Here is a 56,902-nt window from a genome sequence, read left to right on the forward strand (position 1 = left end):
CATCGGCTACTACGACAAGAAGGACATCACCCTGGACGAACTCACCGCCCAGATGGCCGGCGGCGCGGAACTGGCCGAACTCGCCCACGAACTCGAACAACTCGGCGGACACACCGAAGCCCTCAAGGAAGTCCAAGCCGAAGTCGCCGAAGTCACCGACGCCGCATACGAAAGCAACGCCAAGCGCCACTGAGCGCAAAAGTTCACAACCTGATGGAGCAACCATGGAAATGCTAATAGCCGGAAACTGGCGCGGTGCCGCCGACGGCAGGACCGAGGAAGTCCGCTCGCCATTCGACGGCCGGACCATCGACACGGTTCCTGTGGCGACGGTCCAGGACGCCCAGGCCGCACTTGACCGGGCCGAAGTCGGCGCCCACCTGCAAAGGACAACGCCGGCCCACGTGCGCGTCGATATCCTCCTGCGCGCAGCCGCCCTGGCGGATGAACGTGCCGAGGATATTGCCCAGACTATTAGCGCCGAATCCGGCAAGCCCATCACGGAAGCCCGGGGCGAGGCCAGCCGCTCCGGCAACATCATCCGCCTCGCCGCCTACGAAGGGAGCCAGCTGTACGGCTCCACCCTTCCGCTCGACGCAAATGCCGGGACAGGCTTGGACAAGATCGGCTTCACCTTGCGGCAGCCGGTGGGCATCGTCGTCGCCATCACTCCGTTCAACTACCCGGCCCTGCTGGTGTTGCACAAGATAGCACCCGCGCTGGCAGCCGGTAACGCCGTCGTCCTTAAACCCGCCCGCGCAACGCCGCTGACGGCGCTGAAGCTGGCGCAGTGCTTCGTCGACGCCGGCCTGCCGCCTGAGGCGCTGTCCGTGATCACCGGACCCGGCAGCTCCCTTGGCGACGTGCTGGTGACTGACCCGCGGGTCCGCAAGGTGTCCTTCACCGGCTCCACCAGCACCGGGACGCACATCAGTTCGATCGCGGGAGTGAAGAAGCTATCCCTCGAGTTGGGGGCCTCATGCCCGGTGATCATCCTGCCGGACGCGGACCTCGAACTCGCCGCGACCGCAGTGGCTGCCGGAGGCTACGTCAACGCCGGCCAGGTGTGCATTTCGGTGCAGCGGGTCATCGTTGACCGTCGCGTCGAGAAAGACTTCCTGGACGCGCTGGTCCCGAAGGTCGAAGCGATCGCCGTGGGCAACCCGAAAGAAGAGGACACCCGGCTCGGTTCGCTGATCTCCGAAGAGGAAGCCTCACGCGTCCACGCATCGATCCAAGAGGCCCGCCATTCGGGCGCCCGGGTCCTCACCGGCGGTGACCGTGACGGCGCCGTGGTGAGTCCCGCCGTCGTCGCCGGCGTCGACCCCCGGTCTGCGCTGAGCCGGAACGAACTGTTCGGACCCGCCGTCGCCGTCTCGTCCGCGCAGGACATGGAAAGCGCCATCGCCATGGCGAACGACAACGAATACGGCCTGGGTGCCGGCATTTTCACGGGCGACGTCGCCGGAGCGGTCCAGGCCATGCGGCAGATCGACGCCGGCAACATCCACATCAACTGGTCGCCGCTGTGGCGGGCCGACCTCATGCCCTACGGCGGCTTGAAAGGCAGCGGGATCGGCAAGGAAGGCGTCCGCTCTGCTGTCCAGGAAATGACCGAAGAGAAGACGGTCGTCCTGCACGGGCGCCCCTGGTAACCACGACAACGGGAATAAGGCAATGACCACACCATCGCAGACCATCAGGCTCACCACGGCCCAAGCGGTCATCAAGTACCTGTCCGCACAGTATTCGCTGGCCGACGGCGTCCGCCGCCGCCTCGTCCCCGCAGCCCTCGGCATCTTCGGCCACGGCAACGTGGCTGGCCTGGGACAGGCATTGGACGAACTGGCCGAAGACATGCCGTTCATCCAAGGCCGGCATGAGCAGTACCTGGCCCATATCTCCACCGCGTATGCCAAGGCGAGCCGTCGGCAGGCAGTCCTCGCCGTTACGGCCTCCATCGGCCCGGGCGCGCTCAACCTGGTCACCGCCGCCGGCCTGGCAACAGTGAACAGGATTCCGCTCCTGCTGCTGCCGGGTGACACCTACGCCACGCGTCACCAGGGCCCGGTGCTGCAGCAGCTGGAACACCCCACCGAGGCTGATGCCACGGTCAACGACGCGTTCCGCCCTGTATCGCGATTCTTCGACCGGATCAACCGCCCGGAGCAGCTCCTGACCGCGCTTCCGCAGGCCATGCGCGTTCTCACGAGCCCCACGGACACCGGTGCCGTGGTCCTTTCGCTGCCCCAGGACGTACAGTCCCACGCCTACGACTTCCCGGCCGAATTCTTCGAGCCGCGCGACTGGAAGATCCGCCGGCCGCTGCCGGACCTGGAAGAGGTCGACGACGTCGCCCGGCTCATCCGTTCGGCCGAGCGTCCCATGATTATCGCCGGCGGCGGCATCCACTACTCCGACGCCCACGCGGCCCTCGAGGCGCTGGCAGGACAAACGGGAATTCCGGTCGTCGAGACCTTCGGCGGCAAGGGCGCCGTGACCAAAGACGAATGGTGGCAAGTGGGCGGCGTCGGGTTGGAGGGCAACTTCGCCTCCAACACCCTGGTCAAGCAAGCGGACCTGGTCCTGAGCATCGGCACCCGCCTCACCGACTTCGCCACCGGCTCGCAGTCGATCTTCGAAAACCCGGATGTCCGATTCGCGTCTTTGAACATCGTGGACGCCGATACCCGCAAGCAAGGTGCCACCGGCATCCTGGCGGACGCACGCCTCGGCCTGGAAGCACTTGCCCGGGCCTTGGAGGGCCACAGCACCAGCGAAAACTGGCAGGAGACGGTCCATTCCGAGAAGGCAAAGTGGGCCCCGATCCGGTCCCAGTGGCTCGACGCCGACACTGCCTACCGCCCGGAAGACCACCCGGACGCGCCGGTCACCGGAGCCGTCCTGACCCAGCCGCAGCTGATCGGACTGATGCAAGAGCACGCCCGCTCCGGCGACACCATCATCGCCGCGGCAGGAGGACCTCCCGGTGACCTGCAAAAAGTCTGGGACGCCACGGGCAACCGCAATTGCCACTTGGAATTCGGCTTCTCCTGCATGGGCTACGAAATAGCGGCCGGCATGGGCGTCCGCTTGGCCGAGGGCAACAACGACAACCGCGTGGTTACCTTCATCGGTGACGGCACGTTCCTCATGGCACCCACGGAAATCCTCACCGCGGCCCAGGAGGGCCTCAACGTCACGGTTGTCGTCTCCGAGAACCATGGCTACCAAGTCATCCACCGCTTGCAGATGAACCGCAGCGGCAAGGAATTCGGCAACGAGTTCCGCTACCGCACTACCGGTGGCAGCGTCGCCGTCGACGACGCCCCCAAGGCACGGCTCGATGGCGATTACCTCAAGGTGGACCTGCGGCAGATCGCCGAAGGCCTGGGCGCCCTCGCCATCCGGGCAACCACTGCGGCAGAGGTCCGGGAAGCGCTGGCCTCCACCCGCGACACCCAAGGACCCGTTGTGATCGTGGTACCCACGGTCCCGCACGTGGATCTGCCCGGCGGAGACGTCTGGTGGGACGTAGCCCCGGCAGAAGTGTCCGGACAGGAATGGGTCCGCACCCTCCGCGCCGATTACGAGCAGGCAAAGAGCCGCCAGCGGTGGTTCGGATGAGCCCGTCATCAGCGAGCGGCGGCAACCGCGACGGCGGACCGCTCGACGGCGGTCAGCTGCGGCGCCGCTTGGCCGCCGGAGAGGTGACCCTGGGGACCTTCGTTGGCATGGCTTCGGCCACCGCGGTGGAAGTGTGTGCCGCCGCCGGCGCGGACTGGGTGCTGGTGGATCTTGAGCACGGTTCCGGCGGTGAGGATGCCGTGCGCGACGGTGTCCTTGCGGCCGGAAGCTACGGCGTCCCCACCATTGTCCGCGTGGAGAGCGGGGAACGGATCCGCATCGGTCGCGTCCTGGACCAAGGCGCGGCCGGCATCATGGTGCCCCGCTTGAACACCGTTGAGGAAGCCGGCCAGACCGTGAAGCACATGCTCTATCCGCCCTACGGCGACCGCGGCGTGGCAACGTACAACCGCGCGTGCCGCTGGGGCATGGACCGGGTTCCGTTGAGCGCAGACCAGCAGTCGGCCGTGGGAATCATCCAGATTGAGACCCTCGACGCGCTGGAGCACGTTGAGGAGATCGCGGCGCAGGACGGCGTGGATGTCCTCTTCGTCGGACCGATGGACATGTCCTTCGCTTTGGGTGTGCCGATGCAGCTGGACAGCAATGCCTTCCAAGAGGCATTGCAACGGGTGATTGATGCCGCGCAACTGCACAACAAAGCGGCCGGCATCCTCGCGGTGGACGGCATCGCGGCAGCCAAGTACGTCCGTCAAGGCTTCCGGTTCGTGGCCATCGGCTCAGACTCCACCATCATGGCGGCGGCGTTCCGCGACGCTTTTGACACCGCCCGCAACTGACAAGAATTTTCAACGAGAAAGGCATTAACGTGAGCCAAGAATCCCCCACAGTCGGTGTAGGCCTTATCAGCGTCGGGTGGATGGGAAAGCTCCACTCGCGCGCCTACCAGACGGTCCCGTACGCCTACCCGGAGCTTGGCTTGACCACCAAGCTGGTCATCGCGGCGGACACGGCACCGGACCGCGTGGACTACGCCCGCGATGTCCTCGGCTTCGCGGAAGGAACCACCGACTACCACGATGTCCTGAACCATCCGGACGTGGATGTCGTTTCGATCTGCGCCCCCAACTTCCTGCATGCCGAAATCGGTATCGCAGCGGCCAAAGCCGGCAAGCACTTCTGGATCGAAAAGCCCGTTGGGCGTGGCTACGAAGAAACCGCAGCCGTGCAGGAAGCCGCTGTGGAGGCCGGCGTCGTGACCTCCATCGGCTACAACTACCGGCATGCCCCCGCAGTAGAGCACGCCAGGAAGCTCATTGCGGACGGGCGCCTCGGCCGTATCACCAACGTCCGCGCGGTGTTTTTCTCCGGGTACGCGTCGGAGCCCAACGGCGCCCTGTCTTGGCGCTTCGACCGGAAACTAGCCGGGACCGGCGTGCTGGCGGATCTGTTCAGCCACGCAACGGACCTGTGCCAATATGTAGTTGGGCCCATCGCCGAGGTAACCGCGCTCACAAGCACGGTCTACACGCAGCGACCCAAGCTGGCGATGGGGTCGGGGACGCACTTCGCGGTGATCGAAAACGGTGAAATGGGAGAGGTCGAGAATGAGGACTACGCTGCAGCGCTGGTCCGCTTCGGCCCGTCCGCCCGTGGGGCAGGCGCCGTCGGCACCATCGAATCCTCGCGCGTTGCCGTTGGACCCGAATGCGGTTACCAGATCGAGGTCTACGGGACCGAGGGCTCGCTCAAATGGGACTTCGAGCGCATGAACGAACTCAAGGTCTGCTTGGGCCGGAACAACGACGAGCAGGGCTACACCACGGTCAACGCCAGCCCCCGCCACGGCGACTACGCACACTTCCAGCCAGGTCCCGGCAACAGCATGGGCTTTGACGACCTCAAGGTCATCGAAGCCAAGAAATTCCTTGTCGCCGTCACTGGAGGAGCACAGGAAAACTCCAACATCCACGATGCCGCCTCAGCTGCCGCAATTGTCAGCGCCGCTGAAGCTTCGTCGCTGTCCGGTCAATGGCAGAAGATCGAGGAAATCCACGGCACCACGGCAGCGCGGGCCTAACGATGGCACCTCCATCCGCCCGGCGGCCAACGATCATGGACGTGGCCGAACGCGCCGGCGTTTCCAAGTCGTTGGTCTCACTCGTGCTGCGCGACTCACCGCGCGTCAGTGACGAACGCCGCCAGCGGGTGCTCAAGGCTGTTGAGGAGATGGGCTTCGAGTTGAACCTCGCAGCCCGGTCCCTGGCAACACGGGACAGCGGGACCATCGGTGTGCTGGTCAGCGATATGCACAACCCGTGGGCCTTTGACGTCGCCGACGCCGCACGGACCGTACTCGAAGAGGCCGGGCACACTGTCCTCTTCAGTGCGGTCACGGCGGCGGGCAGGGGAGTGGACCAGTCCATCCTCCAGGCCTTCCGGGACTTGCGGGTCGCTGGCCTGCTCGTCGTCGGAACGGTGCCTGACAAAGCACCGTTCAACCGTGCCGTTTCCGGCGGGGCTGTGGTCTTTGCCGGTGGGGGACCGGACTACATCGATACTGCCGATATCGTCCGAAGCGACGATGCCCTTGGCATGTCCATGGTTGTTGAGCACCTGATCGCCCAGGGACACGAAAACATCGTGCACCTCGGCGGCCTTGGTGGCTCGGTTGGCCGGGAACGCGTGGACGGGTATTCGGCAGCAATGGAAGAGCACGGGCTGGCCCGCTACATCCGCGTGGTCGATGCCGACTTCTTCCAGGAATCCGGCTATGTTGCAGCCCAAAGGGCACTCGGCTCCCGCTCCAAGCACCAGCGCCCCACCGCGCTGGCCTGCATCAACGACCTGGCTGCTTTTGGTGCCATGACAGCTGCCGATGAACGTGGCGTCGAAATAGCCGTCACCGGTTATGACAACATCGCGCTGGGTGCCATGCCGCGCCTGGGACTGACCACTGTTGACCCGGACAGCTCCACCATTGGCGTCACAGGGGCCAAAACCCTCCTGGAACGCATCCATGGTGAGGGCAGCGGATTCGTCCACCATTCCGTCACGCCCCACTTGGTCGTGCGGAAATCCAGCCTCCTGGGCCTTTAGAACACACAGGCCTCGAGAAACGCTTCTAGCAACACCGATAACAGCGCCATTTTCGGCGCAGCCCCATACCTCCACATCTTCAAGGATGACGATGGCTTCCATAACCACACCCCAAATCTTCGTCGCTCTCGGCAGCGTTGAGCCCGACCTGGTGGAACCGCTCCTGTCCGAGCACCAGCGACTCATCCAGGACCCCACCGCCGCGGATCTGGCGAACGCCGACGCGGCAATTGTCAGGGCCGCCTACCGCGTGGACCGGGAACTGTTGGACCGCATGCCGGCGCTCAAAGTCATCGCCCGGACCGGCGTGGGAACCGAACTCGTGGACGTCGCCGAGGCCAATCGACGCGGAATCCCGGTGGTCATCACGCCCGGAACCAACACCGCCTCGGTGGCCGAAGGCGTGTTTGCCCACCTGTTGGCGCTCGTCAAGAAGCTCTCTCCACTGACCGCGCTGGTCCGCGAGGGACGCTGGGAGCAGCGTGCCGCCGTCGGCGTCGGAGACCTCGAGGGATTCACGCTCGGCATCATCGGCTACGGCCGCATTGGCCGCCGGGTGGCGCGTATCGCCGAGGCCTTCGAGCTGAAGGTCCTGGCCTACGATCCTTTCGCCGATATCCCCGCGGAGATCCGCTGTGACACCGTGGAGGAGCTCCTTTCACGCAGCGACTTCATCACCCTCCACGCGCCCCTGACACCGGAAAACCATAACCTCATCAACGCGGACCGCCTCAAGGTGATGAAGCCCGGAGCGGTCCTCATCAACTGCAGCCGGGGCGGCCTCATCGACCTCGACGCCGCCTACGAGGCACTGCGGTCGGGACAGCTTTCCGGGCTCGGCCTGGATGTGTACGAGCCCGAGCCGCCTGCGCACCACCCGCTGTTCGACCATGAAAACGTTGTCCTGACTCCTCACCTGATGGGATTCACCCGTCAAGGCATGGCCAACACCGTCAGGGACGCCGCCCAAGGCGCGGTTGACGTCCTCGCTGGCCGGACGCCCGCCGCGGTGGCTGCGCCATGACCGGCCCGAAGTTGGGCACGACCCCGTCAAACCGCCAAAACCAAGCCAAGGCCAGCCTTCTCCGGGCAGCCCTTTAGAAAGGACCCCTCCACATGTCCACTGATCGACCCCTCAAAGTTGCGTTGTTTGGTTCCGGCCGCATCGGGCAGGTCCATGCCCGGAATATCGCTGCCCACCCGGACCTGGAATTGGCGTGGATCGCCGACCCCTTCATTGAAGGAGCCCGCACGTTGGCGGCCGGGACCGGCGCTGTCGCCGTCGAGTCAGCCGACGAGGTTTTCGCGAACGGTGACCTTGACGCCGTCGTGATCGGCTCGCCGACCAGCACTCACGTGGACCTCATCTCGCGCGCCCTGGCGCAAGGCGTGGCTGCCCTCTGCGAGAAGCCAATCGACCTCGACATCGAACGTGCGCTCGCTTGCCGCAACACCATCGAAGGTATCAACGCAGGCATCAACACGCCCCTCATGCTCGGGTTCAACCGGCGCTTCGATCCCCACTTCGCGGTCATCCAGTCGCGTGTCGCAGCCGGCGAAATCGGGCGCCTCGAACAGCTGACCATCATCAGCCGCGATCCTGCGCCTGCGCCGGCCGCCTACATCGCCACTTCCGGCGGGATCTTCCGGGACATGAGCATCCACGACCTGGACATGGCTAGATTCTTCGTGCCGGACATCATCGAGGTGTCTGCCACCGGCGCCAACATGTTCTGCGACTACATCGAGGAAGCCGGGGACTTCGACTCGGTGGTCATCACCCTTCGGGGCCGCGACGGCGAGCTGGTCACCATCACCAACTCCCGTCACAGCGCATACGGTTACGATCAGCGATTGGAGGCGTTCGGCAGCGAGGGGATGCTCAGCGCAGGCAACGTCACCCCGACGACGGTCCGCAAGTACGGCGCCGCGGGCACCGAAGAGGCGGACGCCTACCTGCCGTTCTTCCTGGAGCGTTACGCCGAGGCCTACCGGAACGAGCTGGACAGCTTCGCGAAGGCCATCCGCTCAGGCACTGCCTGCAGCCCGGGATTCGACGACGGCCTGCAAGCACTCGCCCTGGCGAACGCGGCCGAAGAATCCGCCCGTTCAGGCCGCGCCGTCAGGATCGAAAACCCAGTCAAGATCGGGCAGCTGTAGCCATGCCACTTCTCCAGGACAAAGTCATCCTCATCAGTGGAGGCACCCAAGGTTTGGGGGCCGGCGTCGCACGACGCGCAGCTGCCGAAGGTGCGGCCGGCATCGCGGTCACCGGGAGGAACGCGGACTCAGGTGTTCGGCTCGCAGCTGAGATCACAGCCTCCGGCGTCGAAACCCGGTTTATCAAGACCGATCTTGCCGACGTCGAACAGGCCCGCAACTCGGTGCTTGAGACGATCAACGTCTTCGGGCGTCTCGACTGTGCGGTAAATGCGGCCGGGCTGACGACCCGCGGCACCATGCTGGACACCACGCCCGAGCTCTTCGACGCGCACGTCGCGGTGAACCTGAAATCGCCGTTCTTCATCATGGCCGAAACCATCAAGCATCTTTGTAGCAAGGGTGTGCCAGGAAGCATTGTGAACGTCATCTCCATCGCCGAACTCGGCGGGCAGCCGTACTTGGCGCCGTATGTGGCAGCCAAGGCCGGCCTGGCCGGAGCAACCCGCAATGCCGCACATGCGCACCGCTGGGACAAGATCCGGATCAACGGGCTCGACATCGGCTGGACCGCCACGGACGGCGAAGCCGAAACCCAGAAGAAATTCCACGGCGCGGGGGACGACTGGCTCGACAAGGCCAACGCGTCCGTCCCCATGGGAAAGCTCGGACAAGTGGACGAGATCGCTGAATTCATTGTCTTTCTCCTCTCCGACCGGAGCGGTGTTGTCACAGGCTCGGTCATCGACTGGGACCAGAACGTATACGGAGGATCAGATTGAGCACCATCACCAACCGCCTTGCCGCAGCACCCATCTCCTGGGGCGTCTGTGAAGTCCCCGGATGGGGCCACCAGCTCGAGGCCGACCGGGTCTTGTCCGAAATGACGGCCCTGGGGATCAGCGCCACCGAGTTCGGCCCCGCCGGATTCCTGCCCGAGCAGGCCGCCCAACGCGCGGAGGTGCTGAAGCGGCACAACCTCCAGGCCATCGGCGGATTCTTCCCCGTCATCCTGCACGATCCGTCCAAGAACCCCTTGGATGTTGTGTCGGCGGAGCTGGACGCGTATGAAGCTGCCGGGGCCAGCGTCATGGTCCTCGCCGCGGAGACCGGCGTCGCAGGTTACGACCAGCGCCACGAGCTCGACGCCGAAGGCTGGGAGCTGTTCGGCAGGAACCTCGACGCCGTCGTCAAGGCAGCCGCGGACAAAGGTATCCAGGCAGTGGTCCATCCGCACGTGGGAACCATGATCGAAAGCACATCGGATGTTGACCGGGTCCTGAACGACACTGCGGCAAACCTGTGCCTCGACACTGGCCACCTGCTCATCGGCGGCACCGATCCTGCCTTGCTCGTTCGCGGTTACGCTGCCCGCATCGGCCACACCCACCTGAAGGACGTGCGAACCGCCGTCGCGCAACGGGTCCAGGCCGGGGAGATTTCCTATACGGACGGCGTCAAGGCAGGGATGTACGTGCCGTTGGGGCAAGGCGACGTCGGCATCGCCGGAATCGTCCGGGATCTGCTGGACGCCGGTTACGAGGGCTGGTTCACCATGGAGCAGGACACCATCCTCGACGCCGAACCTACCGACGACGGCCCGGTCCGGGATGTCCGGCAGTCCGTGGCCTTCCTGCGTCAACTCGAAACGGAAATCAAGCGATGAGCGCGGTCCGCTGGGGAGTGCTGACCACGGCACGGATCGCCCAGGGCAGGTTCCTGCCAGCCATGAGCCGGGCCCGGAACGCAGTTGCATCGGCAATCAGCAGCCCGAACGGAAAGGCAGCCGAAGTTGCAGAGCGCTTCGGCATCCCGGCCGCCTATTCTTCCCACGAGGAATTGCTGGCCGATCCAAGCATCGAAGCCGTCTACCTGCCCTTCCCCAACTCGCTGCACGCCGACTGGATTGTGGCAGCCGCAGAGGCTGGAAAGGACATCCTGTGCGAGAAGCCACTTGTCGCCAACACCCACGACTATCGCCGGGTGCTGGAAGCCTGCGAACGCAACGGCGTGAACCTTATGGAAGCGTTCATGTACCGCTTCCACCCCCAGCACCAGAAGGTCCGTGAGTTCATCGACTCTGGCAAGATCGGCGAGTTGGTGTCCATGCACGCCCGCTTCCACTTCGTCATGGACCGGAGCGAAGGCGAGGTCCGTCTCCAGCCGGGAATGGACGGAGGTGCGCTCAACGACGTCGGATGCTACGCCGTCGACATCATGAACATGGTCATGGGCCGCGCGCCGCAAACCGTCTACGGCAAGGGCACGAGCCGCACGGACCCGGTGGAAACGACCATGGCCGCGATCCTGGACTATGGGGACGTCCTGGGAACGCTGGACTGCGGTTTCGAGGGCCCGCGCACCAACACGTTCCAGATCATCGGTACGAAAGGCCAGATCACCCTGGACAAGGCCTTCGACCCGGATCCGGGTGAAATTGCCCGCGTTACCGTGTCATTCCGCGACGGCCGGACTGAGTCTGTCGACATCGGGGAAGACCCGTTCAAGACCGAAATCGAACGGTTCAGCGCGTGGGTGCGCAACTCTGGACCCGAACTCGTCCAGAGGGAATTGACCGAACAGAACCTGGCCGTCCGCCTGGCGCTCCAGGAATCACTCGCCACCGGTTTGCCGCGCGATGTCAACGACGTGCATGCCGTGGAGCACCACCTACTACAGGAGCAGTAATGACCATCATCAACCATTTCATCAGCGGAGCCGAGGCTGCAGGCAGCGGAACGGGCACCAAACCCGTCTACAACCCGGCCACGGGTGCCGTGACGGCCGAGCTTCGCCTGGCCAACCGCTCGGATTTGGACACGACCGTTGCCATCGCCAAAGAGGCGGCGGCGTCCTGGGGCGACATTTCGCTGGCCAAGCGCACTACAGTGCTGTTCAAGTTCCGTGAGCTTGTCGCCGCGCATGTGGACGAACTCGCGGCCCTGATCACCGCCGAACACGGCAAGGTCCTCAACAACGCCAAGGGCGAGATCGGCCGTGGCCTGGAGGTCATCGAGTTCGCTTGTGGCATCCCGCAGCTGCTCAAAGGTGAGTATTCGGACCAGGTCTCCACCGGTATCGATGTTTTTTCGTTCCGGGAGCCCGTAGGCGTCGTGGCGGGGATTACCCCGTTCAACTTCCCCGTCATGGTGCCGCTGTGGATGGCTCCGATGGCGATCGCCACCGGCAACGCCTTCATCCTCAAGCCTTCCCACCGCGTGCCCTCGGCCGCGATGCTGCTGGCGAAACTGTTCCAGGACGCCGGCCTGCCCGACGGGGTGTTCCAGGTCCTGCACGGTGACCGCGATGTCATTTCCGGTCTTTTGACGCACCCGGACGTGGACGCCATTTCCTTCGTGGGTTCCACCCCTGTTGCGAAGCACATCCTTGAAGTGGCAACGGCCCACGGCAAGCGGGTCCAGGCCCTGGGCGGGGCGAAGAACCACGCGATCATCATGCCCGACGCCGACCTGGACAACGCTGCCGACCACCTGACCGCAGCGGCGTTCGGTTCGGCTGGCCAGCGGTGCATGGCCATCTCGGTAGCGGTCGCCGTCGGCGATGCCGCCGATCTGCTGGTCAAGAAGGTCGAAGAACGCGCCCTCGACGTCAAGGTCAAGAACGGCACCGAAGCCGACGCCGACATGGGTCCCGTGATCAGCCCCGAGTCGCGCGAATTCATCGTCAAGACGGTGACCGAGGCGGAGCAGGCCGGAGCGGCGATGGTCGTGGACGGCCGCGACCTGGTGGTTCCCGGGCACGAGGACGGTTTCTGGGTCGGCCCCACCGTGATCGACCACGTCAAGACCGAAATGAGTGCCTACCAGGAGGAGATCTTCGGACCCGTCCTCGTGGTGGTGCGGGTAGAGGATCTGGATGAAGGCATCAGGCTGATCAACGCCAATCCGTACGGCAACGGCACCGCGATCTTCACCTCCTCGGGAGCCAGCGCCCGGAAGTTCCAGCGCTCCGTGGACGTCGGCATGATCGGCATCAATGTGCCCTTGCCGGTTCCCGTGGCTTACTACTCCTTCGGGGGTTGGAAGGCCTCGCTGTTCGGAGACAAGCACATCTACGGTCCCGAGGGCGTGTCCTTCTATACCCGAGGCAAGGTCATCACGTCCCGCTGGCCCGAACCCACCCACGCTTCGGGAGCGTCGTACAACTTCCCGTCCAACTAGCCGCCTCTCTCCCTCCCAACTGGCTCGCAGTACTTGTCGTTTTGCGCCCGTATAACGACACCAACTGCGAGTTAGTTGGGTCGGCGGGAGTTTCGAAACAGTGGCAGGATCGAAGCATGACTGTGTCGTTCACATGCCATACGCATATCGGAATGGAACCCGGGGAACTCTTCGACCTCGCCCGCAACGTCGACGCGCACGTCGGCTCCATGGCCAAGTCCCGGGAACGTGCGGTTGCCGGCGTCGTGTCCGGACTGCTCTCTGAAGGCGACGAGGTCACCTGGCAGGCCTGGCATTTCGCTGTACCCCTGCGGATGAGCAGCCGCATCACCCGGTTTCGCTTCCCTGATTCGTTCACGGACGAGCAAGTGCGTGGTCCCTTCCGCTTCTTCCGGCACGTGCACGAGTTCCTTCCCGACGACGGCGGCACGCTCATGATGGATCGCGTCGAGTTCGCGGCGCCCTTCGGCGTCGTGGGCCGGTTTGTCGAGAAAGCTTTCCTGGGGCGATACCTGCGGAACCTCATCGAACAGCGCAACGAATACCTTGCCCGCAACGGGGCAGCCGCATGATCAGAGCGGCCCGCGCGGACGAACTGGAACGGCTTCGCGGGATCGAATTCGCAGCAGGGGAGATCTTCCGCTCTTGCGGAATGGACGCCATCGCAGACGACGAGCCGCTGACCGTCACGGAGCTGGCGCTGTACCAGGCGCGCGGAGGTGCTTTGGTCTTTGCCGACGCGTCAGACGTTCCCGTGGCCTACCTCCTGATTGAACACCTCGACGGAAATGCGCACGTGGAGCAGTTGAGTGTCCACCCATCGCATGCGCGGCAAGGTCTCGGGAGCGAGCTGCTGAACGTCGCGGAAAAGCGGGCACACGCCGAGGGCTTGGAGTGGCTGACCCTGACCACTTTCCGCGACGTTCCGTGGAATGCGCCCTACTATCGCAGGCTCGGTTTCGAGGAGCTGGACCCGGAGATGTTGGACGACGGACTCCGGGGCATCCTGGAGTGCGAGGGTTTGGTGGGCCTGGGCCGTTGGCCGAGGATCGCCATGCGACGGCGGGTCAGGTCAATCCTCACCCAGGAAATTTCTGTCAGTCTGTATTGACAGGCTCGTTTTGTCAGTTCAAACTGACAGCATGAATGGTGATGAGCTGACTTCCCACATCCGGGCGACGGACCCGGCAATTGGCCTCCGCGCCGTCGGTGCCCTGCATCGCCTGGCCGAAAAAGTCGAGGCCACCAACGTGGCCCTTGCGCGGGAGCAGGGTTGGTCCTGGGAGCAAATCGGTGATGCCTTGGGCGTCTCCAAGCAGTCGGTCCACGCCAAATACGGAAAGTGAGCCTGCCATGTTTGAACGATTTGCCGGCGAAGCCAGAACCGCTGTCCATGCCGGCGCCGAGGAAGCCAAGCGCCGTGGAGACCGGAGAATCGGCACGGACCATTTGCTCCTGGGATTGCTCCACGATCCGGAGAGCTGCCAAACTTTGGAGACCGACCTTGAGTCGGCCCGCGCCCAGCTCGATACCCTCGACCAGCAGGCGCTTGCAGCCGTTGACGTCACGCTGGGGGACTTCGGCCCCCTGAGTGCGCCCAAGGGAAGCAGCCGGACCACCTTCACCTCGGCCGCCCGCTCAGTCATTCAGGACTCCCTGATTCTGACCACCCGGGAGAAGGCCCGCAGGATCACCACGCGGCACCTCTTGCTCGCACTGCTGGAGCGGCAGCAACCGGATCCGGCCGCCGTCCTGCTCCATAACCTGGGCGTGGATACGGCGGCACTGAAGGCCCGGCTGCAGAATCCGGGACCCGGCACTGAGTGAGACGGCCGAACCACGGCGGATCGGTAAACCTTCACCCGAATGAACGACAGCCGGGTGAATCTCGTACTATCCCACAGGATCACGTAGCCGTTCGAGTGTGAACGGGGCGGTCTGCGCTTACGTTGTTTTTGTTCTCAGACATAAGAGAGTCACTTGTGAAGAAAGATGTGCCAGATCTAATCGGGGTGCCTTCGCGGAAGTCTGCTGTCCTAGTGGCGTTTGCCGTGGTTCATGTACTTTTCCTATTCTCCCGCGCATCGCTGGCGGAGAAACATGTGGAGATGTGGGCCTTTACCACTGCATGCTTGGGTGGTTTGTCCTCTGCAGCATGCTTAACCTTTGCGCGTTGATCGCGCTACTCAGGACCAGGGCAGCTCGGTACGGCTGGCAGTCAGCCAATTTCTGGATCTCATTAACCGCGATTCTTGGTCCCTGGGTTTTCTCACGTGTGGACGGTGTCTCAGCCCCAATTGTTGTGATGGGTCTGGTGCTCGCCTCGACTCGTCGCTCTGGCTTCCGCCCTACTCTCCGTAGCGACATGGATCAAGGTTTGGCCGGCCGGTGTGGTTCTCACTTTGGTGGTGTCGAGCAAAGCGTGGGTCCGAATTATCGTCGCTGGCGTCGCCGCATCTGCAGTCATTGTCCCTGGCGTCGTGGGGGGTGGTGGAACAGCCAACCTGCTTGGATTCATCCAGGCCCAAAGGGGACCGGGGAATGCAGCTCGGAGCACCACTCACTACGCCCGGTTTGTGGCAGGCAGTTCTCCACCTTGGAACGCATATTCACCCAAACTTTGCCATCTCTACGATGGAAATCCAAGGATCCGCGTTGACTCATCAAAGATGCCCGCGTAGCGGCATTCGAAGAATCATCTGAGAATGCCCGCGTAGCGGTGTGTCCGCCGGGCCGGTGTCTGCCGGTTCGGCATGGTGAGCCATGGAGCTTTCGATGGGTGAACGCAGGGCCGTCACGAAGGCAATCGCGACCCGGTACGCGAGATCGGGCCGGGGAGCGAAGAAGACGATTCTGGATGAGCTGTGCGCGACGACGGGCTGGCATCGGGATCACGCGCGCAAGGCCCTGCGGCGGGCCCTGGTGCTGCGGCCGGTCCGGCCCAGGACTCCGCGGCCGCCGCTGTACGGGGAAGCGGTGATCGAGGCGCTGAGGTTCTGCTGGGCGGTGCAGGGCACCCCGTGCGGGCGCCTGCTTGCCGCGGCCCTGCCGGATCTGGTGCCGCGGCTGCGCCGGTTCGAGGAACTCCGGGTCGATGACGGCACCGCGGCTCTGCTGCTGAAGATCGCCCCTGCCACGATCGACCGCCGGCTCAAGGCCGACCGGGCAAAACTGGATCCGCGGGGCCGGTCTCATACCAAGCCGGGAACCCTGCTGAAGGACTCGATTCCGATGCGGACCTGGGCCGAATGGGACGATGCCCGGCCCGGGTTCGTGGAGATCGACCTCGTCGGCCACGAAGGCGGGAATTCGAAGGGGGAATTCTGTTTCACCCTCGACATCACCGACATCGCGACCGGCTGGACCGAGACCGTTTCGGTGAAGAACAAGGCCCAGAAATGGGTGTTCGCCGCCATCAAGGAGGCCACCGCGAAGTTCCCGTTCCCGATCCTGGGCATCGATTCGGATTATGCCGAGGAAAACGCTAAGCCGAGGAACTGCTCCGGGGGCCATGCCAGGCGGGGAACGCGGATTCTTTCCTCGGCTTAGTGATTGGGGGTTCACCGGAGGGTGTAGAGGATTTGCAGTTTCTCTTCGCTGAGCCATCCTGTGTTGTCGGAGCTGATTCCTGGGGTTGCGGCGTTCATGGCTTCTTTGATCATTTCCAGGGTGGCGAAGGCGTAGAAGGCCGAGGTGGTGCTCGCGCTTTCGTGGCCGAGCAGTTGCATGATGATCGGCAGCGGTATCCCTTGCTTGTAGAGGTCCATGGCCTTGGTCTTGCGGATCAGGTGGCAATGCAGCTTGGCGGGGATTGATGGGCAGGATTTCCGGGCGATGTCTCCGGCTCTCTTGAGGATCGCCGAGACGCTGTCTTCCGAGAGTCTGGTGGGCTCTCCCAAGTGGTGGCTGTTGAAAAGCGGTCGCGTTGCCGGCGGGTTCGCCCGTCGGGGGTGGAACTCATTGAGATAGACCTGAAGGTGCCCGACCGTCTTATCTCCCAGGGGGACGACGCGGCTCCTGCTTCCTTTCCCGGTCAGCGTCAGGTGTGCGGGGCGCTGCAGCTGGAGGTCGCCGAGGGTCAGTGCGGTGAGCTCTCCGACGCGTGCTGCGCTTTCGTAGAGGAGGATTAGGAGCATGCGGTTGCGCCGGGATTTCATGCTGGAGCCGTCGTGCGCCGCGAGGATCGCGGTCGTTTCGTGCTCTTGCAGGTATTCGATGGGTTTTCTCGGCAGGGCGGGGGCCTTGAGTGCCTTGGCCGTCTCGTGCAGCGCCATCAGTCGGAGGTCTTCGCGGGATGCGTATTGCAGGAAGGCTTTGATGGCGGTCAGGCGCAGGTTCACGGTCTTTGGTTGGTAGTGCTTGGTCTGCTGCATCCAGATCAGCCATTCCTTGATGAACCTCCGTTCGAAGTGATCGAAGCCGATGTCCTTGCGTTCGATGTGCTGCTCGCCGACCAGGTAGTACACGAAGCATTCCAAGGAGATGCGGTAGGCTTCGATGGTTTTCGGGGACAACGCCCTGGCCTTGGGCATGTATTCGTGCAGGTAGTTGCGCGCATACCCCCAGAAATTCGGGGTATCGCTGCGGGCGTCGCGTTTCATTCGAATCCCACCTTTGGCAGTATTCCCTGGCCTTCACGGGTCAGCTCGGCGTAGCCGTTCATGAAATCCGGGGACGTGTGGATGTAGTAGTAGGTGCTGTTCAGCGAGGCGTGGCCCATGTATCGGGCCAGGTAGGGCAGCATGGCGTTGACGTCGGTGCCTTCGGCCATCCAGCGTTCGATGTTGGCGTAGGCGAAGTGATGTCCGAAGGCGTAGGGCGTCGGTTGCTTGCCTTCAAGGGGTCGCGGCAGCCCGGCTTGGTCCCAGGTCCTGTGGAACATGGTCCCGACCATTGATGCCGTCACCGGGTTCCCGGTGGGGGAGGCGAAGAATGTGGTGCGTTTGTCGCCCAGGGCCGGTTCCAGCGCTTGATCGCAAGCGGAAAGGATCTCCAGGATCTGATCGGTGAGGGGAAGCTGTCGGCTGCGGTTGCCCTTGGACCAGTGCACGTTGATGTATCCGTCGGTGAGATTGATGTCGTTGACCGTCAACCGGCGCGCCTCGCAGGTGCGCAGTCCGCAGGAATGCATGAGCGCGAAAAACGCGAGCCCCTGCCATTTCCATGGGGAGGCGGTGCCCACCTCGGCCGCGGCGTGGAAGAACCGGGTGACTTCTTCTTGCGTCAGCAGGTACGGCTGTGGTCGGACGGAACGGGCTTTCCACTGATCCGAGAGAACGTACGCATTGTCGTCACCGTTGATGCGGAGCCAGCGGCCGAAGTCCCTGATGTATGACATCCAGTTCCGATTGGAATCAGGGTGGGCCGACGCTCTGGAGGCGACCCACCCTTCAACGGTGGATCGGTCAAAATTCACTGAACCGTGTTCGGTGCAGTAGCGGTCAAAGCTCTTCAAGTACCAGAGCCGGGACGTGCCTTGAATACCGGTGCTGGTCTTGAAGGCAAGGTAGCGTTCCAGATCGGACGCGAACACCCCGGTGAACGTGGACTTCTTCATCGTCCCGCTCCCTGCGGCACCGGGACCGGGAGGACGCATGCGCGCATCCGTTCGGTGTCCGCGCCCAGATACACGTTGGTGGAATCCGGGTTCGAATGGCCAAGGACCGCCGATATGGTGGGAAGCGGTGTTCCGGCGCGCAGGAGCCTGGTCGCTGCGTTGTGGCGCAGCAACCGGGTCCCGACCCGTGCACGATCGGCCCCGGCCGCCTTGAAGACCCGTCTGATCACGTCATAGATGGAGCAGTGATCAGAGAACTGGGCATGGGGCGCAACCGACCTCAGAAACACGTGCTCGTCCCCGGAATCGGGACGCTCTTCGAGCAGATACTCCGCCAATCGGCTTGCGATCATAGGGGGCACCGGCAACGTCAACGGATTGCCGGTCTTCTGCTGGACGATCCCGAACGTCAGGTTTCTCCAGTCGAGGTCTTTCAATCGCAGGGCTATCAAGTCGCACGCCCGCAGACCGGTCACCAGCGCCAGCAAGGTGATCGCCGCATCCCGCGCGGGAATCTTCCCGCTGGCGCAGGCCTGGACAACCATTTCCTCGTCCCGGTTGCCGAGCACGGGAATAATGCCGTAATGGCGTTTCGGCCCGACCATGTTCACCGCCTCGACCAGGTCAGGGCGCCGGGCGAAGTTCAGGAACGGGCGAAGGTTTGTGGTCCCCGCCCACATCGAATTTTCCGACCAGCGTCCCCGCATTGATTCCAGGAAGCCGAGCACACCGGCGCCCTCGGCCGCCTGAAGCGAGGTGATGCCGTTGGCCTCCAGATACAGCAGGTAAGCCCAAGCCGTACGGCGATAGGCGGCGCGGGTCTCCGAGGCGAGCCCACGTTCTTTGATCTCATCGGACCACGCGGCCAGCAGCGCTGCGAACTCCTGCGACCGGGGAGTCGCCCGATCCTCCCCGCGCTTCTTCACCGATAGGTCCACTCTCCCGGTGAGCACGCAGGAGTCGAACAAGTCCACCAATCGGCTGTGGGCTTTACGACGCTGATCGCTGAACTTCCCGGTGCGCGGGCTCGTCGTCAGCGACGCGAATTCAGCACCCAAACCAGGCGTATAGACGCCGCCCTGCTTCCGGGCGAGCATGTCCAGGCGGCGAATCCACTTGCCGTATTCGAGGACCGTCAACCGCGTAAATCCAGCCATCTCCAACGCAGCAACGACCCGCTCACCGATCTCCCTGACCGTCGTGTCCATGGCGTTCCCCTTCCAGTGGGCCTATGGATACGACGAACGTAAACCCGTCGAAGATCGCAATCACTAAGCCGAGGAAAGAATCCGCGTTCCCCGCCTGGCATGGCCCCCGGAGCAGTTCCTCGGCTTAGCGTTTTCCTCGGCATAATCCGAACTAAGCCGGATCCGGCTTAGTTCGGACAACGGGAGTGAGTTCATCAATTGGGAGCTGTTCCGCTGGTGCGAGCAGGAGAACCTGACGTTCACCAGGTCCCGGTCCGGGAACAAGAACGACGGGGCCCACGTGGAGCAGAAGAACTGGCACATCATCCGCCAGACCGTCGGCTACCACCGCTACGACACCGCCGCCGAGCTGGAACTGCTGAACCGTATCTGGGCTCTCCAGCGGCTGCTGACAAACCACTTCGGACCCCAGCAGAAACTCCTCGCCAAAGTCCGGACCGGCGCGAAGGTCAGCAAAACATACGACCGGCCCGCGACCCCGTTCCAGCGCGTCCTGGCCGACACCGGCACCGTCGCCCGGGAAGTGAAGACCCGGCTAAGGCGGGAGAACAAACCCTTGAATCCGGCCGCGATCCAGCAGCGTCAGACCCAGACCCTCTGCGCCGAACTGCAAACCCTGACCACCGCCAAACAAGGCCCGAAACCCCAACCCGCTATCCGGGCAAAACCGAATGATTCCACGAAACAATCCAGGCGGGCATCTTGACATGATTCTTCAGGGGATCATTGGCCGACAAGGTGGGTGCCCCTGATGAACCCGCTCCTCGGTTTTTAGTCGTGGTTTTCATAGGTCTTCTGATCCACATTCTGCCCGCCGCGGCGCAGACAGGCAGAACCTGATGGCGATTGGCGCACTTGCCTTGGTTTCGTCAATGATCGTCTTTAACAAGATGGGCTCACCTCTATTCATGATCTCGCTGTCGGCCGTGATCTGCGTAGGGGCGCCTTTCAATGGGCGACGTCGGGGAGTGCGGGCGGTGTCCATCGTTGCTATTGGAGTTATTACAACTCTCGTTTATCCCATCCTCTATGTGCAGTTGCTAACGGCGCTAAATCCGGGCGTTGCCGCCCTTCTCACTCTGCGTAATTTGCTGGTGATCATGGTTCTGGGATGGTCGTTGTTGAAGCTATTGAGTCTGGTGAGGTCTGCGAAGCTTGCCGTTCCTGAATCCGCGGCGGATGTCCCCATCTTGGCTGTTGGTGGGGTGTCTCCAAATTAGCTTCTGAGGGAGGGAGCGCCTGAGTTCTGTACCAATGAATGCTTCGCGTCGTTTGTCCTCAGCGATGAAGCCCCGCAAGTTCGCTACAATCGTTGGGGGTTGTGGAGTCTTTCGCGAGTTGGGATCGCCGATCGCGGACACTACCCTGCGATCTGACGTTGACCCAAATCTGACATCCGTGCGATGTTCGCGCTTAACTGGGGGACCACACATGCCTGTCCGCACCGATGCCTTGATGCCGTCCGTCCAAGTCCCAACAGACGGGCGTCCCGGACGAAAGACGTCCGGGATTCGCCGAGACATTCAAGGACTCCGGGCAGTTGCTGTCGGGGTAGTGGTTCTTGACCATATGGTCAAATGGCCCACAGGGGGATATGTCGGCGTCGACATCTTCTTCGTGATTTCCGGGTTCCTGATTACCGGATTGCTCCTGAGGGAACATGAGCGAAGCGGTACCGTCTCGTTCGCGGACTTCTATCGACGGCGGCTGCGCCGGATCACGCCCGTGGCCGTTCTGGTTCTCTGTGCGACACTAATTGCAATTTTCTCCACCTACGGCATCGGGCGAGCCAAGACCGTTCTTGAAGACGGCGCGTATTCGTTGTTTTTTGCCGCGAATTGGCACTTTGCGGCGACGGGGACGGACTACATGCAGGCCCGTGTCCCGGCTTCGCCGCTGCAGCATTATTGGTCCTTGGCAGTTGAGGAGCAGTTCTATCTTATTTGGCCTGTGGTGATCGTAGTGGTCCTGGGCCTGGCCGCAATTCGTCTTCAGTCGAGCAAGACCCGAGCTCTCCAGCTGCTGCGGGTGGCTTTGATCGTCATCACGGCCACTTCCTTCGCCTATGCGTGTTGGCAGTCCCGGGCAGAGCCAACCTGGGCATACTTCTCTACCCTTTCCCGGGGCTGGGAGCTTGGTGTCGGCGCATTGATTGCTACCCTCACGTCCCGGCTGTCGCGCATCCCCGCGGCCGCTCGGCCGGTCCTCGCCAGCGTCGGCCTCGTCGGCATCGCGGCTTCGGTAGTCTTGCTCGATTCACATTCCGTTTTTCCTGCCCCGTGGGGTGCCGTTCCGGTTTTGGCGACGGCCCTCGTCATAGCCGCGGGGACTGGAGAAGTCACGCCACAGCGCTTTGACATCCTCTCGATGAAGCCAATGCAGTATCTCGGAAAGATCTCCTATTCTCTGTACCTATGGCACTTTCCTGTAATCACGATTGCGGCGACTCTCCACCCACAACCGCAAGGGCCCCTGACAATTCTGGCGCAGGTAGCCCTCATGGTGCTGCTTTCAATCACTTCTTTCCACTTGGTTGAAGATCCCGTCCGAAAGTCAAACTGGCTCAATGACCGTGAACGCCGTGCTGATCGACGCGCTAGCCGTTGGCGGTGGAATTCCGTATGGCCAAAGATCGTTTTGGTGGGGGTCGGTCCGGCTTGTCTCGCGACCCTAGCTTCAATCGCGCTTTCCGTTGTTCCCGTTGCCGCTCCGGCGGAGGGAACAGCGGCAGCGATCATCAAGGAACTCGACACTGCGCCGGCGTTGCGAGCAAAACAAATCAGAGGCGGCCTCGATGCTCAGGCGTGGCCCGTGCTCACGCCGTCGATTGACAATCTGATGGCCAAGGCATGGGTTCCCGAATGGCGAGAAGATTCGTGCCAGGACGTTTGGGAAGCAGATCTCTCCCGATGCATGTACGGCGACAAGGGTGCACCGAAGACCGCCGTTCTCGTCGGCGACTCAATAGCAATCAGTTATATGCCCGGATTGCGAGCGGCTCTCGCCGGTTCGGGCTGGAAGATTCAATCGCTGACGCTTCAGCAATGTCCTGCCATTAACATCTCTGTGCTGAAGGACAAAGCTGCCGACGGAAATTCTCCTGGTTATCCGGAGTGCGACAAGCACCACGAATGGGTGAAATCCTATCTGACCCGCTTGCGTCCGGACATGATCATCATGAGCAGCGTACAGGAGACAGTTCTGCGTCTAGCCAGTGGTGCTAAGGGCCAGGACGCGATCAACGCTTGGGGGCAGGCCACGCGGGAGACTCTTAAAGAGTTCGCACCGCTCGCAGATAAGACTGTTCTGATTGGGCCGCCTCCCAAGGGCAAAGTTCTGCCATGGTGTGCCACTACGATGAACACGCCCAAAGAGTGCATCGCCGAGCGGACGCCAGAGCAAATAGAAATGCAGTCGGCGGAGTTCGCAGCAGCCTCAGCGGCACCGTCCAATGTTTCAAGCCTTGACACGACGTCATGGTTCTGCGATTCGGATAACAGGTGCCCCAGTTTCGTGGGCAATACACCCATGTTTGCGGATGGGGGCCACCTGACGGAGAACTATTCGAAGATGCTTGGGCCTGTTTTGCGTGAGGGTCTCGTAGGACAAAAGAAGTAGATGCTGCACCGAAGTTCGTTGAAGGTCAATTTTTGCCCCTTACGAGGGCTATCTACATAGGACTGACACAAAGAGGTAAACGGGTACGCCAACCGCTCCAGCAAGGAGCCACCGAGATATGGAACGACTCCAGGGGCCATTTGGTGTTGGGCGCATGCGCATTGCCACACCACACGCCAACAGAAGCAGAATGAACAGGGCCGACAGGTCCCTTCCCCGCCAGATATAGCCAATTTGTTGAATTACCTGGGCCTGAAGAACTGGGGCAAGATCAATACCGCGACCAGCAGGATCCAGATGACGGGCCTTGCACTATGAGGCAGCGCGGTCAGGCCGCCCACGAAGAGCCGTCAATGCAGGTCGCCGGCATCGTTTGAGGGTTCGATGCGCGGCGTTTCGCCCCAGCCGGACCAGCTATGACTGGTCGAGCCACGCCAGCAGCTTTCCTCGCTTAATTATTTCGTCCAGCGCTCATATACCTTCCAGTCCAATAACCGGCAGCACGTTAGCATGTTTCGCTATGGTCTGCTGGTCATTTTCAACGTTCTTGCGACGGACGTTATTGTCAATCTCTTCGATAGCCTCGCGCCTCACCTATGCCGGCGGGAAAGTCGTCTCCACGGTTTCGACAATGACGTGGAATTTCTTCCTCTACAAATATTGGATCTTCCGAAGCGATTCCCGCACGTCCGGCAAAGATCAACAGGACGATCCAGAATTCAGCCCCACTACCGCCGACGGCTGATCAGCCTGCCACCAGCTCAACCTCGTAGCCGTCGGTATTCACCAGATAGGCAGCGTAGTGATCGGCCCCGCCGGCGTGGGGAAATTTGCTCTCGAACATCTCGTACCAGCCGGAATCGGCGCCGAGCTCCCGGAGCCGGTCTACGTTTTCCCGAGTCCCCGCATGGAAGGCGAGATGGTTGAGCCCGGGCTCCGTCCTGCGGTGCGTGCTTCCCGTGAGCGCCGTGGACTGTTCGATCACGATGTACGTGGCTCCGAGTTTCCAACTGCAGCCATCGGGCCACTCCTGGAATTGTTCGTAGCCAAGTTCGGCCAGCAGCCAGCCCCACTCTTCCTGCGCCCGGCCGATGTGGGGTACCCAAATCTCTACGTGGTGCAGCGAACCCACTGGAACATCAGCCATGCGCAGAGTCTACGTTTGCGGGGAGCCCGCGGGAATGCCGGGCAACTCCACCACGAATGCCGCGCCGCCCTCAGCCCTGATTTGGCTCTCTTGCTTAACTGCGTGAGTTTTAGGCTGTGGATGACGTTAGGGATGGCTCGCTGCTCAGTCGGAGTATTAACCAAGTCTGCCCTTTAGATCATTCAACTCTTGAGCATTTTCGGTTATGTATCGATTGTCATAGAACGACCCAACGACTGAACGACTGCACCCAATCCAACGAGGTTAGTTTCTACTTTGCACCTTACATCCTGGGTTGCCACAGCGATTTCTGGCTCTATTCCTGATCCAAAGCGAAACGCTGGCGCTCGTCCTAGGCGTGATTCTGTCTGTGGTCAACCGCGCATCGGTTCGAAAGAGTCGGGTGCCTGCGGCAGCCGGCCTAAGTAATCATGCTATGTAAACCAATCGGCTATCGGAGCGTGTAACCTGACACGTCGGCGATGATTTGAACGGTTGATCCCAGGCCGGACTCGATGTTGGCGATGGTGACTTTGCCATCGCGGCCTATGGGTAGATAGCTCAGGTTGGGCACTGTTTGCCCGGTGCCGTAGTTCACGTTGGAGGCGTTCGGTCTCGCGGATCGGGAGGCGTATCCGCTGAGGTATCCGAACGACGTCGGTTCCGTCACGGTCAGGTTCACCCACACACCCGCAGCGTTTTCGGGGACGCCGTTTATTCCGGCGGCCTGGAAGGAGATCGTCCCGCCGGCCTTCACCGGCCCGGACGAAGTCCTCGTGTCAAGGAACCGGGTGGGAGTGATATTTCCGGAGGCGCCCGCGTCTAGAGGCATTCCGGGCAGGAAATACCCTGCGACGTCGGCGATCACCTGAGCGGTACCGGGTGAAGTGTTCGCGATCGTGACCTTCCCATCGGGGCCGAGCGGCACGACGGCCAGGTTCGGCACCGTCTGACCCGGACCGAAATTTACGTTCGAGGCGTTCGGTTTCGCCCTGCCGGAGGCATAGGCAGTCAGGAACCCGGCGGACTTTGCCTCCGTGACGGTGAGGTTAATGACGGCAGCGGCGGCGTTGGACGGGATCCCGTTTACCCCGCCGATCTGCAACGAGACGGTTCCGCCAGCCGGGACCGGACCCGAGGATGCCCGGGTGTCCAGGAATCGGGACGGTGGTTTGGCCGCGAATGCTCCTACCGCAGCCGGAAGTCCGCCTTTGAAGTACGCAGCGACGTCGGCGATCACCTGGGTGGTACCGGATGAAGTGTTCGCGATCGTGATCTTCCCATCGGGACCGAGCGGCACGACGGCCAGGTTCGGCACCGTCTGACCCGGACCGAAGTTCACGTTCGAGGCGTTCGGTTTCTCCCCGCCGGAGGCATAGGCGGTGAGGAACCCCGCGGACTTTGTCTCGGTGGCGGTGAGGTTGACCACCACAGCGGAGGCATCAATCGGCACGCCGTTCACGCCCCCGGCCTGGAATGAAACCGTCCCCCCTGCTGCGACAGGCCCCGAGGCGGAACGCGTGTCCAGGAACCGGGATGGGATGATCGGCACTGAGCCTCCCGGCCCCCCGGACGCCGGGACCGGGGCGTACATGAGAACGCCTATGTCCTTCGACTGCCCCACCGTCGACTGCAAGAGCGCCGCATTCGCCGTTTCAGTCGTGTTCCCCGAATACAACGTACCGATACCGGGCACCTGCGCATCGCCGTTGACCCTCAGCTTGTATGAACCCGAAGATAAGCCGCCGAGACTGAACCGACCTGACTCGTCCGTGGACGCGGTCCGCGTCACCAGGGAGCCGTCATCGGTGAATGCCTGTACCAATGCGTCCGTCAGCGGGAAGCCGTCAGGGCCGACTACCTTGCCGGTGAGGACCCCGCCGGAGACCAGCCGTGCGTCCTCCAGCTGTGTGACCTGATCCGCTGCCACGGACACAGTCGCGGACGCCGCTAGTCCCGCGGACTCATGCACGCCCCGATAGAACTGGGCTTCGTCCGTTGACGATCCATTTACGCGGTTGAAGGCGACCTTGTAGGTGCCGGGCGCCAGCCCGGAAACCTGAAACTGCCCACCGGAATCCGCGCGGGGAAACGCTTGCCCCACTTGGTAACCCTGCGCGTCCAGCACTTGAATACTTGTGCTGGCACTTCCGCTGCCCGAGGACGTAAGTACCTTCCCCGTAATCGAACCTCCTGCTGTCAAGGATGCATCGATTCCAGACACCACCCGATCGCTTGCCACGGTTACTTTAGTGGCTGCTCCAGGTCCGGGTACGCCGTTGAACCATTGGTTCGCAAAAGTAACGAGGGCACCATTCGTCACATACCCGGAGCCTGAGAACCCCACCCGGTAGTCGCCTGGCCACAAAGGACCGATGACGCCGTTACTGAGCGGACCCGGGATGATGCATTGCGCTGAGCCGGGACTATTGAAGTCAACGGCAGTGCCCCAGGGCGTTGCACATAAGGTGAACTGCGTCGACGTTGTTGCCACTTGTATCGACGTCAGTCCAGTGATTAACCCGCCCCAAACCAACGTCACGTCATCGAGCTTCTTTTCCTGGCCTGCCCTCAGCGGTATGCGCTGTGCGGATAAGGCCCCTTGCACTCCTGGATAGAACGTCGTGGGAAGCATCCAGGCCGAGAACTGGCCGGAAAATTCGACAGTAACCTCCCCAGGTGCGAGTCCTGCCAACCTGTATCCACCATCATTGCCCAACTGCGTCTGCCTGTCCCCCGCACGTACAGTGACGTCAGAGGCTACTTTTCCCGCCGGGACGATTGCTTTTCCGGTCACAATGGCACCGGGGGCCAAGGCCACGTCGATTGTGGCTATCTGACCTTCGCTCAGTGAACCCTCATGATGCTGGGGCCTAAAGTTTGAATCGATCGTAGCACCAAAGCCGAAGTCCAGGCTGTAATGGCCGGCAGGTAGTGCCGTTAGGGAATATGCCCCACTAGGAAAGACCACGGCGTTCCTGTAAACGCACGTGGTTGAACTACACACGTTCACGTTTACGCTAATTCTGGTGACATCCTCGCCGGCCGGGACAGTGATTACGCCTGAAATGGATCCGGTGTTTGCAGCCATCGCGGGGCCGGCAGTCACTGGAACCAGAACTGCAGCGAGCAGAACGGCCAGCAAAGAAAAGATGCCCAGCGCCCGCAGTCGTAGAACTCCCATGACGATCTATTGCCCTCCGGTTGTAACGCCACAACGGCAGAAGGCTAGACGTCCCCCTGCATCCTTCGAAGAGCATATAACCGGCGTCAATACTTGAGCATTTACGCCCCGCTGAAGGCCGCCGGTGAATCCGAATCCGGACCTGCCACTCAGATTTGTCTCCTTTGAGCGCCCTTTCGGAGATGAGCAGATGTCTGAGGCAGGAGCGGCGTTCTCGCGCCTATCCCGGTTTCAGCGAGTGACGGCGATCCACCAGAGGTCTCAAACCGATCGTGCAAAGCGGGCGGCAACTCCATCGGGCCGCTTTGCAGTCGCATGCGACGGCGGCGAGCTGCGGTGCCGCCCGTACGGGGTTGGCGCTCGAAACCGCCGCGCGGATCAGCATTCCGGGTGCTTGGGGTCTTTGCCTCGCTCCCGCCAATACTCATCGCATGGTCCCAGGCCCTTTACGACATCCACATACTCTGCCCATTCTGCATGATCGTCTGGGCCGCGATGATTCCACTCTTCGTATGGTTGACCATCCGGAACATCACCGCCGGGCTAATACCTGTACCGGACAAGGCCGCACAGATCCTGGGCGACTATGGATGGATCATCACTGCGCTGCCGTACGTGACCGTGATCGCGACAATCTTCTTCGCGTTCACCCAAGTTTTCGTGGGAACCGGGCTTCTGAGCCCTTGGTTCTGGTGCAAAAGCATCAGGGAATGCAAGCATGCTGGGCTGGAGGGATCAGGTCAAGCCCTGGCTTGCCACCAGCTGAAGACGCGGGCCAAGTCGCGTACCGGCCGATGTGAGGCACCCAAATCTCTACGTGGTGCAGGGAACCCACTGGAACATCAGCCATGCGCAGAGTCTACGTTTGCCCGGAGCTCGCGGGAATGCCGGGCAACTCCACCACGAATGCCGCGCCGCCCTCAGGCGCACCGCGCACACCGATGCGGCCACCCAGCCGCTGCACGATCCTTGCGGCGATTGACAAACCCAACCCGCTTCCAACAGGCCGTTCTCCGCTGTATCTGGCAAAGAGCGCACCGCGTTCAAACGCGACGGCGGCATCCGCCTCCGTGAGGCCAGGCCCGCCGTCGCGCACTTCCACCGTGAGCCCGCTGCTGGAATGGTAAGCGGCGAGCACAACGGGAGCGCCTTCCGGCGTCACGCGCAGGGCGTTTTCCAGCAGCCCGTCCACCACTTGGCGCAGCCGCTGGCCATCGCTGTGGACCGGTAATGGCCCAAGAGGCAGTTCGAGCCGTCCCGCGATCCTGTTCTGGATGCAGACCGCTTGCCAGACCTGCCAACTCTCGCGCAGGATCAAGGATGCGTCCACGGGCTGCAGTTCCAAGCGGAAATCATCGGACTCAAGCCGAGCCAATTCCAGGAGATCGCGGACGAAACGGTCCAGGCGATTGGTTTCGGCCACGAGGGTCCGCCCGACGCCGCTCACGTCGTCTCCGCTGACCACGCCGTCGGCAAGCGCCTCGGCGTAGCCCCGCAGTGCGGTGAGGGGTGTCCGGATTTCATGCGAAATGGAGAGGAGGAACTCGCGTTGGCGCCCCTCGCTGGTCCGGAGTGCAGCGTCGAGGGCTCCCAGCGCCTGCGAAACCTCCACCACTTCGGCCGGCCCGCCTGGCGCCACTGCCACGGATCGTTCTCCGGCTGCGAGCCGATGGGCTGAATGTGCCGTGCGCACCAAGGGCCGGCTCAACCATTGCGCCAGCAGGCCGCCGGCCACGATGGCGAACACGAGGCAGACTGCGAGGGCAATCAGCATGCGGCTCAGCAGGGGAGCGGCGGCCGCGCGGATTTCGGACACGGGCTGGGCCAGTACCACGCCACCGCCGGCCGCCAAGGGCCGCGCCTCGAGGACCACGGTGTTTTGCGGACCGTTCACCGACGTCGAGACCGACTTTCCGGCCAATACTTCCGCCACGGTCTTCGCATCCACCAGCCTGGCCCCGCCGCCTGTCACGCGGCCGTCGGTGCTGATCTGCGCTAGCCTCGCCCCGTGCGTGAGCAGATCTGCGCGAAGGTCCTGCAGGCTTCCAATGTTTGACTGCTTCCCCAGGGAATCGGCCTCAACCGCGAGATACTTCTTGGCTTCGTCCACCGCCGTGGCGTTGACCAGCTGCGCCGCCAGAAGGCCCGCGAGCACGACGGCGACTGTCGCGACGGCGGCGATCACCGCCGTCGTGCGTCCGGCCAGCGTGCCGAACCAGCGCCTCACGTGGCTCTCCCGGCGGCGGGGCGGGGTCCGGACGTTTGGGGAGCTGCGGCCGAATAGCCGACGCCGCGGCTCGTCGCGATGGGGGAGTGTTCGCCGAGCTTGGCGCGGAGCTGCGCGATGTGCACATCAACCGTCCGCCCGGCGGCATAACTGGCCTGCCCCCACACGGCGGACAGGAGCTGCTCACGGGAAAAGACACGGCCAGGCTGGGCCATGAGGTATGCGAGGAGATCGAATTCGGTGGCGGTCAGCGTGAGTTCCTCGGTGCCGGCTCGTGCGGTCCTGTTCAGCGGATCCAGTTCGACGCTGCCCAGCACAAGTGGTTTGGACCGTGGAGGGCCTTCGGTCCGGCGCAGGACGGCCTTCACCCGGGCCACCAGTTCGGAGGGCGAAAACGGCTTGGTGAGATAGTCGTCGGCGCCCAATTCCAAGCCAAGGACGCGGTCCACTTCCTCGTCGCGGGCCGTGACGAACAGTACCGGCGTCCAGTCCTCTGCCTGCCGCAACTGCCGGCAGAGCTCGATTCCGTCCATGCCGGGCAGCCCGACGTCGAGGATCACCGCGACCGGTTTGAGCCGCCTGATCTGTGCCAGCGCGGAAATCCCGTCCCGCTCAACGTGCACGCCGAAACCCGCGCGGCCCAGATAGAGGCGCTGGATATCGGCAATTGCCTGTTCATCCTCGGCAATCAGGACTAATCCGCGGCTGTCTTCCATGCGTCCATTCAACAGCAAGGTCGGAGCGCTGGGAGAGTCCTTGTCGGCCGGCGGAAACGGTTTTACATTCCTCGAACATTGGCCGAACAGTCAGTTCATGCGGCCGGAGCAGAGTGTGGTGAAGAGCGCCGGCGGATCGACCACCGGCCGGAACAAAGGACACGGACCATGAACAACAGCACTCCGAGCTCCAGTACCCCCGTCCAAGGCCGCAAGCGCCCCAAGGCCCGCACCGCCGTCGTCGGCGTCCTGGCAGCAGGCCTTCTGCTGGGCGGCGGCGTGATCGCCGCCAACGCAGCTACCTCGAGCAGCACAAGCACGACGGCGTCGGCCGCCTCCCAGCCCACCGCGACGGCCGCGACGGCTGCCGTTGCGGCCAAAACGGCCCTGGCGCGGCACCCGCTGGCGGCCGGCCTGCGTTTCTTCGTGAACGGTGACAGCAGCAAGCCGAACTACGGCCAGCGCGCCGCGAAGATCGCCACCTTCATCCTGGACAAGCGCCCGAAGCTGGCCGCAAAGCTTCCAGCCGCGCTGCAGGCGGACCTGAAAGCGCTGAAGGATGCGGCGGACGGTGATCGGGTCGCGAAGGCCACCCACATCAGGGACACCGCCCTGAACGGCGGCTACGGTCCGAAGATCCAGGCACAGGCAAAGCGGCTGCAGACGCAGAAATCCGACCGTAAGGCCTGAACGACAAGCAAGGCTGGTTATTTGTAGCGATCCCGCTACAAATAACCAGCCTCGTTCTGCCGGCGCGGGCCGCCCGCAGCCCGCGCCCGTCTGTGCCTAGGCCGGGACGGGATCCCGGTCCGGCTCCGCCGCTACGGGCGTGCCGTCGTCGAACGGCATTTCGTCGAGGTCGATCAACGGGTTGGTGTCCTGGGTTGCCACGAGCTCGTGGGCCTCGGCCTGGGTGTCCACGCTCGGCATGGAGCCCGGGAGCGGACGCTGTGCGGATTCGCGCAGGAAGTAGATGGCGATTGCGCCAACCACGGACGTGCCCATGAGGTAATACGCGGGCATCATGTCGTTGCCGGTGCCCTGGATCAAGGCGGCGACAATGAACGGCGTGGTGCCGCCGAAGATCGCTACGGAGAAGTTGTAGGCGATGCCCATTCCCCCGTATCGGCTCGACGTCGGGAACAGCGCCGGGAGCGCAGAGGCGAGGTTGGCTATATAGAACGTGACCGGAAAGGCGATCAGGGCCAAACCGGCAAGCGTGGACCAAATGTCGCCGATGCCGATCAGCAGGAAGGCCGGGACGGCGAACACGACGGTGCTGACGGCGCCGATCCACAGGACGGGCCGGCGGCCGATCCGGTCGGAGAGCTTGCCCGTCAGCGGGATGCAGACTGACATGACGACCAACACGGGGATGGTCAGCAGCGTGCCGTGAACGGGGTCGTAGCCCTTGGAATCGGTCAGGTACGTGGGCATGTAGGACGTCAGCATGTAGCCCACCGTGTTGGCGGCTGCGGCAAGGATCATGGCAAGGATGATCTGGCGCCAGTACGCCTTGACGATGCCGATGGGGCCCTTGGCTACTGCGGCGTCGCCCGCTGCGGCGTCCGCGGCGAGGGCTTCCTGGGCATCCAAAGTGGCCTGGAACTGGGGTGATTCCTCGATCTTGCTACGGAAGTACACAGCGATAACGCCGAGCGGACCCGCGATGAGGAACGGCAGTCGCCATCCCCAGTCCTCCATGGCTGATTGGCCGATGGTGAGCTGCAGGATGGACACGAGCGCGGCGCCGAGGGCGAAGCCGATGTAGGACCCCATATCGAGGAAGCTCGCGAAGAAGCCGCGGCGCTTGTCCGGGGCGTATTCGCTCACGAACGTGGTGGCGCCGGCGTACTCGCCGCCGGTCGAGAAACCCTGGACAAGCTTCAGGATGACGAGCAGTGCCGCTGCCCAGATACCGATTTGTGCGTATCCGGGCAGGAGTCCGACGGCGAAGGTGCTCGCCGCCATCAGCAAGAGTGTTGTGGCGAGCACCTTTTGGCGGCCCACCTTGTCGCCCAACCACCCGAAGACTACGCCGCCGAGCGGGCGTGCCACGAAGGTTGCGGCGAATGTTCCCAGGAGGAACAGGGTCTGCACGGACTTGTCGGCCTCCGGCAGGAAGACCGGCCCCATCGTGGTGATGAGGTAGCCGAACACGCCGACGTCGTACCATTCCATGGTGTTGCCGACGATCGTGCCGCCGAGTGCTTTTTTCAGCATGGGCTGGTCAACGACGTTGACGTCGGATACCTTGAGTCGACGGCGTGTTGGAAGTTTCAATTTTGAGGCACCGCGGGCTGCGGTTTTGTTCGTTCCAGCGGCGTTCCTAGCGCCTGCTGGAGAGTTGGTGATGCTTTGGTCTATGGGCATTTGGGCCGCTCCTAGGGGGGTCATTTGCTTGCGACGTTTAGCTGCCGCGCTCTGGGCAGGGTTTCAATTTTACGCGATATTCGCCGAAGCTGAGAGCCGGAGTCCGAATTCCGGGGCTATTCCGGCCCACTTTGGGCACAAATGTCTGACATCCATGTGCCGCCTACAGCCCCGGAATCACGCGGATTTTGGCGAGTTCCGGGCATGCAACACCAAATTGTTTGGTTTAGGACCTTGAGACGCACAGTTTGCTGATCATTTTCCTTGGGTTTCGCGGAGTTTTCCGAGCACCACCGTGGCATCGAATTCTTCAGAATGGACCACCCGCGCGGACAGCCCGGCGTACCCGAACAGGGCCGCCGTCGTTCTGGCTTGCCGGACGCTCGTTTCGATCAGCAGCTGGCCCCCGCGAGCCAGCCACGACGGAGCCTCCTCCGCGATCCTGCGCTGTACGTCCAAACCGTCGGCGCCGCCGTCGAGCGCCACCCGCGGTTCATGCAGCCTGGCCTCCGGCGGCATTAGCCCGATCGAGTCCGTAGGGACGTATGGAGCGTTGGCCACCAGGACGTCAACCCGGCCGCGAAGAGTGTCCGGCAGGGCCGAAAAGAGATCTCCTTCATGCACTTGTCCGCCCGCCGGCCCCATGTTGCGGCGGGCGCAGCGGACCGCAGCGGGGTCGACGTCGGCCGCGTGAAGCTCGATCCCGCCCACTGCGGCAGCCAAAGCGGCACCCACGGCACCCGAACCACAGCAAAGATCGACGACGACGGCGCCCGGCCGGGCGAGGCAGGCCGCCTGCCGGACGAGGTACTCCGTGCGGCGGCGGGGGACGAACACACCCGGGTCCACTGCGATGTGTTGGCCGCAGAACTCAGCCCAGCCTAGGAGGTATTCAAGGGGCAATCCTGAGGCGCGTTGTTCGACCAAGCGGTCGAGGTCCCCGGGGGCGTGCGCCGCGGCGATCAGGAGCCGGGCCTCGTCTTCGGCGAAGACGCAACCGGCCGAACGGAGCCGTGCTGTGACGGCGGAATGGGAAGGCTGGAACGTGGGTGCTGACATGGGAGAGCCTTTCGGGGTACCGAGGGGTGCTCTCCGGGCCATGCTAGCCGAGAGCGGACGTGGAGGCCACGCGTGAAACGGCTCCGACAAAGGCCGGGGTTCACAAACCCGGCCCGGAGTGTCTAGGGTAGGTGCATGGGAACACTGATTTTTGAATAGGCCAGCGGGTCCTGGTTCGTCGCAGACACTGGCTATGCCTCTGAAGACGTTTACCGGCACCGCCGAGTTTGATCCGACAAAAATCCACGCCTGTTGAGGCTTCGCCTCCGCGCCGTTCCTGTTATTAGGCTCAGGGTCTCGCAGCGGACGTCGCGTCCTGATACCTCCTCCGGCAAAACAAGAGTTTTAAGGAGTCCACTGCATGACACCGAACACACCCGAAACCGACGCTGGGCAGCAACCGGAAGCGCAGGAAACCGACACACCCGCTGCCGGTGTCAGGTCGAAACTGACTGACGCCCAGAAGGAGATGCTGGCAAGCAAGTCCCGTGGCGGGGCAGCGAACAGCTGGCAAAGCACCGGAAAAGGACACAAGCCCACTCAAGCGAGTGGGAAGCTGGCCAAGTCCGAGAAGAAAGTCCGCTGGTAGATCCTGCAGACAAGCGGACCGCTCCCACCTAGTATGGAAAATCCCTTCGTTTCAATGCAGAAAGGAAGAACAATGGCTGCGAAGCACGTTGAGCAACAAATCAACTCCGAGGTGGCCAGCCACCTGGTCGAGTCCATGGATAAGGCGCCCATGCCGGCCCCGGCAACCGTGGCGATGGCACTGGGCTCGACCCAAGGAACGGCCTGGCCAGACGGTAGCGGCAAGACCAGGCACCCCAAGGATCGCGGCGCCAGCCACGGCCGCGTAGGCCAGCAAGCGGCGGTCACCGCGGTCCACCGGACCAGCCGTCCCCAGATGCCGCACTCCTCTTAGGAATATTCGCCCTCCTCAGCCCAACTGACTCGCACTTAATGTCGTTATGAGCCCTCATAACGACATCTGCTGCCAGTCAGTTGGGCTGAGCTACGTGCGGGGGGCGTGCGGGAGGCCTGCGCGTGGGGCTGGGCTAGGCGCGCTCGACGTCGGCGGGGGACTTGTCGGGGCGCCATCCGCGCCAGACGGGATGGCGCATCCTTTCAGTGCCGGTCCAGTCGCTGAACGTCACCTCTCCCACAAGCTCGGGCGCAACCCAGTGTGCGGTGGCGGCATCCTCGGCAGGGATGTCGTGGAAAGGAGAGTCCGGCCGATCGAGCCCCTGCATGCGCTTCAGGATGTCGCGCAGCTGCCAGTCCTTGAACCCGGTGCCTACTCGGCCCGCGTAGCGCAGCGTGTCGCCGTCGGGAATCCCCACCAGCAATGCTCCAATGGTCCCGAGCCTCGCTCCGGTGCCGGGCCGCCAACCACCCACCACCACTTCCTGCGTGCGTTCCAACTTCAGCTTGATCCAGGACCTGCTGCGCCGCCCCGGCTGGTACCGGCTATCCGCGCGCTTGGCCATGACGCCCTCCAAGCCAAGCTCGCCTGCGCTCGCGAGGATGTCGTCGAGGTCGTGTTCCAGGATCTCGGATACATGGATAGGGGAACCCTGGGCCGGCAGCTTGGCATGGAACGCCGCCAGCTTGTCTCGGCGCTCGCTGAGTGGCAGGGAGGTGAGGTCGGCGCTGCCGCGGGATCCGGCGTCGCCTTTGGATCCGGTGTCGTACAGGAGATCGAAGACCATGAGCTGCACGGGGACTGCGGCCCGGGCGCGTTCGACGTCGCCGGGTTTGAAGAGGTTCATCCGCTTCTGGAGCAGCTCGAAGCTGGGCTGGCCGTTCCTGCTGAGTGCGACGATTTCGCCGTCTGCCACGAAGTCGTGATCGGGCCAGTAGCGCGGGTCCGCCAGTTCGGGATACGTGGGTGTCATGTCGATCCCCGAGCGGCTGGTCAACCTGATCTTGCCGCCCGAACCCGAAACGATGGCCCGGAAACCGTCCCACTTGAGCTCAAATAGCCAGTCGCCGGAGGAGACGTCGGCGGTGGTTCCGGAGGTTGCGAGCATGGGGGCGTAGCTGGGGATCCCGTTCGGTTGCGGCTGGGCATTGGGCAACAGCACCGCCCGATGGCCCGGTTTGTCCTTCATCAGGTGGATCAGCCACTGCGACGGCGACTCTCCCGTGTGGATGAGCGCGAAGCGGCGGGTACCGTGCAAGCCGCCGCCGGGCTTGCCGGTGAGCGTGGCGATGACTTCCTTGCCGTCGCGCCATTTTTCGCACTCGAACTCGCCACTATCCCAGATGCTGACCGTCCCGGCACCGTATTCGCCCTTCGGAATGATGCCCGCGAACTGCGCATACTCCATGGGGTGGTCCTCCGTGCGCACCGCGAGGTGGTTCTTGGCCGGAGTGTCCGGCACGCCTCGGGGCAGGGCCCACGACGCCAGGACGCCGTTGTGTTCCAGCCGGAAGTCCAGATGGAAACGGCGGGCATGGTGCTCCTGGATCACGAAAATTCCGCCGGGCGGATTGGGTTCCGCGTCGGCCTGTAGTGGGCGCGAACCGGGTTTGTGTTCGACAGTGGGAAACGGTTCGGGCGTCCGCTGCGGGTCGCGCTTGTCCACGTAGCTAGCCAGCCGCGGGTTCACGGCGGTGCCCGCGACGGCGGTGCCCGCGACGGCGGTGCCCGCGACGGCGGTGCCCGCGACGGCGGTGCCGGGAGCATGTCCGGACCGCCCGGGCGCCACCGCGGCGAACGGGTCCTTCCCCTCTTTGACGCGCTTCATGACGGCCGTGAAGTCCAGATGCTCGAGCTTGGGGGAGGCGAGTTCACGCCACGTCCTCGGTGCGGCGACCATGGGGTGGGCCCGCCCGCGGAGGGAGTACGGGACGATGGTGGTCTTGTTCCCGCTGTTCTGGCTCCAATCCACCAGCACCTTGCCGTTGCGCCGGGTCTTCTTCATGTCGCTGACCACGAGGTCCGGATGGTCAGCCTCGAGCGAGCGCGCTAATTCGTGCGCGAACGCAGAGACCTGCTCCCACTTGCGGGTGCCATCCAGGCCGGCGTAGAGGTGGATGCCCTTGCTGCCGCTCGTCACAGGGACCGGATCAAGGCCGATGTCCTGCAGGATGCTGCGCGCCAGCTTGGCGACTTCGACGCATTCGGGAAGACCGGTGCCGGGACCCGGATCAAGGTCCAGGACAAGGCGGTCGGGCGGCAACATGGTTCCGTCGGCGTCCACTTGCCATTGCGGCACGTGGATCTCCAGGGCTGCGATCTGGGCCAGCCAAGTGAGCGTAGCGAGGTTGTTGACGAGCGGGTAAACGTTGCTGTGCTCCCTGTGCTGGATGGTGACCCGGGGAACCCATGACGGCGTCGAGTCGTCCAGGTTCTTCTGGAAGAACATCTGCCCGGGATCCTCGGTGGTCCCTACTCCGTGCACCCAACGTTTCCGGGTGGCGGGCCGGTTGGCAGCGGCCGGGATCAGGAACGGGGCCACGGCGGCGTAGTATTCGAGCACTTCGGCCTTGGTAGTGCCAGTCTCCGGGTAGATGATTTTGCCCAGGTTGGTGAGCGTCAGTTCATGGCCTTCAACGTTGACGCGCTCCTTTTGGCTGGTTGCCACCTCTTCACCTCCGCCTTGTTGTGATGTTCACTTAGTGCATGAGGGCCATATGGAAGGGTTCTATCGCGTTCGGGCTGGTCAACGTGCCCGTCAAGCTCTACAGCGCCACCGAGGACCACGATGTCAGTCTCCACCAGGTCCACAACAAGGACGGAGGCCGAATCCGTTACCAGCGGAAGTGCGAAATCTGCGCCTCTGTTGTGGATTACGAGGATATCGACAAGGCCTACGAAGAGGAAGGCCGTACCGTGGTGCTGTCCGCGACCGATTTGAAGTCGCTGCCCGCGGAGAACAGCCGCGAAATCGAGGTGGTGGAGTTCGTTCCGGCCGAGCAGTTGGATCCCATCATGTACGAACGGCCCTACTACCTGGAGCCTGATTCCAAGTCCCCCAAGGCATACATGCTGCTTCTTCGCACCCTGCAGGACACCGAGCGCGTGGCTATTGTGCAGTACGCACTCCGGCAGAAGACCCGGCTCGGAGCCTTGCGGGTACGTGGGGACGTCCTGATGCTGCAATCCCTGCTCTGGGACGACGAAGTCCGCGAAGCCAACTTCCCGTCGCTGGAAACCGACGTCAAGATCTCGGACAAGGAGCTCGAGATGTCCTCGGCCCTGGTGGACTCCATGGCGCGCGACTTCGAGCCCGAGCAATACACCGACAACTACCAAGTTCAATTGCGCCAACTCATCGCGGCCAAACTCGAAAAGGGCGACTCCATCGACACCGAGGAAACGTTCGGTGTCGCAGCCAGCGGAGGGGAAGGCGGCGAGGTCATAGACCTCATGGAAGCCCTCAAACGGAGTCTCGACAAGAAACGCGGCAAAGCGTCCGGCGGGTCGTCCGCTGCGTCGTCCACCGAAGAGTCCGACGACGGCGCCACCGCCAAAACGGCCAGCAAGCCGAGGGCAAGGGTCAAGAAGGCCTGACGCGCCGCCGTCGTGCGCTTCGCGAAAACTGGACATGTCCCTCGTGGCCCGCGCAGGAGCGGGGGGCATGTCCCTTGGATGGCCTAGTGGTTCCGCAACGCAGAGATCAGCTCGGACTTCTTCTTGCCTGAGTACCCTGTGAGCCCCAGTTCCTTGGCCCTGGACTTCAGTTGGGGCACGGTCCAGTCCTCATAGTCGCCCGAGGTGCCACCGCGATGACCGATTTCCTTGCGGCCTTCCTTGGCAGCGGCATTCGAGATTCTGGCGGCTTTTTCCTTCGAGGCGCCATCCTCCCTAAGGGCTTCGTAGAGTTCCGGATCCTTCAGGCTGGGATTCTTCTTGTTTGGCATGCGTTCCTCCTACGGTCAAGATGCCGGCTAAGACGGAAGCTCCATCCGGAACCCGCAGCGGCACTGCAACACCTTTGTCGCCAGGTATACGTCGAGAAGGTCGACGGCGGGGTCCTCAGTGGACATTGGCGCATACACGCTATGGAATCCGGCTCCCGAAATCTTCATAGGTTCACCGCAATGGATGTATTCGCCGCCGAACTGCAGCACACCTGATACCGAGCCTCGCTGGTTCAGGATGGCTGCGACGTCCTGAAAAGTCGCGGCATGGGCATAAAACGTGTCGCATTCCACGCAGGTGTAAGCGACATCCACGAGTTCTGCCACCGGTCGCTTGAGCGGCTCGATCGAATCCAGGATCACGTGCTCGGCAGTGCGGCAAGTGCCGCACCAGATTCGTTCCGCTCTGGGGTGAGGCGCGCCATCGGGAACGATCGGGTCAGAGATAGTCGGCATCGACTTAACTCCTTGAAGCGGGAAGTGCGGCTCCCGCGCGAGGCGGAAGCCGCACTTCGGGCGGATTTAGTCCTTCTTGAAAGCGTCCTTGACCTTTTCGCCGGCCGATTTAAGGTCGCTCTTGCTTTGATCCATCTTGCCTTCGGCTTCGAGCCTCTCGTTACCAGTCAGCTTTCCAGCCGCTTCCTTGGATTTACCTGCGAGCTTTTCTCCGGCGTTCTGGATCTTGTCATCTGCGCCCATGGACGTACTCCTTTTGCTCGTAAATGGATTACTTCATTCCGCCAAGCGGTGTGGGGCCCGGCCGATGGGGCCAGGCGTCCTAAATGCTGTTGTCGGTCAAACGCCGTGTGACCTACGGCCGGACATGAAGCTAAGAAGCCAGCCGATGGCCGCGACGATCAAGAGGACCACGCCGACCCATAGGAGCCAGCTCACGGCCTGCGAGAAACCGCCGACGAGCAGAAGAACGATTGCCACAACGCCTGCAATGATCAGAAGAGTGTTCACAATGACACATTCCTTACTTCAGTGGGACCGCCGGCAAGCGCCCGGGTCCCTTGCGATGTATTCGATTGTCAGTTCGCTTGCGAACCGTGGTTCCCCACCAGGCCCCCAGACCCCGTGCGAGGTCTTAGTACAGCGGATGCCGCCCGTTTTCCGGAATTTTCATCCGGTACCAACCTGCACCGACTTCCTCCATGTTACTACTAAGCACCCTTATCAAATCAAGTACTAAGTACACTGATAAAAATTTTTGGATATCGTCGTAGGGTAAACGGAAGGTCGTGCGCCGGTTTCCCGCACACGCATCGGATGGTCGTCTAGGAGGAGAAAACGTGAAAGCATCGCAAACCCTGGCAGATAATCTCCAGCTGGTCCTCACGGATCTGATTGAACTCCAGCTCCAGGGAAAACAGGCCCATTGGAACATTGTCGGCGCCAATTTCCGGGATCTGCATCTGCAACTTGACGAACTCGTCGCGGCCGCCCGGGAGTTCGCCGACGAAACCGCCGAAAGGATGCGGGCGCTCCATGCCCTCCCCGATGGCCGGAGCAGCACCATCGCCGCCTCAACCAGGCTGGAGCAATTCCCCGCGGGATTGACTAAAACCAAGGACGCAGTGAAGCTGATCAGCGACCGACTGGAGCGGACGGTCCAGACCATGCGAGATGTCCATGACGAAGTAGACGAAGAAGACCCCACGACGGCGGACCTGCTTCACGCGTTCATAGCCCGTTTGGAGCAGCTCGCCTGGATGATCAGTGCCGAGATCATGTCAGCCGGCGCGTCCGTGGCAGACCCACAGGAAGCCTAGGAACCCGGGAAGCCAGGCAAGCGGAGCCAGGGCATGGCACGGCTCCGCCGCAGCAAACCCGGCACCCCGGGCATTTCCCGGCGAAGGTCCGGCCGCGGATTCAGTTACCACCATCCGGATGGATCGCTTATCGCGGGTGGGGAACGCAAGCGCATTGACGCGCTGGCGATTCCTCCTGCGTGGGCCGACGTCTGGATATGCCCGTTCGCGAACGGGCATATCCAGGCAATGGGAGTGGACGACGCCGGTCGGAGCCAATACATCTACCACCCGGAATGGCGGGCTCGCCAGGATACTGAAAAGTTCGCCCGGGCTGCGCGCCTCGGAGCCCTCCTGCCGCAGGCGCGTCGTCTCGTCTCCCGCCATCTGCGGGAGTCAGCTTCGGAGAAGACCAAAACCTTGGCCGCCGCCGTCCGGCTCATGGATCTCGGTGCCTTGCGGGTTGGATCCGATGGCTACGCGCGCGACAATGGCTCGTACGGGCTCACCACGCTGAGGTGCAAACACATACGGGTCAATGGGGATACGGTTTCCCTGCATTTCCCCGGGAAAAGCGGTCAAACCTGGAATTCCACCATCGAGGACCCTGTGCTGGCCCGGTTCCTCGGACCGTTGGCAGGCAGGCCCGGCAAGGAACCCCTGCTGGTCTTCCAGGATGGTGAGGGCCGGGTCTCCGTGAATGCCACGATGGTCAATGAGTACCTTCGCCACATCACGGGCGGCGATTACACGGCCAAGGACTTCCGCACCTGGAAAGGGACCGCGGCGGCCGGCATGGCGCTCGCAGGCCCGGCCTCGAAAGTGCCAGCCCGCCAGCGAGTCCTCGAGGCGATCAAGGAAACCGCCGAACTGCTCGGCAACACGCCTACGGTGGCGAGGGCAGCCTACGTCGATCCGCGCGTCGTGGAGGGTTTCCTTGCGGGTGATTTCGAACAGCTGAAGGCCACCGAGTCGGATATTGCGGCCTACCTGACGTCATTGCCCTGAATTTAACAAGGAGCATGCTCCCCGTTGGCTGCGAGGGATGGACATATTAGGAATATGTCCATCCCTGAGTGCCAAGGGAGAGCATGCTCAGTAGGGTTACTCGGCGTCGTGGTCCGTTTCGAGGATCTTCACGAGGCGGTCCAGCGCTTCGTCGGCCCCGGCACCCTCGGCGCGCAGTACTACGACGTCGCCGAATGACGCTCCGAGGCTCATGAGGGACAGGATGCTAGCGGCGTCCATCGCGTCGTCGGCGGGCTCGCCTTCGCGGGCGATGGTGACCTCAAGGTCCAGTTCGCCGGCGGCTTCGGCGAAGATGGCTGCCGGGCGGGCGTGCAGACCGACGCGGCTGGCGATGGTGGCGGTACGTTCGGACATTGTTGCTCCTTCGATTGTGGGCTTGGGGAAAGTCTAGAGACCCAACTCGTCCAGGATAGGCAGCTGGGCGCGAACGGCTTGGCGCGCGGCGGATGCACTCGGGGCGGCCAGTGCCACCAACGCGAGCATTTGGGCTTGTGCCACGGTAACAGTTGCCAGGACGGCGGAAACGGCAGCCAGGGCGCGTGCACTCATGGAAAGAGTCGCGACGCCCAGTCCAACGAGTACGACGGCGAGGGCGGGGTCCGCGGCTGCCTCGCCGCATACTCCGACGGGCCGGGAGGTGCTGCCCGCGCTGGCGGAAGCAGCGCCGTCGGCGGTCAACTTCACGAGCTGCAGCACAGCGGGCTGCCAGGGGTCATTGAGTGTGGCAAGCGGGCCGAGTTGACGGTCCGCGGCCATCGCATACTGGGTGAGGTCGTTGGTTCCGAGCGATGCGAAGCTGACTTCGCGCAGCACGGAGGCGGCGGTCAACGCAGCCGACGGGACTTCAACCATGACGCCGGGAGTCTTCAATCCGGCGGCCGAGCAGAGAGCTGCGAAATGCGCGGCTTCCTCGGCCGTGGAGATCATGGGGGCCATCACCCAGACTTCGGCCTGGTTGTTGGCCTCTGCCGCGGCTATGGCTTCCAGCTGGCGCTCAAGGACGCCGGGTGAGGTCAGGTCGGTGCGGTACCCGCGGACGCCCAGTGCAGGGTTGGGTTCGTCCGCGTTGGTGAGGAAAGGCAGGGGCTTATCCGCGCCGGCGTCGAGGGTTCGGACCACCACCTTCTTGCCCGGGAACGCAGCAAACACGGCGCTGTACGCGGCGATCTGCTCCTCGACGGTGGGTTCGTCGTCGCGATCCAGGAAACAGAATTCGGTGCGCAGCAAACCGACGCCCTCGGCACCGGCGTCGGCGGCTTTGACCGCGTCGGCTCCCGTACCGACGTTGGCGAGCAGCGGAACCCGGAACCCGTCGGCCATGGCGTTGCTTCCGCTGAAGGCGGCAATCGTAGACGCCTGGTTGGCCCAAGCCTTGGCCGCAAGCCGGAGTTCCTCGCCCGGGTCAACCGTGATGGTGCCGGCAGCACCGTCGAGGTAGACCTCGGTGCCGTCCCCGATCTCGTCGACTCCCGGGGCAGCGACGATCGCCGGCAGGCCGAGGGCGCGGGCCAGGATGGCGGTGTGGGACTGGGGGCCGCCGCTTGAGGTGATCAGTGCGATCACCTTGGCGGGGTCCAGGGTGGCGGTGTCAGCCGGGGCGAGGTCCTCGGCGGCCAGGATGAACGGAACGTCCGACGCCGGGATTCCCGGCGCGGGCAGCCCGCGCAGTTCAGAGACGATGCGGGCACGGACGTCCAGGACGTCGGCCACGCGCTCTGCCATGTAGCCTCCGAGGGCCTTCAACGAGTCGGCAACTGTGGCAGCTGCCTCCCAGATGGCCCGTTCGGCGGTACGTGCGCCGCCCGGGGCCTCGGGGGAGAGGAGCCTGATGGCCGATTTCACCAGCATGGGATCGGCGGCCATCAGGGCTGTTGCTTCCAGGACCTCTTTGCCTTCGCCGGACGCTCTGGCGGCCCGGGCACGGAGTTCCGCCTGCACGGCCTTGGCGGCATCCTTGATGCGCTGGCCCTGCGATTCGACGGTAACGTCCGCAGGAATATTGACGTTCTCGTGGGGCTCTTGGACCGGCTTCGGCATCTGCCGCACCGGCCCCAGAACGCGCCCGGGGGCAACGCCTACACCTGAAAAGGTCTGCATGGATTAGTCCTCTACTTGCTTGCTGACGGTGGGGTCAGGCTGCGACGACGGCCGGAACGGGCTCTGCCTCAACGGGCTTCCGGACTGCCCAGCGCTTCAGCGCGAGCAGGACCAGGGCGGTGATGACCATGCCAATGATGATCGAGATGACGAACATGGCCAGGTTTCCGATGGCGAAGAAGACGAAGATACCACCGTGGGGTGCTTGGGAGGTGACCCCGAAGGCCATGCACAGAGCACCGGTCACGGCACCACCCACCATGCTGGCGGGGATGACGCGGAACGGATCAGCGGCTGCGAACGGGATGGCGCCTTCGGAGATGAAGGACGCGCCCAGCAACCAGGCGGCCTTGCCGTTCTCACGCTCGGCGAGGCTGAAGCCCTTCTTGTTGAGCACGGTAGCCAGTGCCATCGCAAGCGGGGGAACCATGCCGGCAGCCATGACCGCAGCCATGATCTGGAGCGGTGCAGGGTTGGCCAGGCTACCGGCACCAAGGCCGGCTACGGCGAAGGAGTAGGCAACCTTGTTGACCGGACCACCGAGGTCGAAGCACATCATGAGGCCGAGGATGATGCCGAGAACGACGGCGGACGCGCCGGTCATGCCGGTCAACCACGTGTTGAGCTGCAGGGTCAGCCATGCGATGGGACCGCCGAGCACCAGGAACATCAAGCCGGAAGCGACGATCGAGGCCAAGAGCGGGATGATCACCACCGGCATGAGCCCGCGCAACCAGCGCGGAACCCTGAACGTGCCGATCCAGTGCGCCGTGAGGCCGGCCAGCAGGCCGCCAACCAGGCCGCCCAGGAAGCCTGCGCCCATGAAGCCGGCAACAGCACCGGCCACGAAACCGGGGGCAATGCCGGGCCTGTCCGCGATGCCGAAGGCAATGTAACCTGCCAGGGCCGGGACCAGGAAGCCAAGGGACAGTCCACCGATCTTGAAGGCAACGGTGCCCAAGTACAAAGCGAGGTTGCCGTCTGGAAGGTTGAGCAGCGTGTTGTGGGCCAGGATGTCATTGGCCTTGGTTCCCAAAGCAATGTCGTAGCCCGCCAACAGGAAGCCCAAGGCAATGAGCAGGCCGCCACCGGCGACGAACGGGATCATGTAGCTGACACCGGTCAGGAGGACCTTCTTGACCTTGGTGCCGAGGTGCTCGCTCGCTGCCTCTGATGCATGTTCGGCGTTCTCTTCGGCGCCGAAATGCGGAACGCGGTGGGCATGGGGGTCGGCCGCGGCGGCGATGGCTTCCTGGACCATCTTGGCCGGCTCGTCAATGCCGCGCTTTACGGGCGCGTTGATGACCGGCTTGCCGGCGAAGCGCTCCTTGCCGCGGACATCGACGTCTACTGCGAAGATCACGGCGTCAGCGGCGGCAATGACGGCCGGGTCCAGCGCGGTGAATCCGCCCGAACCCTGGGTTTCCACCTGAAGGTCGACGCCCATTTCCTTGGCCGCAGCCACGAGGGAATCGGCCGCCATGTAGGTGTGGGCGATGCCGGTGGGGCAGGCCGTGACGGCGACGATGCGCTTGGGTCCAGTCGACGAAGCGGCGCGGGCCGGGGCGGCCTCGGCGGCGGGTGCCGTCGATCCTGCGGCATGCGCGGCCGGCTTGTCTGCCAGTGCGCCGTCAACCAAGTCGACGATGTTCTGCTCGGTGGCAGCCGCACGGAGGGCCGCCGTGAAGTCCTTCTTGATGAGGGAACGGGCCAGCTTGGAGAGCAGCTTCAAGTGCTCCTGGTCTGCTCCTTCCGGGGCTGCAATGAAGAAGATGATGTCCGCGGGGCCGTCCTTAGCGCCGAAGTCCACCTTGTGTGAAAGCCGGGCCATTGCCAGGGTCGGCTCAGTCACGGCAGCGGAGCGGCAGTGCGGGATGGCGATGCCGCCGGGCACGCCCGTGGCAGTCTTTTGCTCGCGGGCGAAGGCGTCCGCGAAGAGCCCTTCAACCTCGGACGCGCGTCCCGCTGCGGCAACTTTGCCTGCCAGGAAGCGGATGACATCGGCGGGAGAATCGCCGAGGTTCTGGTCAAGGGAGACCAGTTGGGGGGTGATGAGCTGGGTCACTGTTAGTCCTTCTAGAGGGCCGTGATGGTTACGGCGTCGGGAGTTGTTTGATGTACCGCCGGGACAGTGGAGCCCGGCAGCGAAGCAGCGGCGGCACCGTGTGCCACAGCCTGACGGAGGCAGTCCTGCGGGGTTCCGCCGTTGGTGGCGGCCAGCAGATAGCCAGCAAGGGATGAATCGCCGGCACCAACTGTGCTGACGGCTTGGATCGGCGGATGCGTGGCGAACCACGCGCCGTCGGCGGTTACCAGGACGGCGCCCTTGGAACCAAGTGTTGCGAGTACTGCACCCACACCGCTGCCGACGACGGCGGCGGCAGCCCTGGCGGCAAGGCCGGGGTCCGCTTCCAGTTCGTCAGCCGTGTGGACGTCCGTGAGGCCCGCTGCGGCGGCCAGTTCGGCCAGTTCTTCCGCGTTGGGCTTCAAGAGATCGGGCTTGCCACTGATGTTGCCGAGTAAATCGCCGCTGATGGCGGCAACCAGCGGGGCGCCGGAGGAGTCGATCGCGATAAGCGGCGGTCCGCCATTTGCCGGATCGTCGTGCGTCGAACGGAGCCGGCGGGCGACCGTGGCGTAGAAATCTGCCGGAACTCCTGGTGGGAGCGATCCGGCAAGTACCACCCAGCTCGCGCCACGGGACCGGTCCAGCAGCAGCCCGATCAGGGCTTCCTGCTCGTCCAGGCTCAACTCCGGGCCGGGTTCGTTGATCTTGGTGGTGACGCCATCCGGTTCGGTGAGCGTCACGTTGCTGCGCAGCGGCGCACTGATGGGAAGCGCCGCGTAGGGGACGCCGTCGTCGAGCAGTCCAGCGAGGACGGGATCGGAATCCCCGCCCGGCAGGACGGCGACGGTGTCCAGGCCCGAGGCGACCAGGGCCCGGGAGACATTGACGCCCTTGCCACCGGAGTGCTGGTGGACGGCGATGGCGCGTTGCACCTCGCCGCGGGCCAAGGGGGCTGGAAGCTCCACGGTGCGGTCCAGGCTCGGGTTGGCGGTCAGGGTGACGATCATGCGATCACCACGTCGACGCCGGCCTCGGCCAAAGCGGCGGAGAGTTCTTCAGAGGGTTCGTGGTCAGTAATCACGGTGTCCACATCTCTTAGGGCAGCGAACTGGACCAGGGTTTCCGCGTCCAGCTTGGAGGAATCCGCGAGGACGACGACGCGCCGTGCGGACGTGACGAAGGCGGCCTTGACGGCGGCTTCTTCGGGGTCAGGGGTGCTGAGCCCGAACGTGGCGTGGATACCGTTGGCGCCGACGAAGGCGATGTCCGGGCGGAGCCGGGAAGCGGCCTCGACCGTCGACTGCCCGACGGCGGCCTGGGTGAGCCCGCGGACACGGCCGCCCAGGATCTGGAGGGCGATGCGCGGGTTGCCGGAGAGTCGTCCGGCGATGGGGATGGCGTGAGTGATAACCACGAGTTCTTCATGCGGGGCGTTCCCGTTGGAGGACGCCGTGCGCTGGGCGGTGCGCTGGTCCAGCAAGCGGGCGAGGGCCTCGGTGGTGGAGCCGGCATCGATCAGGATGCTGCCGGCTGCGTTCTCGGGGATGAGGGCAAGAGCAGCCTCGGCGATGCGGAGCTTTTCCGGTTGGCGCTGGATGGCCCGTTCAACCACGCTTTCCTCGCGGGTGCTGAGGCGGTCCGACGGGACTGCCCCGCCGTGGACGCGGCGAAGATTGCCAGCGGATTCGAGGGCAGCGAGGTCACGGCGGACGGTCTCCGTGGTGATGCTGAACCGATCCGCGAGGTCCGTGACGCTGACCCGTCCACGCTCGGCGACGAGCTCGGAGATCAGCTGTTGGCGCTCCTCGGCGAACACATACCCTCCATTGCGTACAAGCTGTAGGTACATCAGTGACTGTGATCACATGATGTGGAATTGCTTGACTCTATCTTTGTTCATGTTGGTCTGTCAACAGAAAACAACATAAACAAAGATTTTGGTTGGGCGAGGGGTGGTTGGCGCGCGCTCTGAGGGCGCTCTGAGGGCTGGAGCGTTGGATTCGACGTCGGACGGGCGCAGCCTCGGGCCGGCACGACGATATAACCGGTCCGACGCAGGGCTGGCTAGCCTGGATGGGTTGGTCAAGTAAAGGCTGGCTGCCCTAGCGCCGGACCGGAAGGTGCCCTACGGCCACTCGATTTCCCGCGGACCGGGGTACTCGATGGGAAGGTTGTCCGGGTCGGGAGGGTCGGGCAAGCGGAGCTGCGGAGAAGGATCCGCGCCTTGTCGATGCTTGTTCCTTTGTTTTTCCATTTGGTCAGACTCTTGCGGCGAGTCGCCTTCGGGTCGGCGCTGGTGTGCACTTTCGAGCTTCATAGTGCTTCCTTCGGGTAATGCTGCACGTCGTTGGCTAAGCAGGTATTTCCAACTCGAAGCCGCACCTGCATCTCACGACCTTGGTGTGGAGTTGGGCTTCCGAACTCCAGGAGGCCATCCTGAATCCCCCGACGATTCAGGATGGCCCCCGCCAGCTGGACGTTGGCTGCGTGGCTGTAGGAAAACCCGCAAGAAGTGCACGTGTAGAAGACGGCAAGCTGTTGGGAAGACCTTGGAGTCCGGGCCCGGATGGATTCGATGACCAGGTGCTTGTCTGTTCCGCAAGAGGCACACCAAAGGGGGGAAGCACCGGGCTGATGTGGTTCGTGAGGAATCGCGGATTCGAAGATGGTCGACATCGCCTAGCCCCGCGCCGGTAACAGGCATTTACTCATCAGGCAGCACCTTCACGTTGAGTGACATGGCGCCCGGCTGCTTGAGCGAAATTAGGCCGAGGGCTCGGCCTTTGTCCGGAGTTCTGCACGGACTGTAGAAGAATTGTGCACTCTGTACGCCCTGCGCGCAAGACCGACGGAGCGTTTGTCCAAGTGGTGGACGTTGTATTGGCGCACCCTTTCCTCCATCGCCGCCCTGCCGCTCCTAGACTTAACCACGGACGAAATGGGCCTGAACGCCTCGGTCGTGGGCCAACTCCAGGATTTGGTCATCGACAGTGAAGACGTCAGCGGCTTCCTCGAAGACCTTGCGGTATTCACGGCGGAGACGGGCCTTGCCTGCAAGCGATGAGAACCGGGAAGTCTGTACTCGTTTCTGACACTTCCACGGACTCGCTGTGGCCTGAATATTGCGGCAGGAACCAGAAACTGAGGGATGTTGCGGAATCCCTTCTGCAGTCCTTGACGAAGGAAACGCCAGTCTTGCACTTCGAGCCTTAAGTGACTCTGCTAGCGCCGCTCCGCGATGTTTTTGACGCTCTCCACGAGGCTGTCCCACATGCCCTTCGAGTGCGCGGCTTCATCCGGACTGGCGTTGTTGTCCTGGGCCAAAGTCAGCTTGGTCATCCTGTCTTCAGGCTCCAAAGTCCACGTCAGCGTGTGGTAGTTCTCCGGGGCATCGTCCTGGCCGGAAAGTGGACTGAAATGGGTGTTTACCAGCCGCTTCCCGGGCTCGAATTCGAGGATGACACCTTTGTCCTCGTACTCCTTGCCCTTCCAGACGCCGCGCCAAGCAATGGGTCCGCCGACCGTCCAGTCGGTGACAACCTCGGTTCCGAACATGAACTCCTTGATGGCCTGGGGGTCGGTGAGCACTGACCACACGCGATCGGCGCTTGCCTGGATCGTGATGGTTGAACTCGCGATGAAGTTGCCCGCCATGTCAGTCTCCTTTTTCATGTTGTCGGCGTCCCGAAGCTCGCGAAAGAGAGTCTACGCCGGGGCAGAGAGGCCAAGGAGAGGGGGGCTCCCGCCGGTGCGACGGTGTCTTGCCGCTGCTGTTGCTGTCGGTGATGCTGGCAGTCTAGACAACAAGTGTCCGCCGGCGTACAGTGGCCCAGCTTTGATGCGCAAGCGGCGCATCAAAGCCGCGCACCACATTTTGGAAGATTACGGTGAGAAGTGACTGATCGAAGCCGGGCTATCGGGTTCTTGATCCATGACAACGTGACAATGATCGACGTTGCCGGGCCCGCTGATGTGTTTCATCATGCAAATGCCTTTGGGGCCCGTTACGACACTGTCTTGGTTTCCACCGACGGCAAAGCCAAGCGCGCTTCCAATGGACACTATTTGACCCCGGAGGCCGCGGCCGGACATACGGGCGCCTTGGACACGGTAATCGTTCCGGGTGCATATGGGATGGTGGCCCGGCCTTTCGAGCAGGAACTTGTCGAGGCGGTTTCCCATCTAACGAATGATGCCGGCCGGATCGCTTCCGTCTGCACCGGTGCATTTCTCCTGGCGCACGGGGGCTTGCTGAACTACCGGAACGCGACCACTCATTGGACCCAAGTCGAACGGTTCAGGAGGTCATATCCGCTCGTTCGTGTCGTCCCAGATGCGTTGTTTGTGCAGGACGGTTCGATCATCACCTCCGCGGGCATCAGTTCCGGGGTGGACCTGGCCTTGTTCATAGTTGAGGAAGACTACGGCCCCGACGTTGCCCGGGCCGTCGTCCGTCAAATGATTATTTTCAATCAACGGCCGGGGGGTCAATCCCAGCGCTCGGTCGCCGTCCGGGTGGGAGTTCCCCGGGACCACGCCCTCAGAAAGCTCTTGGACCGCATAACCGCCGATCCCGGCGCAGATTACTCGATTGACGCCATGGCCGCCATGACAAATCTCAGCGCCAGTAGCCTTGCACGGCTATTTCAAGAGGGAACCAACACCACTCCTGGTCGATACGTCGAAATGGTGCGGATCGAAGCGGCTCAGGCAATGCTCCAAAGAGGAACCACTGTCGCCGCAGCGGCAGCCGCAAGCGGATTTGGAAGTGCTGAGACGATGAGGCGGGTCTTTACGCAGAAGATCGGAATGAGCCCCTCGCTGTATCTGGAACGCCTCCTGTCGCAGCCCTGATGGTTCTTGGGTCCTCACCACAGCCTGCTTCCGACAGACCCTGACGCTATCTGTGGGGTGCTTGACGGCATTCGCGGGTCCGCCGACGTCGGCCGTGGTCAAAGCTTGGTATATCCCGGCAATCCGGAGCACCTACAAAGAGGAGAACGCAATGCCGTTCGTAAATGTCAAGCTCGTCGACGGCGTCTTCACGGAAGATGAAAAGCACCGGATGGCGGCAGCCCTGACTGACGTCATGGTGAAGTTTGAAGGATCTGAAGCTTTCCGCGAGGTGGTGTGGGTCCTCATTGAGGAACTGCACACAGACGGCTGGCACATCGGCGGCCTGCCGTTCAGGGGACCGGCAAGCCTGATGGACGGACTTGCCCGCTCCAAGAGCCTCTACGAGTCCATCGACGGGCACCCGGTTACCCGATCGGAACTGGCCGAGAAATCACCCGTTCTGGAGAAGTGATTCGTTGGACCACAGCATGAAGACAGTGCTTATCGTCGGCCACCCGGACCTCAGCAGTTCGCGCATTAACGCCGCATTACTCGAGGAGGCAAGGTCCATTAATGATGTTCACACCCGCGTCCTTTCCGAGCTGTATAGGACGGACTCCATTGATATCCAGGCCGAACAGGAAGCCATCGCGGGGGCAGACCACATCCTGCTGCAATACCCCACATATTGGTACGCCATGCCTTCAATTCTCAAAGGCTGGCTGGACGAGGTCCTAACCCGGGGTTGGGCCTACGGGACCGGCACTCCCGGAGCGCTGGCCGGTAAGACGCTCCGCATTGTTACAACTACGGGCGGCGCCTTCGAAGGCTACGGCCCCGACGGCCTCCACGGCTGGGAGTACGACGCAATGCTTGTGCCGCTAAAAGCAACAGCGCGACGACTCGGCATGGCCTGGCAGGAACCGCTGGTCATCCACGGAGTCCGGGAGTTGGATGACGCAGGCGTTCGGCAGCTTCGAAGCAGCTTTCACGAGCTGCTCATGGATGTGCGCGAGGAGCACCGGCCTTTGGAAAAACTACGCCGCTTCGAATCGGTCAATTCCTAGGGTGTCGTGGCGCTGAGGGGATCAACGAGGGCGTCCACCACACGATGTGGACGCCCTTGGGGGCGCATAGGCTCTTCCCATGGAAACAGTCGTCTGGTCCAAGCCGGAAAATGAGCGCGCAGGGACGCCGCTCCTCGTGATGATGCACGGATACGGTACGGACGAGCAACGAATGGTCAATCTCTTTCCCCAGCTCCCCAAAGAATTCACCTGCGCCGCGCTCCGAGGGCCTATGCCGATCGGCGACCACTACGGCTGGTTCCTGCTGGACTACTTCCTCGCCAACGACTTTGCCGACGTCATCACCGCGACCAACAAGGTTTTCGCCTGGATTGACTCGGTCAAGCGCAACCACAGCAGCGTGAGCCTCCTGGGCTATTCCCAAGGCATGGCCATGGCCAGTACGCTTCTGCGGCTTCGTCCGGAAGGCTTCAAAGCGACCGTGGGCCTCTCCGGATTCGTGCTGGAAAACGACCTTCTGGCACTCAGCGAATCCTTCGACTCGCCACCGCCGTTCTTCTGGGGCAGGGACAAGGCCGATCCCGTGATCTTCAGCGATGCCATTGAGCACACGGCGGAATGGCTCGACAAAAACACCGCTCTCACCGCGCGAACCTACCCTGGGATGGGGCATCGGATCGAGGCCCCGGAAATGACTGATGTCAGCGCGTTCCTGAGGTATTACGTCCTCCGTTGAGGTGAGGTCCGCGTCACATTCAGTGCTGCTGGAAAACAACTCTTGATTGCCAAAATTGTAAGCGCTTACACTCTTCTTCGGCGGTGCAAGGATGTGCCGCTAAATCCAGAAGATGAAAGGGTTGAGGCCGTGTTGAATGGTTAAGGCTCACCGCGTGACAATCCAGGACGTTGCCGTCCTCTCAGGCTTGTCCATCTGCACCGTTTCACGCGCTCTGCGGAACCTGCCGAACGTGTCCGAAAAAGCGCAAGCCAAAGTGGCCGACGCCGCTGCCAAGCTCGGCTACAAGGCATCCTCCGCGGCAGCCCGCCTGGCCGGGGGAAATACCGGTTCCATCGCCATCATTGCTCCCACCGCCACCGCCTGGTTCTTCGCCCAGGCCGTCGAGGCGGCCGAGGAAGTGTTCGGAGACAGCGGCTTCGACACCGTCCTGATCAGCCTGCGCGGCAAGTCGAGCGTCAAGCGGAAGATCTTCGGCGATCTCCTTGGGCTCTCCCAACGCGTGGACGGCGTGCTGCTCCTCAACGTGGATTTGAGCGAATCCGAGGTTGCCCTCCTGGCCGCGTCCGGCCTCGCAGTTGCGAGCGTGGGGATGACTTCCGTACCGTGGGACAACGTAGGGATCGACGACGAACTCGCGGCTTGGCAGGCCACCTCGCACCTTTTGGGGCTGGGTCATTGGGATCTGGCGGTACTTTCCGGCCGCGAAACCCAGGAGAACTCGGTGCTGACGTCCAGCGACAGGCTCAAGGGATTCGGCCGCGCGTTGAAAGACCATCACCTGACCGTTCATCCGGACTTAGTCATCAACTCGGATTCCACGATCGACGGCGGACGCAAGGCCATGAATGAACTCATTGCCCACCGAAGCCTTCCAACGGCAGTCTTTGCGGACTGCGACGAGGCGGCTTTCGGAGCCTTGATGGCCATGCGCGAGCATGGACTGTCCGCACCGAAGAATGTCTCCGTGATTGGAATCGACGACCACCCCATGAGCTGGTTCCTTGGCCTAAGTACAGTGGCGCAGCCAGTGGCGGACCAAGGTGCCTTCGCCGCCAATCTGCTGGTGGACCGGCTTCAGAACACCGACGCCCCCAGCGAACCCTCCAACCACTTCCTTGACACGAAACTCATTGAACGCAAAACCACGCGCCGCCAGCGCTGAACGGACCACTCCACACCATGACTGATACCCGAGCAACCCAGAAGACCGCCTGGACGGGCGCTACTGCCCTCCTTTTCGACCTCGACGGCGTGCTGACGCCGACCGCCGTCGTGCATGAGCAGGCCTGGCAGGAACTCTTCGACGGCTACCTGGCGGAAACCGGCCATCCGGACGGCTACCAGGAGAGCGACTACTTTGACCACATCGACGGCAAGCCGCGCTTCGATGGCGTAAGGGATTTCCTCACCTCCCGTGGAATCACATTGCCGGAAGGACCTACAGACGACGATCCCGCCAACACGAGCGTGCAGGGCCTGGGCAACCGCAAGAACCGGATCTTCAACGAGATAGTGGATTCGCGCGGCGTCGAGCCTTACGCGGGCTCTGTCCGGTTCATCCACGCAGCCTTGGAGCTGGGACTCAAGCTCGCCGTCGTATCCTCATCGCGCAACGCGCCCGCCGTGTTGAAGGCGGCCGGACTGGATGGCTACTTCGCGGTGGTGGTCGACGGCCAGGTGGCGGCCGCCGTCGGGCTCCCCGGCAAGCCGGATCCCGCAACGTTCCGTTACGCGGCCGAGCTGCTGGACGTTCCTGCCGCAGGCTGCGTCGTCGTCGAGGACGCAGTGTCCGGTGTGCAGGCCGGCAGCGCAGGGAACTTCCGCGCGGTGATCGGGGTGGACCGGGGCGCCGGCCACCAGACCCTGCTCGACGCCGGCGCGACGTTCGTGGTCGACGACCTCGACGATCTCCTCTAGTCAAGCCGTTTCACCAGAAACAGAAGGAACCCAACAGTCCATGGCACTCATCAGCTCCGACCGGCTACGATTCCCCTGCGAACCGTGGAAGCTCGTGGAGAGCATCCACGTTCCCGGTGACGCCGGTCCGCTCGAAACCCTCTTCAGCCTCGGCAACGGCCACCTGGGCATCCGCGGCGCCCATTGGGCGGGAGCGGACGCCGAGCTTCCCGGCACGTTCATCAACGGTTTCCACGAAACGTGGGACATCAAGCACGCCGAGAACGCGTACGGTTTTGCCCGCATAGGACAGAGGATCGTCTACGTCCCGGATGCCAACAACTTCAACGTTGTCATCGACGGCGAACAACTGAGCCTCGCCGAGTCAACGGTGCAGAACTACCGCCGCAGCATCGACTTCGCCACAGGCGCGTACGAGTGCGCTATCACGTGGGAGTGCCGTTCTGGCGCCACCGTCACCACGCTGGAGCGCCGCGCCGTCGGAATCGAATCCAGGGGTTCCCTTGGCATCGAGCTGAGCCTCACCGCAGACCGCCAGGTTTCTGCTGACGTCACGTCCTTGGTGATCAATCGGCAGGACCAGCCTGTGGAGGACCACTCGGCCCACGACCCCCGCCGCTCCGGCCGCCACGCCGGCCGGGTGTTGCTCCCGCTCCACCTCCAGGGCTCCGACGGATCCCTGCGCATGGCCTGGGAAACCGCCGAATCCCGGCAGCGCATCGGCATGGCCGTGGACCATTGGATCTCCGCGGAAGGCCAGCCTTTCGAAACCGTGGTGGGGGAGGACGAGTCCACGGTGCGCTACGTCATGGCCGTGAATGAGGGCGAGACGTTCCGCTTGGAGAAGACCGTCAGCTACGTCGTGAACAGTGCCGACGCAAGCGCAGCAGAGCCCGGCGAGATCCTAGCGTCGGACGCCGAGTTGGGACTCGTGCCGTTCGACGCGCTCCTGGCCGAAGGCGCGGCCCACTACCGTGATTACTGGTCCACAGCGGACATCACCATTGGTGGCCAACCCGAACAGCAGCAGGCCGTGCGCTGGAGCCTGTTCCAGCTCGCCCAGGCCACCGCGCGTGCCGGCGTCGCGGGCATCCCGGCCAAGGGCGTCAGCGGCTCGGGCTATGAGGGCCACTATTTCTGGGACCAGGAGGTATACCTGCTGCCGTACCTGACGTACACCAACCCGGCCGCCGCCCGCCAGGTGCTGGAATCCCGCCACGCCATGCTTCCCGATGCCCGGATCCGGGCCAAGGAACTGAGCGTGGACGGTGCGCTGTTCCCGTGGCGCACCATCAACGGGCACGAGGCCAGCGCGTACTACGCTGCCGGCACCGCGCAGTTCCACATCGCCGCCGCGATCTCCTTCGCTGCGAACCGCTACCAGTGGGCTAGCGGCGACGCCAGCTTCCGCACGGAAGTGGGCGCCGATCTGTTGATCGAAACGGCGCGCATGTGGGCTTCGCTCGGATTCTTCGGCAAGGACGGCTTGTTCCACATCCACGGCGTCACCGGCCCGGATGAATACACGGCCGTGGTCAACGACAATCTCTACACCAACGTCATGGCCCGCTTTAACCTGCGGGCCGCCGCGGCACTGGAACACCCGGACGTCCCGGAAACCGAGCGGATGGTATGGCAACAGGCCGCTGCGCGCATGTCCCTTCCCTACGATCCGCACATGGAGATCTACAGCCAGGACAACGACTTCATGACCCTGGAGCCGTGGGACTGGTCCACGCCGCGGTCCAAGTATCCCCTGCTGCTCAACTTCCACCCGCTGGTGATCTACCGGCACCAGGTCCTCAAGCAGGCGGACACGGTGCTGGCGATGTTCCTGCAGTGGCAGGACTTCACGGCCGAGGAAAAGCAGCGCGCGTTCGACTTCTACGATCCCATCACCACCGGCGACTCCACCTTGTCCGCCTGCGTGCAGGGCATCATGGCGGCCGAGGTGGGCTATTCCGACGTCGCGCTCAAGCACTTCACCGAGGCCTTGTTCATCGACCTGGACAACACGCACCACAACACGGTCGACGGCGTGCACATCGCGTCCACCGGCGGCATCTGGAGTTCCTTGGTGTGCGGTTTCGCGGGCATGCGGGACCAGGGCCAGGTCCCGCACTTCGATCCGCGGCTACCGGCCGAGTGGGACAGCCTGTCCTTCCGGCTCAAGATCCGCGGGCGGCTCTTGTCCGTCGATCTGCGCCCGGGGTCCATCAGCCTTGCGCTGGTTCCGGATGCAGGTGCTCCAGGTTCGGCCCCCGACGCCGGTGCCGAACCTTTGGAGGTCAGCGTGCGTGGGCAGCGGGTCGTCGTCCGCGTCGAGACTGTCGCCGTGCCGCTCGACGAAGTGCCGGTCCCCGCACCGTCGGTCTTCCCGAGCCTCTTCCCGACGGCGGGACTCCCGGTGATCGGAAGCGCTCGGGTCTGAGCGATCGATTGCTCCCC

53 protein-coding genes and 2 pseudogenes are annotated in these 56,902 nt (G+C 63.2%); 35 read left to right on the top strand and 20 right to left on the bottom strand.

Going from position 1 to position 56,902, the window contains the following annotated elements:
- The 17 genes and pseudogenes from AB4Z38_RS12880 to AB4Z38_RS12960 all read left to right on the top strand — a co-directional run.
- Positions 1-193: pseudogene (locus AB4Z38_RS12880) on the top strand (sugar ABC transporter ATP-binding protein); the annotation flags it as partial.
- Positions 194-224: 31 nt separating this feature from the next.
- Positions 225-1,655: an aldehyde dehydrogenase family protein gene (locus AB4Z38_RS12885; RefSeq protein ID WP_441430078.1), complete on the top strand. Its 1,431-nt coding sequence runs from the start codon at positions 225-227 to the stop codon at positions 1,653-1,655.
- Between the two features lie 22 nt (positions 1,656-1,677).
- Complete coding sequence (gene iolD / locus AB4Z38_RS12890) at positions 1,678-3,627, top strand: 3D-(3,5/4)-trihydroxycyclohexane-1,2-dione acylhydrolase (decyclizing) (protein WP_441430079.1); 1,950 nt, start codon at positions 1,678-1,680, stop codon at positions 3,625-3,627.
- Positions 3,624-4,427, top strand: coding sequence for an HpcH/HpaI aldolase family protein (locus AB4Z38_RS12895; protein WP_441430080.1), 804 nt, complete (start codon positions 3,624-3,626; stop codon positions 4,425-4,427). The genes iolD and AB4Z38_RS12895 overlap by 4 nt, the downstream gene beginning before the upstream one ends.
- Before the next feature lie 29 nt (positions 4,428-4,456).
- Complete coding sequence (locus AB4Z38_RS12900) at positions 4,457-5,668, top strand: Gfo/Idh/MocA family protein (RefSeq protein ID WP_441430081.1); 1,212 nt, start codon at positions 4,457-4,459, stop codon at positions 5,666-5,668.
- 35 nt (positions 5,669-5,703) lie between these two features.
- Entirely contained in the window at positions 5,704-6,687 is a 984-nt protein-coding gene (locus AB4Z38_RS12905; protein WP_441430161.1) for a LacI family DNA-binding transcriptional regulator, read from the top strand.
- Between the two features lie 91 nt (positions 6,688-6,778).
- The gene (locus AB4Z38_RS12910; protein ID WP_441430082.1) at positions 6,779-7,711 is read left to right on the top strand and encodes a hydroxyacid dehydrogenase; all 933 of its coding nucleotides are present in this window, start codon (positions 6,779-6,781) and stop codon (positions 7,709-7,711) included.
- Positions 7,712-7,803: 92 nt separating this feature from the next.
- Positions 7,804-8,847, top strand: coding sequence for an inositol 2-dehydrogenase (gene iolG / locus AB4Z38_RS12915; RefSeq protein ID WP_441430083.1), 1,044 nt, complete (start codon positions 7,804-7,806; stop codon positions 8,845-8,847).
- Positions 8,848-8,849: 2 nt separating this feature from the next.
- The gene (locus tag AB4Z38_RS12920) at positions 8,850-9,629 is read left to right on the top strand and encodes an SDR family oxidoreductase (RefSeq protein WP_441430084.1); all 780 of its coding nucleotides are present in this window, start codon (positions 8,850-8,852) and stop codon (positions 9,627-9,629) included.
- The gene (locus AB4Z38_RS12925) at positions 9,626-10,513 is read left to right on the top strand and encodes a sugar phosphate isomerase/epimerase family protein (protein ID WP_441430085.1); all 888 of its coding nucleotides are present in this window, start codon (positions 9,626-9,628) and stop codon (positions 10,511-10,513) included. The genes AB4Z38_RS12920 and AB4Z38_RS12925 overlap by 4 nt, the downstream gene beginning before the upstream one ends.
- Complete coding sequence (locus AB4Z38_RS12930; RefSeq protein ID WP_441430086.1) at positions 10,510-11,535, top strand: Gfo/Idh/MocA family protein; 1,026 nt, start codon at positions 10,510-10,512, stop codon at positions 11,533-11,535. Before AB4Z38_RS12925 ends, AB4Z38_RS12930 begins: the two co-directional genes overlap by 4 nt.
- Positions 11,535-13,028: a CoA-acylating methylmalonate-semialdehyde dehydrogenase gene (locus tag AB4Z38_RS12935; RefSeq protein ID WP_441430087.1), complete on the top strand. Its 1,494-nt coding sequence runs from the start codon at positions 11,535-11,537 to the stop codon at positions 13,026-13,028. The genes AB4Z38_RS12930 and AB4Z38_RS12935 overlap by 1 nt, the downstream gene beginning before the upstream one ends.
- 116 nt (positions 13,029-13,144) lie before the next feature.
- Positions 13,145-13,600 carry an SRPBCC family protein gene (locus AB4Z38_RS12940; RefSeq protein ID WP_441430088.1) on the top strand — a complete coding sequence of 152 codons (456 nt, stop codon included), beginning with the start codon at positions 13,145-13,147 and terminating at the stop codon, positions 13,598-13,600.
- The gene (locus tag AB4Z38_RS12945; RefSeq protein ID WP_441430089.1) at positions 13,597-14,139 is read left to right on the top strand and encodes a GNAT family N-acetyltransferase; all 543 of its coding nucleotides are present in this window, start codon (positions 13,597-13,599) and stop codon (positions 14,137-14,139) included. The genes AB4Z38_RS12940 and AB4Z38_RS12945 overlap by 4 nt, the downstream gene beginning before the upstream one ends.
- 31 nt (positions 14,140-14,170) lie before the next feature.
- Positions 14,171-14,374, top strand: a complete 204-nt coding sequence (locus AB4Z38_RS12950; protein ID WP_284754422.1) for a hypothetical protein — start codon at positions 14,171-14,173, stop codon at positions 14,372-14,374.
- 7 nt (positions 14,375-14,381) lie between these two features.
- The gene (locus tag AB4Z38_RS12955; RefSeq protein WP_441430090.1) at positions 14,382-14,855 is read left to right on the top strand and encodes a Clp protease N-terminal domain-containing protein; all 474 of its coding nucleotides are present in this window, start codon (positions 14,382-14,384) and stop codon (positions 14,853-14,855) included.
- 948 nt (positions 14,856-15,803) lie between these two features.
- The gene (locus AB4Z38_RS12960) at positions 15,804-16,577 is read left to right on the top strand and encodes a hypothetical protein (RefSeq protein ID WP_441430091.1); all 774 of its coding nucleotides are present in this window, start codon (positions 15,804-15,806) and stop codon (positions 16,575-16,577) included.
- 11 nt (positions 16,578-16,588) lie between these two features.
- On the opposite strand, the gene AB4Z38_RS12965 is transcribed toward AB4Z38_RS12960, so the two are convergent.
- From AB4Z38_RS12965 to AB4Z38_RS12975, 3 genes are read right to left on the bottom strand one after another with little or no spacing between them, the layout of a single operon-like run.
- Positions 16,589-17,629, bottom strand: coding sequence for a tyrosine-type recombinase/integrase (locus AB4Z38_RS12965; RefSeq protein WP_441430092.1), 1,041 nt, complete (start codon positions 17,627-17,629; stop codon positions 16,589-16,591).
- Entirely contained in the window at positions 17,626-18,585 is a 960-nt protein-coding gene (locus AB4Z38_RS12970; RefSeq protein WP_441430093.1) for a tyrosine-type recombinase/integrase, read from the bottom strand. The genes AB4Z38_RS12965 and AB4Z38_RS12970 overlap by 4 nt, the downstream gene beginning before the upstream one ends.
- The gene (locus tag AB4Z38_RS12975; protein ID WP_441430094.1) at positions 18,582-19,793 is read right to left on the bottom strand and encodes a site-specific integrase; all 1,212 of its coding nucleotides are present in this window, start codon (positions 19,791-19,793) and stop codon (positions 18,582-18,584) included. The genes AB4Z38_RS12970 and AB4Z38_RS12975 overlap by 4 nt, the downstream gene beginning before the upstream one ends.
- Before the next feature lie 280 nt (positions 19,794-20,073).
- Between AB4Z38_RS12975 and AB4Z38_RS12980 the strand changes: the two genes are divergently transcribed.
- The 3 genes from AB4Z38_RS12980 to AB4Z38_RS12990 all read left to right on the top strand — a co-directional run bounded on the left by AB4Z38_RS12980 (position 20,074) and on the right by AB4Z38_RS12990 (position 23,411).
- Positions 20,074-20,499 carry a hypothetical protein gene (locus AB4Z38_RS12980; RefSeq protein ID WP_441430095.1) on the top strand — a complete coding sequence of 142 codons (426 nt, stop codon included), beginning with the start codon at positions 20,074-20,076 and terminating at the stop codon, positions 20,497-20,499.
- Positions 20,500-20,632: 133 nt separating this feature from the next.
- The gene (locus AB4Z38_RS12985; protein ID WP_441430096.1) at positions 20,633-21,013 is read left to right on the top strand and encodes a hypothetical protein; all 381 of its coding nucleotides are present in this window, start codon (positions 20,633-20,635) and stop codon (positions 21,011-21,013) included.
- A 235-nt stretch (positions 21,014-21,248) separates the two neighbouring features.
- Positions 21,249-23,411, top strand: coding sequence for an acyltransferase family protein (locus AB4Z38_RS12990; protein ID WP_441430162.1), 2,163 nt, complete (start codon positions 21,249-21,251; stop codon positions 23,409-23,411).
- A gap of 745 nt (positions 23,412-24,156) precedes the next feature.
- Here AB4Z38_RS12990 and AB4Z38_RS12995 read toward each other — a convergent pair.
- Together AB4Z38_RS12995 and AB4Z38_RS13000 are read right to left on the bottom strand one after the other, a co-directional pair.
- Positions 24,157-24,558: a VOC family protein gene (locus AB4Z38_RS12995; RefSeq protein WP_441430097.1), complete on the bottom strand. Its 402-nt coding sequence runs from the start codon at positions 24,556-24,558 to the stop codon at positions 24,157-24,159.
- 451 nt (positions 24,559-25,009) lie between these two features.
- Positions 25,010-26,686: a carboxypeptidase-like regulatory domain-containing protein gene (locus AB4Z38_RS13000; protein WP_441430098.1), complete on the bottom strand. Its 1,677-nt coding sequence runs from the start codon at positions 26,684-26,686 to the stop codon at positions 25,010-25,012.
- Positions 26,687-28,171: 1,485 nt separating this feature from the next.
- Here AB4Z38_RS13000 and AB4Z38_RS13005 point away from each other — a divergent pair.
- Positions 28,172-28,411: pseudogene (locus tag AB4Z38_RS13005) on the top strand (vitamin K epoxide reductase family protein); the annotation flags it as partial.
- Positions 28,412-28,601: 190 nt separating this feature from the next.
- Here the strand turns inward: AB4Z38_RS13005 and AB4Z38_RS13010 are convergent.
- Together AB4Z38_RS13010 and AB4Z38_RS13015 are read right to left on the bottom strand one after the other, a co-directional pair.
- The gene (locus tag AB4Z38_RS13010) at positions 28,602-29,969 is read right to left on the bottom strand and encodes an ATP-binding protein (protein ID WP_441430099.1); all 1,368 of its coding nucleotides are present in this window, start codon (positions 29,967-29,969) and stop codon (positions 28,602-28,604) included.
- Positions 29,966-30,685, bottom strand: coding sequence for a response regulator transcription factor (locus AB4Z38_RS13015; protein WP_441430100.1), 720 nt, complete (start codon positions 30,683-30,685; stop codon positions 29,966-29,968). Before AB4Z38_RS13015 ends, AB4Z38_RS13010 begins: the two co-directional genes overlap by 4 nt.
- Positions 30,686-30,853: 168 nt before the next feature.
- Here AB4Z38_RS13015 and AB4Z38_RS13020 point away from each other — a divergent pair, with 168 nt between their 5' ends.
- On the top strand, positions 30,854-31,375 hold the full coding sequence (locus AB4Z38_RS13020; protein ID WP_441430101.1) for a hypothetical protein: 522 nt from the start codon (positions 30,854-30,856) through the stop codon (positions 31,373-31,375).
- Positions 31,376-31,471: 96 nt separating this feature from the next.
- Here AB4Z38_RS13020 and AB4Z38_RS13025 read toward each other — a convergent pair whose 3' ends face one another.
- Both AB4Z38_RS13025 and AB4Z38_RS13030 read right to left on the bottom strand, forming a co-directional pair.
- On the bottom strand, positions 31,472-33,058 hold the full coding sequence (locus AB4Z38_RS13025; RefSeq protein WP_441430102.1) for an MFS transporter: 1,587 nt from the start codon (positions 33,056-33,058) through the stop codon (positions 31,472-31,474).
- A gap of 255 nt (positions 33,059-33,313) precedes the next feature.
- Positions 33,314-34,117, bottom strand: a complete 804-nt coding sequence (locus tag AB4Z38_RS13030) for a putative protein N(5)-glutamine methyltransferase (protein ID WP_441430103.1) — start codon at positions 34,115-34,117, stop codon at positions 33,314-33,316.
- Between the two features lie 361 nt (positions 34,118-34,478).
- Here AB4Z38_RS13030 and AB4Z38_RS13035 point away from each other — a divergent pair, with 361 nt between their 5' ends.
- The gene (locus AB4Z38_RS13035; RefSeq protein ID WP_441430104.1) at positions 34,479-34,706 is read left to right on the top strand and encodes a hypothetical protein; all 228 of its coding nucleotides are present in this window, start codon (positions 34,479-34,481) and stop codon (positions 34,704-34,706) included.
- Positions 34,707-34,778: 72 nt separating this feature from the next.
- The gene (locus AB4Z38_RS13040) at positions 34,779-35,039 is read left to right on the top strand and encodes a hypothetical protein (protein WP_284980535.1); all 261 of its coding nucleotides are present in this window, start codon (positions 34,779-34,781) and stop codon (positions 35,037-35,039) included.
- 133 nt (positions 35,040-35,172) lie between these two features.
- Here the strand turns inward: AB4Z38_RS13040 and AB4Z38_RS13045 are convergent, their stop codons facing one another.
- A complete protein-coding gene (locus AB4Z38_RS13045; protein WP_441430105.1) occupies positions 35,173-37,707 on the bottom strand; it encodes an ATP-dependent DNA ligase in 2,535 nt (844 codons plus the stop codon).
- Positions 37,708-37,745: 38 nt separating this feature from the next.
- Here AB4Z38_RS13045 and ku point away from each other — a divergent pair, with 38 nt between their 5' ends.
- A complete protein-coding gene (gene ku, locus AB4Z38_RS13050) occupies positions 37,746-38,636 on the top strand; it encodes a non-homologous end joining protein Ku (protein WP_441430106.1) in 891 nt (296 codons plus the stop codon).
- An 83-nt stretch (positions 38,637-38,719) separates the two neighbouring features.
- On the opposite strand, the gene AB4Z38_RS13055 is transcribed toward ku, so the two are convergent.
- The 4 genes from AB4Z38_RS13055 to AB4Z38_RS13070 form a co-directional block, all read right to left on the bottom strand.
- Positions 38,720-38,986, bottom strand: coding sequence for a DUF7218 family protein (locus AB4Z38_RS13055; protein ID WP_441430107.1), 267 nt, complete (start codon positions 38,984-38,986; stop codon positions 38,720-38,722).
- Positions 38,987-39,013: 27 nt separating this feature from the next.
- Entirely contained in the window at positions 39,014-39,442 is a 429-nt protein-coding gene (locus AB4Z38_RS13060; RefSeq protein ID WP_441430108.1) for a hypothetical protein, read from the bottom strand.
- Positions 39,443-39,508: 66 nt separating this feature from the next.
- Positions 39,509-39,685 (bottom strand): CsbD family protein, encoded by a 177-nt coding sequence (locus AB4Z38_RS13065; protein WP_059388403.1) that lies wholly within the window; start codon positions 39,683-39,685, stop codon positions 39,509-39,511.
- A 96-nt stretch (positions 39,686-39,781) separates the two neighbouring features.
- Complete coding sequence (locus AB4Z38_RS13070; protein ID WP_139359614.1) at positions 39,782-39,952, bottom strand: DUF2207 domain-containing protein; 171 nt, start codon at positions 39,950-39,952, stop codon at positions 39,782-39,784.
- Between the two features lie 329 nt (positions 39,953-40,281).
- On the opposite strand from AB4Z38_RS13070, the gene AB4Z38_RS13075 reads away from it, so the two are divergent.
- Both AB4Z38_RS13075 and AB4Z38_RS13080 read left to right on the top strand, forming a co-directional pair.
- Complete coding sequence (locus AB4Z38_RS13075; RefSeq protein ID WP_441430109.1) at positions 40,282-40,761, top strand: Dps family protein; 480 nt, start codon at positions 40,282-40,284, stop codon at positions 40,759-40,761.
- 33 nt (positions 40,762-40,794) lie between these two features.
- Complete coding sequence (locus AB4Z38_RS13080; RefSeq protein WP_441430110.1) at positions 40,795-41,748, top strand: DNA topoisomerase IB; 954 nt, start codon at positions 40,795-40,797, stop codon at positions 41,746-41,748.
- Between the two features lie 96 nt (positions 41,749-41,844).
- Here the strand turns inward: AB4Z38_RS13080 and AB4Z38_RS13085 are convergent, their stop codons facing one another.
- The 5 genes from AB4Z38_RS13085 to AB4Z38_RS13105 are packed head-to-tail and all read right to left on the bottom strand — an operon-like array spanning position 41,845 to position 47,750.
- Positions 41,845-42,123, bottom strand: coding sequence for an HPr family phosphocarrier protein (locus tag AB4Z38_RS13085; protein WP_269994103.1), 279 nt, complete (start codon positions 42,121-42,123; stop codon positions 41,845-41,847).
- 33 nt (positions 42,124-42,156) lie between these two features.
- Positions 42,157-43,866 (bottom strand): phosphoenolpyruvate--protein phosphotransferase, encoded by a 1,710-nt coding sequence (gene ptsP, locus AB4Z38_RS13090; protein ID WP_441430111.1) that lies wholly within the window; start codon positions 43,864-43,866, stop codon positions 42,157-42,159.
- A 34-nt stretch (positions 43,867-43,900) separates the two neighbouring features.
- A complete protein-coding gene (locus AB4Z38_RS13095) occupies positions 43,901-45,931 on the bottom strand; it encodes a PTS fructose transporter subunit IIABC (RefSeq protein ID WP_441430112.1) in 2,031 nt (676 codons plus the stop codon).
- A gap of 11 nt (positions 45,932-45,942) precedes the next feature.
- Entirely contained in the window at positions 45,943-46,941 is a 999-nt protein-coding gene (locus AB4Z38_RS13100) for a 1-phosphofructokinase family hexose kinase (protein ID WP_441430113.1), read from the bottom strand.
- Positions 46,938-47,750: a DeoR/GlpR family DNA-binding transcription regulator gene (locus AB4Z38_RS13105; RefSeq protein WP_441430114.1), complete on the bottom strand. Its 813-nt coding sequence runs from the start codon at positions 47,748-47,750 to the stop codon at positions 46,938-46,940. The genes AB4Z38_RS13100 and AB4Z38_RS13105 overlap by 4 nt, the downstream gene beginning before the upstream one ends.
- A 999-nt stretch (positions 47,751-48,749) precedes the next feature.
- Between AB4Z38_RS13105 and AB4Z38_RS13110 the strand changes: the two genes are divergently transcribed.
- Positions 48,750-48,998: a hypothetical protein gene (locus tag AB4Z38_RS13110; RefSeq protein ID WP_441430115.1), complete on the top strand. Its 249-nt coding sequence runs from the start codon at positions 48,750-48,752 to the stop codon at positions 48,996-48,998.
- 158 nt (positions 48,999-49,156) lie between these two features.
- Here AB4Z38_RS13110 and AB4Z38_RS13115 read toward each other — a convergent pair whose 3' ends face one another.
- A complete protein-coding gene (locus AB4Z38_RS13115) occupies positions 49,157-49,588 on the bottom strand; it encodes an SRPBCC domain-containing protein (RefSeq protein WP_441430116.1) in 432 nt (143 codons plus the stop codon).
- Between the two features lie 240 nt (positions 49,589-49,828).
- Between AB4Z38_RS13115 and AB4Z38_RS13120 the strand changes: the two genes are divergently transcribed.
- The 7 genes from AB4Z38_RS13120 to AB4Z38_RS13150 all read left to right on the top strand — a co-directional run bounded on the left by AB4Z38_RS13120 (position 49,829) and on the right by AB4Z38_RS13150 (position 56,885).
- Complete coding sequence (locus tag AB4Z38_RS13120) at positions 49,829-50,788, top strand: GlxA family transcriptional regulator (protein WP_441430117.1); 960 nt, start codon at positions 49,829-49,831, stop codon at positions 50,786-50,788.
- Between the two features lie 151 nt (positions 50,789-50,939).
- Positions 50,940-51,242 (top strand): tautomerase family protein, encoded by a 303-nt coding sequence (locus tag AB4Z38_RS13125; protein ID WP_441430118.1) that lies wholly within the window; start codon positions 50,940-50,942, stop codon positions 51,240-51,242.
- A gap of 16 nt (positions 51,243-51,258) precedes the next feature.
- Positions 51,259-51,837: an NAD(P)H-dependent oxidoreductase gene (locus AB4Z38_RS13130; RefSeq protein WP_441430119.1), complete on the top strand. Its 579-nt coding sequence runs from the start codon at positions 51,259-51,261 to the stop codon at positions 51,835-51,837.
- 79 nt (positions 51,838-51,916) lie between these two features.
- Positions 51,917-52,534, top strand: coding sequence for an alpha/beta hydrolase (locus tag AB4Z38_RS13135; protein WP_441430120.1), 618 nt, complete (start codon positions 51,917-51,919; stop codon positions 52,532-52,534).
- Positions 52,535-52,688: 154 nt separating this feature from the next.
- Entirely contained in the window at positions 52,689-53,699 is a 1,011-nt protein-coding gene (locus AB4Z38_RS13140; protein ID WP_441430121.1) for a LacI family DNA-binding transcriptional regulator, read from the top strand.
- 17 nt (positions 53,700-53,716) lie between these two features.
- Entirely contained in the window at positions 53,717-54,454 is a 738-nt protein-coding gene (locus AB4Z38_RS13145) for an HAD family hydrolase (protein ID WP_441430122.1), read from the top strand.
- Positions 54,455-54,494: 40 nt separating this feature from the next.
- The gene (locus tag AB4Z38_RS13150) at positions 54,495-56,885 is read left to right on the top strand and encodes a glycoside hydrolase family 65 protein (RefSeq protein ID WP_441430123.1); all 2,391 of its coding nucleotides are present in this window, start codon (positions 54,495-54,497) and stop codon (positions 56,883-56,885) included.
- The last annotated feature ends 17 nt before the right edge of the window (positions 56,886-56,902 follow it).

It is taken from the genome of Arthrobacter sp. 2RAF6 (genome assembly GCF_052115205.1).
In the GTDB taxonomy this organism is placed as follows: domain Bacteria; phylum Actinomycetota; class Actinomycetes; order Actinomycetales; family Micrococcaceae; genus Arthrobacter.

Excerpts from the sequence above, each read along its gene's own strand:
- AB4Z38_RS12960 (WP_441430091.1), top strand. The coding sequence starts at position 15,804 with ATGGGTGAACGCAGGGCCGTCACGAAGGCAATCGCGACCCGGTACGCG.
- AB4Z38_RS13030 (WP_441430103.1), bottom strand. The coding sequence starts at position 34,117 with ATGTCAGCACCCACGTTCCAGCCTTCCCATTCCGCCGTCACAGCACGG.
- AB4Z38_RS12965 (WP_441430092.1), bottom strand. The coding sequence starts at position 17,629 with ATGAAACGCGACGCCCGCAGCGATACCCCGAATTTCTGGGGGTATGCG.
- AB4Z38_RS12910 (WP_441430082.1), top strand. The coding sequence starts at position 6,779 with ATGGCTTCCATAACCACACCCCAAATCTTCGTCGCTCTCGGCAGCGTT.
- AB4Z38_RS12985 (WP_441430096.1), top strand. The coding sequence starts at position 20,633 with ATGGCGATTGGCGCACTTGCCTTGGTTTCGTCAATGATCGTCTTTAAC.
- AB4Z38_RS13135 (WP_441430120.1), top strand. The coding sequence starts at position 51,917 with ATGGAAACAGTCGTCTGGTCCAAGCCGGAAAATGAGCGCGCAGGGACG.
- AB4Z38_RS12995 (WP_441430097.1), bottom strand. The coding sequence starts at position 24,558 with ATGGCTGATGTTCCAGTGGGTTCGCTGCACCACGTAGAGATTTGGGTA.
- AB4Z38_RS12955 (WP_441430090.1), top strand. The coding sequence starts at position 14,382 with ATGTTTGAACGATTTGCCGGCGAAGCCAGAACCGCTGTCCATGCCGGC.
- AB4Z38_RS12885 (WP_441430078.1), top strand. The coding sequence starts at position 225 with ATGGAAATGCTAATAGCCGGAAACTGGCGCGGTGCCGCCGACGGCAGG.
- AB4Z38_RS12990 (WP_441430162.1), top strand. The coding sequence starts at position 21,249 with ATGCCGTCCGTCCAAGTCCCAACAGACGGGCGTCCCGGACGAAAGACG.
- AB4Z38_RS13055 (WP_441430107.1), bottom strand. The coding sequence starts at position 38,986 with ATGCCAAACAAGAAGAATCCCAGCCTGAAGGATCCGGAACTCTACGAA.
- ku (WP_441430106.1), top strand. The coding sequence starts at position 37,746 with ATGAGGGCCATATGGAAGGGTTCTATCGCGTTCGGGCTGGTCAACGTG.
- AB4Z38_RS13060 (WP_441430108.1), bottom strand. The coding sequence starts at position 39,442 with ATGCCGACTATCTCTGACCCGATCGTTCCCGATGGCGCGCCTCACCCC.
- AB4Z38_RS13035 (WP_441430104.1), top strand. The coding sequence starts at position 34,479 with ATGACACCGAACACACCCGAAACCGACGCTGGGCAGCAACCGGAAGCG.
- AB4Z38_RS13130 (WP_441430119.1), top strand. The coding sequence starts at position 51,259 with ATGAAGACAGTGCTTATCGTCGGCCACCCGGACCTCAGCAGTTCGCGC.
- AB4Z38_RS13145 (WP_441430122.1), top strand. The coding sequence starts at position 53,717 with ATGACTGATACCCGAGCAACCCAGAAGACCGCCTGGACGGGCGCTACT.
- AB4Z38_RS12930 (WP_441430086.1), top strand. The coding sequence starts at position 10,510 with ATGAGCGCGGTCCGCTGGGGAGTGCTGACCACGGCACGGATCGCCCAG.
- AB4Z38_RS12940 (WP_441430088.1), top strand. The coding sequence starts at position 13,145 with ATGACTGTGTCGTTCACATGCCATACGCATATCGGAATGGAACCCGGG.
- AB4Z38_RS13100 (WP_441430113.1), bottom strand. The coding sequence starts at position 46,941 with ATGATCGTCACCCTGACCGCCAACCCGAGCCTGGACCGCACCGTGGAG.
- AB4Z38_RS12905 (WP_441430161.1), top strand. The coding sequence starts at position 5,704 with ATGGACGTGGCCGAACGCGCCGGCGTTTCCAAGTCGTTGGTCTCACTC.
- AB4Z38_RS12975 (WP_441430094.1), bottom strand. The coding sequence starts at position 19,793 with ATGGACACGACGGTCAGGGAGATCGGTGAGCGGGTCGTTGCTGCGTTG.
- AB4Z38_RS13085 (WP_269994103.1), bottom strand. The coding sequence starts at position 42,123 with ATGTCCGAACGTACCGCCACCATCGCCAGCCGCGTCGGTCTGCACGCC.
- AB4Z38_RS13125 (WP_441430118.1), top strand. The coding sequence starts at position 50,940 with ATGCCGTTCGTAAATGTCAAGCTCGTCGACGGCGTCTTCACGGAAGAT.
- AB4Z38_RS12970 (WP_441430093.1), bottom strand. The coding sequence starts at position 18,585 with ATGAAGAAGTCCACGTTCACCGGGGTGTTCGCGTCCGATCTGGAACGC.
- AB4Z38_RS12945 (WP_441430089.1), top strand. The coding sequence starts at position 13,597 with ATGATCAGAGCGGCCCGCGCGGACGAACTGGAACGGCTTCGCGGGATC.
- AB4Z38_RS13150 (WP_441430123.1), top strand. The coding sequence starts at position 54,495 with ATGGCACTCATCAGCTCCGACCGGCTACGATTCCCCTGCGAACCGTGG.
- AB4Z38_RS12895 (WP_441430080.1), top strand. The coding sequence starts at position 3,624 with ATGAGCCCGTCATCAGCGAGCGGCGGCAACCGCGACGGCGGACCGCTC.
- AB4Z38_RS13115 (WP_441430116.1), bottom strand. The coding sequence starts at position 49,588 with ATGGCGGGCAACTTCATCGCGAGTTCAACCATCACGATCCAGGCAAGC.
- AB4Z38_RS13080 (WP_441430110.1), top strand. The coding sequence starts at position 40,795 with ATGGCACGGCTCCGCCGCAGCAAACCCGGCACCCCGGGCATTTCCCGG.
- AB4Z38_RS13020 (WP_441430101.1), top strand. The coding sequence starts at position 30,854 with ATGAACAACAGCACTCCGAGCTCCAGTACCCCCGTCCAAGGCCGCAAG.
- iolG (WP_441430083.1), top strand. The coding sequence starts at position 7,804 with ATGTCCACTGATCGACCCCTCAAAGTTGCGTTGTTTGGTTCCGGCCGC.
- AB4Z38_RS13025 (WP_441430102.1), bottom strand. The coding sequence starts at position 33,058 with ATGCCCATAGACCAAAGCATCACCAACTCTCCAGCAGGCGCTAGGAAC.
- AB4Z38_RS12950 (WP_284754422.1), top strand. The coding sequence starts at position 14,171 with ATGAATGGTGATGAGCTGACTTCCCACATCCGGGCGACGGACCCGGCA.
- ptsP (WP_441430111.1), bottom strand. The coding sequence starts at position 43,866 with ATGCAGACCTTTTCAGGTGTAGGCGTTGCCCCCGGGCGCGTTCTGGGG.
- AB4Z38_RS13015 (WP_441430100.1), bottom strand. The coding sequence starts at position 30,685 with ATGGAAGACAGCCGCGGATTAGTCCTGATTGCCGAGGATGAACAGGCA.
- AB4Z38_RS12935 (WP_441430087.1), top strand. The coding sequence starts at position 11,535 with ATGACCATCATCAACCATTTCATCAGCGGAGCCGAGGCTGCAGGCAGC.
- AB4Z38_RS12920 (WP_441430084.1), top strand. The coding sequence starts at position 8,850 with ATGCCACTTCTCCAGGACAAAGTCATCCTCATCAGTGGAGGCACCCAA.
- AB4Z38_RS13040 (WP_284980535.1), top strand. The coding sequence starts at position 34,779 with ATGGCTGCGAAGCACGTTGAGCAACAAATCAACTCCGAGGTGGCCAGC.
- iolD (WP_441430079.1), top strand. The coding sequence starts at position 1,678 with ATGACCACACCATCGCAGACCATCAGGCTCACCACGGCCCAAGCGGTC.
- AB4Z38_RS13065 (WP_059388403.1), bottom strand. The coding sequence starts at position 39,685 with ATGGGCGCAGATGACAAGATCCAGAACGCCGGAGAAAAGCTCGCAGGT.